This is a genomic window from Occallatibacter savannae, assembly GCF_003131205.1.
Taxonomy (GTDB): domain Bacteria; phylum Acidobacteriota; class Terriglobia; order Terriglobales; family Acidobacteriaceae; genus Telmatobacter; species Telmatobacter savannae.
Window position 1 is genome coordinate 170,269 of the sequence record NZ_QFFY01000009.1, and the last position, 57,671, is coordinate 227,939.

Here is a 57,671-nt window from a genome sequence, read left to right on the forward strand (position 1 = left end):
ATGTCTGCTTCCGTACTGTGAACCGCCGCGATGCAGTGTTTTCGCGGTTAAAATTTCGCCTCGTGCCCGTACTTTTCTTGACAATGCCCGTCGCGATTGCGCATTGTGAAATGACTGACCCCTGAAAGGCTCCTCCTGTGCTGCTGCCTATTTGTGGTCCGACGTGGAAGTAAAGCCGAGGTCGACGCGGCTTCCCGATGACACCATGACTTCTCTTTCGGCGGACTTCAGCAACCCTGTGCCGAATCATTGACGTCGGGCCTTCCTCCACCAATCTCTGCGCTTCGGATCCGTAGTGCGGCGCTGAGCTTCTCTGTACTTTTTTGCAGTACTTACCCCAGGAGAGACGTTTCCTATGCCCTGTCTGCCCGCTCGCACGCGGTCCACTTCCGGCTCCGTTTCCGTCCAAGCACAAAATCAGCAGAACTCAGCCAAAGCGGTGAGTAGCCGCAACGCACTTTCCCTGTTTCCTGTCGTGCTGCTGCTTGCGGCCGCGTGGGGCGGCGTTGTGGCCGGAGCGCAGACGCTTCAGCAGGGATGGGAGCAATTGAGCCCAGCGACTAGTCCATCGCCCCGCAGCACCGCGGCGCTGGCTTACGATGAGGCACACAAGCAGGTGGTGATGTTCGGTGGTTTTTACGGGACCTATCTGAACGACACCTGGGTGTGGAACGGAACGACTTGGAAGAATGTCACTCCGGCGGATCCTGCCAGCAGTCCCTCGCCGCGGTCAAACTCCGAGATGGTTTACGATCCGGCCACCGGCAACGTTGTTTGTTTGGCGGGCTGGCTCCTGACGCCCAAGGCTCCCCCAGCGTGCGCTATGCCGACACCTGGACGTGGGACGGAACCAAATGGACGCAACTGGCGCCTGCGCACCATCCCACCAATGGCCGGGCCAGCGCTTCGATGGTCTACGATCCCGTGCACCAAAACGTGGTTTTGTTTGGCGGTCTTGACACCAATGGCCAGACACAGGGCGACACGTGGATATGGAATGGAGTCGATTGGATCTATGCGACACCGGTGATTGCGCCGAGTCCCTCCGCTCGCAACAGCTACGCGATGGCCTTCGACGTGTCGAGCCAAAAGGTGATTCTTTTCGGAGGAGAAGACGCTTCCCTCAACAGCCTCAACGACACCTGGACCTGGAACGGCACGAACTGGACGCAGGTGACCGCGTTGTCAACGGTTCCGCCTGTCCGCGAGGGTGCGGGCATGGCATACGACTCGGCTTTGGGCGAGGTTGTGTTGTTCGGAGGACAGCAAAGCCCTCTCAGCCCCAACTATCTGAATGACACGTGGGCCTGGAGCGGAACAGGTTGGACGAATCTGACCCCCAACCCGATAACGTCGACGAACAGTCCTCTTCGGCGCTGGGCCGGCAACTCGCTCGTTTACGACGCCGCTCAAGGGCAGATGATCCTGTTTGGCGGCAGCGACTTCTCGCAGAATACCTTTAACGACACATGGCAGTTCGGGCCTACCCAGAATCTGGGCAGCGCCAATGTCTGCCCTCCGGCCAATGCGGGCGCGGCGGGGTGCAGCACAAGTCTAACTTTGACCTACAAATTCCTGAGTTCTGCGAATCTGGGAACTGTTCAGGTGCTGACCCAAGGAGCACCCAACCTCGATTTCTCTCTTGCGAACTCCAGCACTTGTCAGGGCGCCATTTCACAAGGCGGTTCCTGCGCGGTGAGCGTCGTCTTCAAGCCTGCGGCCCCCGGGCTGCGCGTGGGCGCTGTCAACCTGCTCGACACCTCTGGCAATCTCCTCGCCTCCACGCCCATCTACGGTACCGGTCAGGCACCGGCGATTGCATTCGGCCCCGGCGTGCAGACGACGGTGGGAACTGGACTGATCTCCCCGTATAGCGTAGCCGAGGACGCATTCGGCAATCTGTATGTCTCCACGTGGAAGGACGGGCGGGTAATCAAGATTGCGCCGAATGGCGGCGGGCAGACGGCCCTTTATAGCGGAACAGGCATTCTTGAGGGCGTCGCCGTTGATGGTGCCGGAAATGTCTACACCGCCGACCAATCGAACAACGTCGTGGTGGAGATTCCTGCGGGCGGCGGAGCGCCGATCACGCTGGGCAGCGGATTGAACAGACCCTCGGGCGTGGCCGTGGACGGGTTGGGCAACATCTTCGTCGCGGATTATCAGAACAACCAGGTCGTGGAAATTCCGGCCGGGGGCGGACAGCAAACCCTGGTCGGCAGCGGACTGAGCATTCCTCAGGGCATAGCTGTAGATGGACTCGGGAACGTATTCATCGCGGACTCCGGACATAACCAGATTGTGAAGGTCACGCTGGATGGAGTACAGACCACATTGCCATTCACCGGACTGAATGATCCCATCGGCGTCGCTGTGGATGCGGCCGGCGATGTCTTCGTTGCGGATTATGGCGACGGGCAAACGTATGAGCTGACACCGGCAGGAGTTCAGACGTCCCTGCAGGCTATCGGACTGGGAAGCCCTCTTGTTGGAGTGGGAGTGGATGCAGCGGGAAACATCTTCATCCCTGACATCACCAACAACCAGGTGGTAGAGCTGACCCGGTCGGTCTCGGCTTTGAACCTGGGCGTAGTCAAGAGCGGCTATCAATCGACGCCAGACACCCAGCTCACGATTCAGAACATCGGCAACCAAACTCTGACTGGATCACTGGGTGCTGTGTCCGGAGCGGGCATCTTTGAAGATGCCTCTGCCTCCACCTGCTCTGCGTTCTCGCTGGTTCCGGGCGCCACGTGCATAGAGAGCTTCTACGCGTTCACACAGAGTGTTGGCTCAATCAGTGCTTCCGCTCCGGTCAGCGACAACTCACTGAACGGCAACCCTGCAACCCAAACTCTAGCTCTCAGCGCGTTGAGTACCGGTTCGACTGTCAGCATCAGCGTCACGGGTCCAGGGAACGGCTCTGGAAGCGTCATCTCGTATCCGACGTCCATCAATTGCAATCTGAGTGCCGGCAGTGCGTCTTCAGGGTGTACGTCGCAGTACTCTACCGGACTGCAACTCTCGTTCACCGCGTTCCCGTCGGCGGGCTCAAATTTCACGGGCTGGGGCGGCGCTTGCCTGGGACAGACCGGCACAGTCTGCACAGTGTCCATCAGCGGACCAACGAACGTGACAGCTACGTTCACTCTTGCAGCTCCGCCGCCGTCGAACACGCTCAATGTGACCCTGCAGGGTTCAGGCAGCGGCGTGGTGACCTCCGCAGACAACCTGATCAACTGCGGCGAGACGAATGGCGCTGCAAATCCAAACAACGTGTGCACGACAAGCTATACGGGCTCCGAGTCGCTGACAGCCACGGCAGCGCCGGGATCAGTGTTCGTCGGGTGGACAAGCGGATGCGGCGGCTCGGCTCCCTACTGCGGAGTCACCGGCAACGTGACTGCGACGGCGGTTTTTGCCAGGCAGAGCTTCGGCAACGTATACGTGTGCCCGAAGAACTCAACCACCAGCCTCTCGCCGTGCAGCGCAACGCTGACGATTCCCTTCATCGTGCTAAACAGCACAACCCTGGGCGCGGTTCAGATCGTAACTCAGGGCGCTTCCGGCCTGGACTTCGCGCCGGGGAGTAACAACACCTGCACAGGATCGGTCGCCGCGGGAGCCTCTTGCTCCGTCGACGTGACGTTCACACCCATAGCACCCGGCTCGCGCACAGGTGCTGTGACGCTGTTCGACACCAACGGCAACCCGGTGGCGACGCAGGCGATCTATGGCGTCGGCCAGGCTCCCCTGGCGGCGTTCGGGCCGGCGGCGGTGGCTGTGGTGAACACAACACCGAATTACGCGTTGAATGTTCCAAACGGAGTGGCAGTGGATGCCGCTGGGGACCTCTACATCGCAGATTCAGGGAATCACCGGGTTGTGAAAGTCGGCGCGGACGGCTCAGTGTCGACAGTGGGTTCGGGACTGGCCTACCCCCAGGGAATGGCAGTGGACGGGGCTGGAAATCTCTTCATCGCTGACAACAATCTGAATGCGGTTGTGGAGGTGACCCCAGCGGGCGTTCAGAACCAAATGAATTTCGGGCTGACATCGCAGCTTGGTGTTGCCGTGGATACCGCTGGGAACTTGTTCGTCAGCTCCTTCAATGGCGGGGTAGTCGTGAAGGCTCCGGCCGGATGTACCAGTGCTGCATGCACCACGGTGGTCTACACCGCAGCATCGGGACTTAGTCCGGTAGGTCTCGCGACGGATGCAGCGGGAGATCTTTTCGTCACGTCTGTTTCGTATCCGCCGGGCCTGATTCCAGGGCAGGTGGTGAAGGTGCCGCCAGGTTGCACGAACACCAGTTGTCAGGTGCAAGTGGGTTCAGGATGGTCTGCCCCTGAAGCAGTCGCGGTTGATGCAGCGGGCGATGTTTTTGTGGCCGATGAGGCGGTTCCAAAGATCGTGGAGGTGCCGGCCGGGTGTAACGATGCTTCGTGCCAAATCCCGTTGAGCAGTGCGCTGGCTTATGGAATTGCAGTGGATACAAAGGGCGACGTCATCATTCCGGACCGCGGTCCATCCGATGCATACAACAATCAGGTTTTCGTTTTGGCCTCTTCGCAGCCCCCGGCAGCACTGAGTTTTGCGATCACGAATGCCGGAAGTACGAGTGCAGATAGTCCCAAGGCTGTTACGCTGCAGAACGTCGGCAACCAGCCGCTTCAAGGATCGCTGGCTTTGTCTGGCCTTGGCGCGAACTTCTCCGCAAGCGGGACATGCAACTCGTTCACGCTCGCTCCGGGAGCGGTCTGTTCCGAGGGCTTCAGCTTCAGGCCGCAAACCACCGGATATTTCACCGGCACCGCATCCTTCAGCGACAACACCCTCAATCTCTCGTCGGCCGTTGTGCTGCAGCAGGTGAGCATGACTGGCATCGGCGGTGTCAACGGCGTTGCGACCACCACGGCAGTTCCCAACGTGATTGGCCTGACCCAGGCCGCCGCGGGCACCGCACTTACGAACTCGGGCTTAACAGCGGGTTCGATCAGCACGGCCTCCAGCAGCGTGGTTCCCGCCGGAAGCGTCATCGCTTCGAATCCAGCCGCCGGTACGCAAGTCCTATTGAATTCCGCGGTGAAGCTCCAGGTCTCGAGCGGCCCGGGCCAGCCGCCCACACCGAATCCTCTGTCGCTGCTGAATAACTACTTCGTGACGGGTGACTACGCGGCAGCGGGAGTGAACCTGCGTGGGGTAGCTGCGGCCAATGGCAGGGTGAGCGGAACTATCAACATCCCGGCGAGCACCGGCCCCGGAAGCGCCGGAGTCCCCACCGGTGCCGACCTGATTGACGGTTTCCTCTACTGGACCACGTTGGAGAGCTCCGCATCGCCTTCAGGCGCGAATGCCAGCTTTCTTGGATATCCCATCTCGGGGCAGCAGATCGGCAAAGACCTGCAGAACTACAATGACGGAACAGCAACCGGAACGTTGCGCGTGTATCGTGCCGACGTCAACACCTACTTCCAGAACGGCGCGAACGGGATCCGCATCGGCAATGGCGGCTTCACGATTTCGCTGCCAGGCGTAGGCACCAACGGCGTGATTGCGAGCGAGGGCGCGAGCCTCGTCGTGATCTATCGCGTGCTCTCGCCGAACTTCCCATTGAAGGCCGTTGTTATCTACGACGGTGCGGCGATTCCCGCGTCCTCGACAACGCAAACTGTGCAGGGATTCTACGATGTCGCCACATTCGGAAATGCGAACGCCGCGGTGACAACGCTCTATGTTGACTCAAGTGGCTGGAACAACGCGCCAAGCAGCTCTCTGTTCACACAGCGTGACCAGTTCAGCACGCCCCTCAACGCAGGCGTTGCGTATGGCGCCGTTATCGGGTCCGCAGCGCTCAACAATCCCGACAATGACGGCATCCTCGCGGCATGGAAGAACGGTCCGGCAGCGAGCGACTTCCACGCGGGCGAGCCCGGCTACTACGACGTGAAGACCGGATTGTGGGTCGCGCTGCCCGGAGCGCAGGCGGGCCACAAAGACCTGTTCGTTCAGTTCGACTACATGTGCGGCAGCATTCTGTCGAATGGCTCGTGCGATCCTACTCAGGAGAACCTCTTCCCCTCGCCCGACGCCAACGGCAACGATCCGCTCATGATGGTGCAGCAAGCGTTCTTCAACGCGGGAATCTACTTGCATCTGCAGGTAGGGAATGCGATCGCCGAGGACAACTGCAAGACTGACCTACCCGGCCAACCCTGCCAGTTCCTTAACCAGCCCGGTGTTGTGGGCTGGAAGAACTCGCTCGAGTTCTCCAAAGTGTGGCCGCGCAATCTTGCTTCGTGCGCGTCGGGCGGCGACTGCTCGCCGCGCTTCGCCTACGGGCAGAAGGATAGCTACCACTACGTTCTCTTCGGGCACTCGCTCGCGATTCCCGCATGGAACTCGCGCTATGGATCGTTGGTCTCCATCAACTCCGTCGCGGGCGTGAGCGGACAGACCACGATCAAGACTACGGATCGAGGCACCGGAATCAACAAGTGTCCGAGCCGCATCACCATTGCCGGTATCCAGGGCCAGCCAAACCTCAACGGCGTATACACCGCGACCTCCTGTCCGGATACTTCGACCATCATCGTCGCCACTCCTTCGAGCGTGACGACGAATTGGAGCTATCCGAACAACACGTTGCCTGAGCCCGTCATCGGCATCACCTCGGGAACTGTGACGAGCATCTCCGGATACTCGGATCTGGGCGGCGCGGACTCCGCGGTCACTCTCGGCCTCTGGGAAACCTCCGGCCAGGACATGAGCAAGCGCGCCAACGTCATCGCGGGCACGCTCTTCCACGAACTCGGGCACACCATCGGCCTCGGTCACGGCGGCCTCTACTACAACCAGGGCAGCTACGTTCCGACGTTTGAAGCCAATTGCAAGCCGAACTACCAGAGCATCATGAATTACCTATTCCAGCTCGATGGAGTGGGACCGAACTCGGCGATTGCATTCTCAAACCAGGAGCTGAGCATGCTCACGCAGTCGACTCTGGGCTCGACCACGAAGCTTCTGGGTCCCGCCAACGCTCCTGCGACGTTCCCCACGTCCACGTGGTACGTACCCACAGCGCCGAGCACTGGAGCCAGCGCGGCGACGCTGCACTGCGACGGCACTCCGCTCGCCGGAGACGTAGGCTATCGCGTTACCGGACCCATCTCGCCGATCACGCCGGCCTGGGCCAACGGGCAGAACATCACCTTCGATGGGCAGCCGTATACGACGCTGCATGGATTCAACGACCTGATCAATATCGATCTGCGCCAGGTGGGCGCGACAGGCGGCCAGTTCGCTTCGCTTGCCAACGTGCTCTCGTTCGGCTCTTCGTACACGCCGCTCAACATCGCTCCGGGCGGAAGTGTGGCTGTCGGTCCGGGCGGAACGGTGACGCTGGGCGCGGGCGGCAACATCACGCTGGGTGCGGGCGGCAACGTGACGATCCCGAGCGGCGGCTCGATCGCGGGCGGCGGGACCATCACGTTGGGCACTGGCGGAAGCGCCACGGTAAACGGTGGCATTTCGGCTACGGGCACGTTCACGGCCGGCACGAACGGAGTGGTGGGATTGCCCATCGGCGGGACCGTCACGCTCGGTGGTGGCGGCACGATTACACTCGGCGCGGGCGGCACGGTGACGCTGGGCGGCGGTGGGACCGTAACACTGGGCGCGGGCGGCACCATCACGCTCGGCGGTGGCGGAGCTTCCATCACGATTCCGGCGGGCGGCTCCTATACATTGCCGGCCGGTGGCGGAAGCATCCTCCTTGGCAATGGCGGCACGGTCACTCTTGGCGGTGGCGGCAATGTCACGCTTGGCGGCGGTGGCACCATCACGCTCGGTGCCGGCGGCACGGTTACGCTCGGAGCCGGCGGGAATGTCACGCTTGGCGCAGGGGGCACCGTGACGCTCGGCGGCGGAGGAACCGTCACGCTGGGTGCGGGCGGCAATGTCACCCTGGGCGCTGGCGGAACCATCACGCTTGGGGGCGGCGGCAATGTCACTCTGGGCGGCGGTGGCAACGTCACACTCGGCGGCGGTGGCACTGTGACACTGGGCGCCGGAGGTGACATCGCAATCGGAAGCGGCGGCAACGTCACCCTGGGCGCGGGTGGTACGGTCACGCTCGGAGCTGGCGGAAACATCACGCTGGGTGCCGGCGGCAATGTAACACTCGGCGGGGGCGGCAATGTCACCTTGGGCGGTGGCGGAACCATCACGCTCGGCGGTGGCGGAACGATCGTGATGAACGCTGCCGGCAACGTGACACTCGGCGCGGGCGGCACCATCACCCTGGGCGGCGGCGGAACGGTCACACTGGGCGCAGGCGGTTCTTACCTCGTGCCGGCCGGCGGAACGATCACCCTCGGCGCAGGCGGCAACGTCACCCTTGGTGCAGGAGGAAACGTAACGCTCGGCGGTGGTGGCACCGTGACGCTTGGCGCGGGTGGCAACATCACCCTCGGCGGTGGCGGCACAGTGACCCTTGGCGCTGGGGGAAACGTAACGCTGGGCGCAGGCGGCAATGTCACTCTTGGAGCCGGGGGCAACGTAACACTCGGTGCAGGCGGCAACATCACTCTCGGTGGCGGCGGCAACGTCACCCTGGGCGGTGGAGGTGTCTCCAACGCTGAGCTCGATTACGACTCCGCAAACTCCATCGTGCGTCCTCCGCCGTCGGCTACATACACCGTCCAGAATGCAGCCGTTCAGGTGAACTGGACCGCGCCGGCCTTCGGCGTTGTGCAGACGTACACCATTTCGCGCAGCGTCAATGGCGGTCCGGCCGTAGTCATTGGCAGCGTCAGCGGCGTCAACGGAAGCGCACCAGCGACGACATTTACGGACACGAATCCACCCACGTCGGGAACTGTGGTGTACACCATCGCCACCACGCTCGTTCCGGACCCAACCACGGGAACGCAACGGCAGAGCCCGCCGTCGCCACCAGCGGTGCTCACAATCGATCAGACGATCCAGCTGGGTCCGCTGCCGAGTTCCGCAGTCCTGTCGACGACGCCCGTGAAGGTCTCAGCGACTGCACTCTCAAACGGCAGTCCGAATAACCAGTTGGTCAGCTTTACGGCGACAGGCCCGTGTACGGCCGGTTCGTCAAGTATCACCTCGGGTGTGTCCTCAGCCGCGATCACTCTTACCGGCACCGGGACATGCACCATCACCGCTTCGCAGGCGGGCAACAGCACGGCCGTTCCAGTGGTACAGCCTGCGTACAACGCTGCCGATCCAGTCTCGGGTACGTTCACGATTCTGCCGGCGGGCTCGAATCTCACTTCGCAGACCATCACCTTCCCGCAGGTGGCAAATACTCAGTACGGAAGCGCGCCGGTTCCGGTGAGCGCGACAACAACCTCAGGCCTGCCGATCACGTTCAGCACCTCCTCGCCGCAGCAATGCAGCGTCAGCGGGAACAGCATCACGATTGTCGGTGCTGGAACGTGCGTTGTCACCGCCTCCCAGGCAGGGAATAGCACGTATAGCCCGGCCTCCCTCACGCAGAAGTTCAACATCGCTCCTGCACCTCTCACAGTGGCAGCGGGCAACATCACGGTTCCGAACGGGCAGCCGATTCCATCGCTCGCGAACGACTACACGATTACGGGATTCGTGAACGGGGAGACCTCGGCGGTCTTGAACAACACCAGGCCGGCGATCTCCACCACTGCAACTTCGTCCAGCGCTCCCGGTACGTATCCCATCACGGTCTCCACCGGCACGCTGGCCGCGACGAATTACTCCTTCGTCTACGTCAACGCTACGCTCACCCTTGCAGCCCTGGTGCCCACTTCCGGAACCACCTGCAACGGAACGTACAGCGGCACGTTCAAGGGCAACCTCACCGTCAGCAAGGGACAGACGTGCACGTTCTATGGCGGAGGCACGACCGGCAGCATCACCGGTACAGGCGGCAACATCAACCTGATCGGCGCCACTGTTGGAAGTAGTCTTGTAATTCAAAGCGGCGGCGCATTCGCCTTCACGCAATCGACCATCAAGGGGAATCTCACGGTTCAGAGTATCCCGAAGAGCTCCACGGTGAACCAGGTCTGCGGCAGCACCATCACCGGCAGCGTGGTGTACCAGAGCAACAGCGCTCCACTCATCATCGGCTCGGGCACCACGTCGTGCGCGATGAACAGCATCGGCGGCAGCCTGAGTGTCTCCAGTAACCCAGCGCCGGTCACGATGAATGGAGATAAGGTCTCCGGCAGCATTCAGGTGCAGAGCAACGGCGGTGCGACAACCATCAATGGAAACAGCGTGGGAGTCAGCATCCAGGACCAGAGCAATACGGGAGCGACGCAGATCTTCAACAACACGATCGTGAACGCCCTGCAATGCCAGTCCAACAGCGTGATCACCGGCGGCAACAACAAGGCGGCGGTCAAGCAAGGGCAGTGTGCGAAGTTCTAAGAAGTGGGGGTCCGGGCAGCCGAGTATGCTGCCCGGGCACCGTCGCACGAGATGCGCGCAGTGCAGCCGGAAGAATCCGCCAAGGCGGTCAGGCGATCAACAACGCTCAGCCTGACGAGGTGCCAGCCCTTACGTCCACTCCGTAGTTGATATGTGGGAGATGATCTAGTTGCCGAGCCGGTGACGGATATCGATGACGAGCGGGTCATCGGAGGATTGCCCGCGAATCGCGAGATAGTTGCGATAGAAGTCCGCGAACCCCGCGCTCTTCATTCCTTCACGCGCGCGGCCCTCGTAGTAGTAGAGCGGCGGGAAATAGGCGTAGGTCGGAACGTTATCGTCGAACAGTTCGATGGCCTCGCCGCGCCGCTTCATGCACTGATCGAATTGCGCGTCGGCTTCGGTAAAGGCGCTGGCTTCGAGGTACGCCCGTCCGAGTTCAAATCTGCCGATCCAGGTGTCAAGCAGGCTGTTCGCCGCGGTGATCTGCCGGATGGCTTCGTTGGCGTCTTTCTTCTTCAGCGCGATCAGCCCTGCAACGATCTTCCCGTACGCCTGCGCCTCGTTCGGCAATGCCGAACTGAGAGAAGCAGCAAGCTTCTGCGCCTTCGGGATCGCTCCTGCATCCGCATACGTGCTCGCGGCCAGGAACTGAATCTGCGCGAGCTGGCTTTGCGCCAGGGCCTTGTCGGCGTCGGCGATGGCAGCCGCGTGCTTGCCCTGCAACTCCTCGATATGCGCGAGCGCCACGTACTTACGCGCAGCACCGTCGTTGTTCTTCGCTGCGAGATCGGTTGCGGCGCCTTCTTTCAGGATCTTCTCCGCATCGGCGTGCCTGTCCTGATACGCAGCCAGATCGGCCAGGCCGTCCTGCGCCATCGATGTCATGACCGGGCCGAAGCTCGCGAGCTTTTGATATGAATCGCGCGCATTGTCGACCTGTCCCTGTCCGATCTGAGCCTCGCCGAGCGTCAGGTATCCCTGCCATGCTTTTGGATTGATGGAGAGCGCCATGCGCGCTTCCTTTTCCCCGCCGGCAAAGTCTCCTGCAAACGCGCTGATGAACGCCAGGTTCAGCCGCGGGCCCACGCCCTTCGGCACGATCTCAACCGCGCGCTTGGCGGCTTCAAGAGCCTTCGGCGCATTGCGCAGTTGCGTGTAGCAGATGGAGAGGTTGTTCTGCCCCACGCGATCGGCCGGATACTTTGTGACCAGCCGCGTGTACTCCTGCACGCAGTTCTGCCAGTCTCCGGCGACGCGATAGTAGAGGCCCCGATCGCGATACTGCTCGCGCTCCGTCATGTCCTCGACATACTGCATGGCCTGCTGCATGTACTTGAGCGCCTCTTCGTGGCGGCCGAGGTTCTCGGCCATGGCCGCCATGCCGGTGTAGGCCCACGTGAGCTTCGGATCCAGATCCGCAGCCTTCTTGAATGAGTTGAACGCGTCCTGGAACTTGCCCGCAAACTGCTCTTCCGATGCGATGGACGCCTGATGCACAGCTTCGAGCGAGGCGGCTTTGAACCCGCCGCTGACCTCGGCGAACTGCACGGACTTCGGCGTAGAGTCACCCAGCGCTTTGCGGATAGGCGCTGCGAGTTGCGGAAGGCTCGTCAGGATCGCCTGCTTGTTTGCGACCTTGACCTCGGATCGCGCGATCTCTTTGCCGCTCACTGCGTCGAGAGCGACAGCAGAAATGTCGTACTCGTCGCCGCGCAGATTCACTTCACCGGTGATGATGGTGTTGACGTTCTGATTGACCGCCACGAGGCGAGCCGACTGTTCGTCGAGCTTTTCGGTGGGATGTGGAAGCTTCTCCGCCAACTTGCGCGCATCTCCGCGGCTGTAGAGGTTCACAAAACTCGCGCCTTCCAGGGCCACGCCGAGCATCGGCTCCAGCGAGTTGTCGAGAACCGGGTCTCCGGTGTGATTGGTGAAGTCGCCGATCAGCACTGAAACCGGCCCGTGATCGACCGGCGCTGTCGCCTTGTGGCGGCTGAAAAAGAACCAGGAAGCTCCGGCGGCTGACGCTGCAATCACCGCGCCTGCAACAGCCGATCGCTGCCATGGCATTTCCTTCAGCCGGTTCATCTTGAGACGAACCGCGGACGCCTTTACCTTGCCGGTGGCCTTCCACGAGCGGAGATCGGCCTCAAGCTCTTCCAGTCGCTGATAACGATGCGCCGGATCTTTTTCAAGGCACTTGGCGATGATGTTGCTCAGCGTGCCGGGGATGTTCTTGTCGACCTCAGACAGCGGGACGGCGCGCTGCTGCGTCCGCTTGAGCAGGCTGGCCACCATGCTCTCGGCGCGAAACGGCATCGATCCGGTAAGCATCTCGTACCCGATCAGTCCAAGCGCAAAGATATCCGACCGCTGATCGAGATCCTTACCCAGCGCCTGCTCGGGCGACATGTAGTCGAGGGTTCCCACAAGCGCGCCGGTCTGCGTCATGCCGTCGCTGCTGTCGATCATGCGCGCGAGGCCGAAGTCCATGACAACAACACGGCCCGTAGCGTCCTCGCGCATGACGTTCTGGGGCTTTAGATCGCGATGCAGGATGCCGACTCCGTGTGCGGCCTCAAGCGCGAGACAGATCTGATGGAAGATATCGACTGCTTCACTAGCCGGGAGCTTTCCGCGCTCCTCAAGAATGCTGCGCAGATCGTGTCCCTCCACCAGTTCCATGGTCACGAAGCGCATTCCGGCGTCTTCTGACAAGTCGTAAAGGCGCACCACATTCCTGTGCGTCACCTTGTGCGACAGGCGCAATTCCTGTTTGAACCGGTCCACGATCGCCGCGTTGCGAGCGAGTTCGGGCTTGATGACCTTGAGCGCGACAAGCCGATCGAGTTCCAGATCCTTCGCCTTGTACACGGAGCCCATACCGCCGCTTCCGAGAACGCCGAGAATCTCATACCGGTTCGCCAGCACGTTCCCAGGCTGCAGTTCAGGCTCGTTGTCGACCCATGCCCGCGTTGCCTGCGTTCGCGCCGCCCTTGTTCCGCCTGAGGCTCCCGGCGAGTCCGAGCGGGACGGAGGCACCATGGTCTCGTCGAACCGTGCCGGCGGGATCATGGTCTGATCGGAAGGGGTGTCCGGAACCAGTGTGTCTCTGAAGCCAGAGCCGTCCGCAGAGTTGCTGAAGGCTACCGGCGAGCCTTGCGGCGCGGGCTTGTCACTTCCGGGACGTTTCGGGGTCTCTGCCATACCGGTACGGGGATCGTAGGCGAACGGACAAACTTCGAGCGGGAGGTCGCCCCGGGCTAGTTCTTTCAGCATATTACGTTTTCGAGCACCGGGTGACGCAAATCGGGCTACGTTCATTGGAATGAGGTACATTCTCTTGCAAGTACGCCGCAGCATCGCGCCTCCCGGTTGGCGCCGCGGGCGCTGATGTCCACGCCGAATCACGCCCAGTTGGGACAATCCTCCTCCCGATTTCCGGCTCGCGCAGACACCGTCAAAACCCGGCAATTTGGCGCTAAAATGCGTTGCACCGGCGAGATGTGCCTTTCAGTTCATCGAAAGCTGCGTCGCACTTGTTCAGGAAACCAAACAGCCAGTGGAAGCAACCAAGGCTTCCCACATAGAACCAAAGAGTGGTGAAAACTCGTAGAAAAAAGACGATAGTGATTGGAGCCGGCCCCGGTGGCCTCGCCACCGCGATGCTGCTGGCTCATCGCGGAGTTGACGTAGAGGTTTTCGAAAAGCAGCCGGTTGTCGGGGGACGCAACGCAGAAGTCCGCCTCGGCGATTACCGCTTCGACCTCGGCCCGACCTTCCTGATGATGAAGTTTCTCCTCGACGAGCTGTTTGAGGAGGCGGGCCGCAAGCTCAGCGACTACATCCAGTGCCAGGCGCTCGACCCCATGTACAAGCTGCAGTTCGCCGAACGGACGATGCATGTGTACTCGGACCCCGCGAAGATGCGCAACGAGATCGAACGCGTCTTCCCCGGCGAAGGCTCGTCGCTGGAACGGTTTCTGTCCCGTGAGAGCGTGAGGTTTCGCAAGCTCTACCCCTGTCTGCAGAAGCCGTACGGAAGCCCGCTAAGCCTCTTCAGCCCAACGCTCCTGGCCGCCCTGCCGCATATCGCCCCGGGCCGCTCGCTGCACAAGGTGCTTTCGTCGTACTTCCGCGCCGAAGAGCTTCGGCTCGCCTTCACGTTCCAGTCCAAGTACCTCGGCATGTCTCCCTGGGATTGCCCCGGCCTCTTCACCATGATTCCCTACACGGAGCACGCGCACGGGGTTTATCACGTGCAGGGCGGCCTCTGTCAGATCAGTCACGCGATGGCCGAAGCGGCACGCGAGAGCGGCGCCGTCATCCACACTTCCCAACCCGTACGCCGCGTGCTGACAAATGGCCGCAAGGCTATTGGGATAGAACTCGAGAGCGGCGACAAGATCGAGTGCGATGACGTGGTGATCAACGCCGATTTCGGCCACGCGGTGTCCACGCTCTTTGCGCCGGATCAGCTCAGGCGCTACACGCCTGACGTTGTCAAGCGCAAGAGCTGGTCGTGCTCCACGTTCATGATGTATCTGGGAGTCGATCGCGAGTACCCCGCCTCCGAACACCACACCATCGTGTTCGCGAAGGACTACAAGGGGAACCTCGAGGATATTTCGCACCGCAGGAAGACGTCAGAAGACATCTCGATCTACGTGCGCAACTCGGCAGTGAACGATCCCACCACCGCGCCGAAGGGCCACTCTGCGCTTTACATCCTGGTGCCCGCGCCCAACAACTTCGGCAATGTCAACTGGGCTGAAGAGGCGCCGCGCTATCGCGAGCGGGTTCTGCGCACGCTGGCTGAGCGCTCGTGCTACACCGACATTGAAGCGCACATCAAGGAAGAGATGATCGTGACGCCTGATGACTGGGAAAAGAAATTCTCCGTCTACCGTGGAGCCACGTTTAACATGGGCCACAACTGGAGCCAGATGCTCTTCATGCGGCCGCACAATAAGTTCGAAGAGTTCGACCACTGCTATCTTGTTGGCGGCGGAACGCATCCGGGAAGCGGGCTGCCGACGATCTTTGAATCGGCGCGCATTTCGTCAAACTTGATCTGCTCGCAGTACATGATCCCCTATCGCGAGCCCAAGCCGTTCGACGAGCTGAGCCTGGAACCGGCATGAGCGCTCAGTCCGCTGATGAGCGAATCACACGCGCGCGTTCAGCGCAGATCGCATGGGCCAGAACCGGGATGAGAGATCGAGTGCGCGAGCTGGCGCGGCTGCGCAAGCAGATTGCGCTCGATCGCGAGTCGATCGTGGAGGCCATCGTCGCCGATACCGGCAAGCCTCCTCTCGACGCGCTCGGCGGAGACGTGCTGGTGACGCTCGAGATGATGCGCTTCTACGAGCGCCGTGCCGAGCGGCTGCTTAGACCGCGCCGCGTTGGACGAAGCCGACTGTTCTTTCCGCGCTGCCGGTTCACCGAGCACTTTGAGCCGCATGGCGTCGCATTGGTCTTCGGCCCGGCGAACTATCCGCTGCAGCTTTCTATCGTGCCTGCGATCACGGCGCTTTATGCCGGCAACGCTGTCGTGCTGAAGGTCTCCGAAAAGACTCCGGCGGTGGCGCGAATCATCGAGGACATCGCGAACCGAGCGGCCCTACCGCCGGATCTGCTGCAGGTGACAACTGCCGGGCCTGAAGAAGCAGTTGAACTCATCGACGCCAGACCGGACTTTATCTTCTTTACGGGCAGCAGTTCGAACGGAAAAGCCGTTGCTGCTCGCGCCGCTACTCTCGGAACTCCGGCACTGCTCGAGCTTGGCGGCAGTGATCCGGCGATCGTCTTTGCTGATTGCGACACCGACCGCGCGGTGGAAGGCATTGTGTATGGCGCATTCAGCAATGGGGGTCAGGTATGCGTTGGGGTCAAGCGCCTCTTTGTTGAGCGGCCGCTCTACCAGGGGTTCCTCAATGCTCTCGTTCGCCGGGCGGCGCAGTTGCGCGTTGGCGCGGGAGACGATTGCGATCTCGGCAAACTGCCTTCCGAATCCGGTCGAGCCGTTCTGACCGCGCAGGTGCAGGATGCGCTGACGAAGGGCGCGCGGCTCGAGACCTCGGGAGATGCCATTGATGGGCCAATTATCCTCAGCGAGGTCTCGCCCGATGCGCGGCTGGCACGCGAAGAGTGCTTCGGACCCGTACTTTGCGTTCAGGCGTTCACCTCGGAGAGGGAAGCGATTGATCTGGCGAATGCCAGCCCCTATGCCCTTGGCGCGAGCGTGTGGACGCGCGATCTGACCAAGGGCCGGCGAGTGTCCCAAGCTTTGGCCTCGGGAAGCTGCGCCATCAATGACGTGATTCGCAACATCGCGAATCCGCATGCCGCCTTTGGCGGGAACGGGGCCAGCGGCTATGGGCGCTACCACGGGGCGGAAGGCCTTTATGCGTTCAGCCGCGTCAAAACCGTGATGGAGAACCGCTCATCGAAGCAGAGCGAAATCAACTGGTTTCCGCTCGGTCGCAAAAAGTACGAAGGCTTGAATACATTGATTGAATGGCTGCATCGTCCGCGCGGAGCGGTGGCTGCGCTGCGCCGTATCCTGCGCCTCGCAGCTTTTGCCGCCGCACTCGGCTCGTCTGCAGTGCAGGCGCAGGCCGCGCATCTTCTCCTTCAGGTAAAGCTGCCCGCGGGAGCGCATGGCCGGGTCGCGTACCTGCTGTTCAGCTCTGCCAACGGCTTCCCGCAGGACAAGTCGAAGGCGGTGAAGCACGGTTTTTCCGATCCGGTGGGTCAGGGCTCCGTACAAACAATCGATCTGGGCGACATGCCTCCGGGCCGTTACGCGGCGAGCGTGTATCTCGATGAGAACGAAAACGGCAAGCTCGATTCTGGATTTCTCGGCATTCCCAAGGAGCCGGTTGGCGCTTCGAACAACCCTCATCACCGAATGGGGCCTCCGCACTTTGAAGATTGCGTCTTCACCATGAACTCTTCCAATCTCTCGCTTTCAATCCAACTGGTGCGGCCCTGATGAAAGACTCTCGTTCCGCGGTAATCATCGGTGCAGGCCTGGGCGGCATGTCCGCCGCCATCATGCTTGCGAAAGCCGGATTCAAAGTCAGCGTGCTTGAAAAGAACGAGCGCCTTGGCGGCAAGCTGAACCTGCTTGAAACGCAAGGCTTCCGATTCGATCTGGGGCCATCGATCTTCACACTGCCGCAGGCCTTTCGACCGCTGTTTGAAGGCGAAGGCCGGACACTCGAGGACTACGTGCAACTGCGTAGAGTCGATCCGCAATGGCGGAACTTCTTCGAGGACGGAACGGTCATCGATCTCTGGGAGCGCACAGAAGATATGCGCTCTGAACTCGCCAAGCTGAAGGATGGCGTCACCGCGTTTGCGGACTACTCACGCTTTCTCGACTACTCACGCGAGCAATACCACGTGGTTGAGCGCGGGTATCTGCGCGAAGGTCTCGATGGATTCTGGCAGCTTGTGCGCTTTTACGGAATGAACGGCGGCAAGGAGATGGATTGGGCCAACTCGATGACGGGCGCGATCCGCAAACGCGTGCGCGACCCTTACCTGCGCGACATCTTCGGCTACTTCATTAAGTACGTTGGATCCTCCGCGAACGATTCGCCTGCCTTTATGAACCTGATGCCGAATATCCAGCTTGAATTCGGGCTCTGGTACATCAATGGCGGCATGTATGAGCTCGCGCGAGCCTTTGAACGCCGTCTCGCTGAACTTGGCGTTCACGTATGCCTGAATACCGAGGTGACGCGCATCGACCGCAATGGAAGCCACGCGACCGGAGTCACGTTTCGCGATCGGGCCGGACAGGAGCGAACGCTCAGCGCAGACTACGTCGTCTCCAACATGGAGGTGATCCCGGCGGCAGAAAAGCTGCTCCAACAGACACCGCGCGAGTTGAAGAAGCTCCAGCGCTTTGAGCCGGCGTGCTCCGGCATCGTCGTTCATCTCGGGCTCGACCGCATATATCCGCAGCTCGCGCACCACAACTTCTTCTATTCGGGTCATCAGGACCATCACTTCGATCGTGTCTTCCACGAGAAGAAACTCCCTGACGACCCGACCATCTACCTCGTCGCGCCCACGCGCACCGATCCCTCACAGGCGCCCTCTGGTTGCGACAACATCAAGATCCTTCCGCACATTCCGTATCTCAACGACAAGAACCCGTACACCTACGAAGACTGCGTTGCGCTCAAAGAGCTCTGCCTCACGAAGCTCGAACGCATGGGGCTCACCGACCTTCGTAAGCACGTTATCGTCGAAGATTTTTGGACGCCTTTCGACATTGAGAAACGCTACCGCTCAAACCGCGGATCGATCTATGGCGTCGTGTGCGATCGCCGCAAGAACTTCGCCTTCAAAGCTCCCAAGCGGAGCAAAGCCTGCGCGAATGTTTTCTTTGTTGGTGGCAGCGTCAATCCCGGCGGCGGCATGCCGATGGTGTCGCTGAGCGGACAGCACGTGGCGCGCATGATCCTGAACGAAGAAGGCAGGCCGTGTTCTTAGCAGTGATCGTGCTCTGCGTGATCGGCCTGGCTGCCGGAACGCTGCTGCTGCGCTCCGTTCCCGTTTCGCCGACGAGCACTCCATCCGGAACTCATCGCCTCTCGATTATCATTCCAGCCCGCAACGAGGAAAGGAACCTGCCCCGTCTGCTCGCCTCCATTCAGGCGGCACAGTCTCTCGTCTGCGAGATCATCGTGGTCGACGATGGTTCAACGGACGCTACCGCCAAGGTGGCGGCGGACGCCGGCGCCACGGTTCTGCAAGGTGCGGCTCTCCCTGCAGGATGGACGGGCAAGACCTGGGCCTGCGCGCAAGGAGCCAATGCTGCGCAGGGCGATCTGCTCCTGTTTCTTGATGCGGACACGTGGTTCACTCAGGAAGGACTGTCGCGCATGCTTGCTGCGTGGGAGCGGGAGTCGGATCATCGGACAGCTCTCTCAGTTCTGCCGTACCACGTAACGGTGGCGGCCTATGAGCAACTCTCTCTGTTTTTCAACCTGCTGATGGCCTTCGGTGCCGGCGGGTTCGGCTTGCTCGGACGGCCGAAGCTCTTTGGCCCATGCCTGCTCATCTCGCGCGAACTTTACCAGGCGTCCGGAGGACATGGCGCGGTTCGCGGACGCATCCTCGAGAATCTCGCCATGGCAGAGCACATCGAGGCAGCCGATGGCCGATGCGTGTGCCTGGGAGGGCGCGAGACACTCGATGTGCGTATGTTTCCGGAGGGCCTCAGGCAACTTAGCGAGAGTTGGAGGAAGGCTTTCGCCGATGGAGCAGAGGCGAGCGGCGGGCCAGTGCTCGGTGTTTCTGTCGTCTGGCTCTCCGCTCTGTGCACGGTGTTTCTGCTGTTGTGCTTCGTGTCGTGGCCGCTGCGCGCGCTGGCGCTGGTTCTCTACATCGCGGGCGTGTTCCAGGTCTTCTCTTTCTCGCGCCAGATTGGCGCATTCAGTCTCGGTGCAGCGGTGCTCTATCCCATCCCGCTGCTTTTCTTCTTCGCGCTCTTCACAGCTTCCTTGCTGAATCGCGTGCTTCGGCGGCAAGTCACCTGGCGTGGACGCCGCGTATGAAGCTGCTCGTCATCGCGCTGAACCTCGTGGGATGGCCCATCATCCAGCTGTCTCTCTCCAGCTTGTTTCTACGCCTGCCAGACGCGCTCTTCGCGGCTGATAACTGGCTCACGCGTGAGAGGAGTCTGGAGCAAGGCGGAGAAATCTATCGCCGCTACCTGCTTGTGCAGCGGTGGAAGGGGCTCTTGCCCGACGGCGCATCGTGGCTCGGCGGCCGAGCGAAGAAGAACGTGGCGAGCCGAAGCTTTGCCGAACTGACTGTCTTTGCCATCGAGACGCGCCGGGCTGAGCTGGCCCACTGGTGCATGCTTCTGTGCGCGCCCATCTTTTACCTCTGGAATCCGCTCTGGGCCTGCTGCGTGATGACGTTGTACGGCATCGCCGCCAATCTGCCATGCATCCTGGTGCAGCGGGCCAACCGCATCAAGGTCGATCGCCTTCTCCGGCGCTTCGAAATGCAAACACACGAACACGAAGCTGCGATTCATTCCGTAGCAGGCAGTTAATTGGACCCGTTTCTTAGTCGCATAACTAACCATGGTCCCTAGACATTAATCGTCTATATCGTGGGCGATACTGGTGATGCTATTGCGGGTGATATCACACCCCGCAAATCAACATTGCCCCCATCCTGCATGCTTGATTAACACTGCTGAACAGACGATTCGCCGCGGATGAGAAGCACCGAACGTAGCCCTAACTTATCAGGTGTTGCACACGATATCACTTATCAGAGCTACAGATAAGTCGCAAACTTAGGTACTTACATCGATAAGTCGTAATAAGTGAATCACTATCGCTCGATGTCAATCATCCGCTAGTACCTTCGTTGTATGGACCCGATGTAACCATCGAAGCAAACTCCCCAATGACTATGTGCCGTACTCAGGTCGGATGGCACGTTGACGTTCTCGAGGTCGGGAACGATTGTCGCGAGTACTTGGATGGAGGTCAGATTCCCCATGACGGTTGCAGGGACTTCCTTTGGCAGCGTTGTCGAAACGATTGCAGCTTTCCTGTCGAATAAACAAGTCAGTCAGAAACTGCGCAGTGCCGGATCGCGATTCGCGATCGGAACGGTTGCGATGCTTTCTATGCTGATTGCACTGAACGGCTGCGGCGGCGGCGGATATGCGGGCGGCGGTATTGCCAGCCTATCGGCGACCTCCTTCGTCATCGACGCCGGTCAGTCGGTGAACATCACGGCTAACTTGACGGGGAGCTACCAGGTTGGCTGGGCCTTCAACGGCACTGCCTGCAACGGAGCCGTGTGCGGCGCTCTCTCCTCTGCCACGGGAACCACGACAACCTACACGGCGCCGTCGGGCATTACTTCGCCGATGCAGGTGACGCTGGTTGCATCGATCCCGAAGACCAAGAACCAGGAGACGGTGAACATCACCGTCAATCCCGATCCAACGATCACGGGCGTTCCCCCGGCGGGCATTGTCGGATCTGCCTACTCGACCATGATTGTCTCGGCAGGCGGCACGTCGCCATTGAAGACGCTGGTCGCGAGCGGCAGCATGCCTCCGGGCCTGTCGTTCAATGCTGCAACGGGCGAGATCTCCGGCACGCCGACAGCGACCGGCACGTTTCCATTCACGCTCCAATTGACTGACACCAGCGCCGTGCCGTTCACGGTGACCGCGAACAAATCGATCACGATTTCCAATCCCGTGCCGCCGCTTACTCTAGCGGGCGGCCCTCAGCCGATCGGCGAAGTAGGTATTCCGTACTCGACTTCCCTGGTCGCAGCAGGCGGTGTGACTCCCTACGCATGGAGCATCACTGCCGGATCGCTGCCCGCCGGCCTTTCGATCTCGCCAACTACGGGCGTCATCTCCGGTACGCCGACTGCGCAGGGCACATCGGCATTCACAGTACAGGTCCAGGACAGCACAACCGCCACGGCATCGGCGCAGGTTTCCATCACAGTCGTATCGCCGCTCACGCTCGCTGGCGGGCCGCAGCCCGACGGCATCGTAGGTGTGGCGTACACAACATCGCTTGCTGCCGCTGGCGGTTCCACACCGTACTCGTGGAGCATCGCTGCAGGAGCATTGCCCCCAGGACTCGGCATCTCCGCGACCACTGGCGTGATTTCCGGAACGCCGACAACCAAGGGGACGTTCGCCTTCACCGTGCAGGTGAAGGACAGCCTCGGCGCAACCGCCACAGCGGCGGTTTCGATCAACATCAACTCACCGCTGAGCATGACAGGCGTTCTGCCCAACGGCACCGTCGGAGTCGCCTATAGCGCGACGATCAACGCAGCGGGTGGCACCACCCCCTACTCGTGCTCCATCACCGGCGCGCTTCCAGCGGGCCTTTCGTTGTCGGCTTGCGTCGTGAGCGGCACTCCCGCCACCGCGGGCAGCGCGACAGTCACGGTGAAGGTGGCCGATGCAAGCTCGCCCACGCAGACCGTCAGCCAGGTTGAGACCATCGTGATCGCTCCGCCTGCACTGACGATGGGCGCCCCGCTGCCGAACGGCACGGTGGGCATCGCTTACAGCGCGAACATCACTGCAAACGGCGGCACCTCTCCTTACACCTGCGCGATCACCGGTGCGTTGCCGGCTGGACTCAGCTTGTCAGCCTGCACGGTGAGCGGCACGCCAACGGTGGCCGGAAGCGTCACGGTGCTCGTCGCCGTCACTGACTCCGGTAGTCCGGCGCAGAACACCAGCGCGAGCGAGACCATCACCATCGCGCCGGCAGCTCTTTCCATTACCAACACGCTGCCCAACGGCACGGTGGGCGTGCCATACAGCGCACCGATTACGGCTACTGGTGGCGTCACGCCTTACAGCTGCTCCATCACCGGAACGCTTCCTGCCGGCCTGTCGTTGACTGGTTGCACGGTGAGCGGTACGCCAACAACTGCCGGCTCCTCTCCGATCACGGTGAAGGTGACCGACTCCGGCAGCCCCACTCAAAACGCAACACAGAACGAGACCATCACCATCGCACCCGCGGCGCTGACGATCACCAGCACGTTGCCGAATGGGACGGTTGGTGTTGCATACAGCTCGACGATCACCGCATCGGACGGAACTCCGCCGTACACCTGCTCCATCACTGGTACTTTGCCTGCAGGACTCTCTCTGAGCGGATGCACCGTCAGCGGCACGCCGACTGCGTCCGGATCTTCGCCCGTAACCGTGAAGGTGACGGACTCCGGCAGCCCTGCGCAGAACGCAACGCAGAACGACACCATCGTGATCGCGCCTGCCACACTCGCCATCACCGGCACGCTGCCCAACGGCACCGTCGGTGTTGCGTACTCGGGCACCATCACCGCAACCGGTGGAACCACGCCGTACGCGTGCTCCATCACAGGCACGCTGCCTGCCGGGCTTTCGCTGTCAGGCTGCGTGGTGAGCGGAACCCCGACGACAGCAGGCACCTCATCCATCACTGTCAAGGTGACAGATGCCGGCAGCCCTGCACAAAATGCGAGCCAGGTTGAATCCATCGTCATCAATCCGGCTCCGCTCACCATCACAGGCACTCTGCCTGGCGGCACAGTCGGCTCCGGTTACACCGGCACCATCACTCCCTCGGGCGGAACCGGGCCGTATACGTGCTCGATCACAGGCACACTGCCAGCCGGCTTAATCCTGACTGGTTGCACGATCAGCGGTACGCCAACGACTGCGGGCAGTTCGCCCATCACCGTGACGGTGACTGACTCCGGCAGCCCGACGCAAACCGCCAGCCAGAACGAAACCATCGTGATCAGCCCCGCAGCCTTGACCCTGACCACGTCGACACTCCCCGACGGCACCGTGGGCGTACCGTATGACGCGACCATCGGAGTCGGCGGCGGAACATCGCCCTATAGCTGCACCATCACGTCGGGCACTCTGCCCGCGGGCTTGAGCCTGAGCGGATGCGCTGTCAGCGGCACACCCACTACGGCGGGTTCCTCCACCGTCACGGTGAAGGTTGTCGATTCCGGATCGCCCTCTCAGACGACCTCAGGTCCTGAAACCATCGTCATCAACCCCGCGGCGCTGGCACTGACCAATACGCTTCCCAACGGCACGGTCGGTGTTGCCTACAGCGCATCGATCGGCGCAACGGGCGGCACCACGCCCTACACATGCTCCATCAGCTCGGGCACGCTTCCTGCCGGACTCACGCTGACCGGTTGCACCGTGAGCGGCACGCCGACAACGGCGGGCGCCTCCACGGTCACTGTCATGGTGACGGATTCCAGCAGCCCCACAAAGACGGTCTCGCAATCGGAGACCATCACCATCAATCCGTCCGGCACACTCAGCCTCACCGCCTCGCTGCCGATCGCGACTGTAGGCGTGCCGTACACCTACACGCTGCAGGCCACTGGCGGAACTTCGCCGTACACCTACGCACTCACCGCCGGCTCATTGCCTGCGGGCCTTACCCTGCAATCGAACGGCGTGATCTCAGGAACGCCGACTCAGCCTGGCGCATCGAGCTTCACTGCCACGGTAACGGACAACGTCTCGGCCACTGCATCCGCCGCGCTCGTGCTGCTGGTTCAGTATCCGGCCACGCCCTACGACGCGGAACTCAACGGGCCGTATGCGTACCTCTTCCAGGGCTACGACGATGTAGTCGCAGGCGTACTCGCCTATAAGACCGCATCGGTGGGCAGCTTCACAGCAGACGGCACCGGCGGTATCAACATGGGCGAACTGGACGCGAACCACCAGTCTTCGCATCCGACCGGAACCACCGTGGCCTCGCAGAACTTCATCGGCACCTACATCGTGAACGCCGATAGCCGCGGTTTCATCACCATCACCACGCTCAACACCGATGGAACAACGGATCAGACGTTTACCTACGCGATCTCGTTGAAGGCCCCTGTGTCGCCCGCGACCGTATCAACGCATGGCGACCTCATCGAGTACGACAACGATCATCTAGTCGGGACCAAGGGATCCGGCCAGCTGCTTGCGCAGACTTCGTCGGCCTTCTCGGCTGGACTGAATGGCAGCTACGCATTCGGTCTCTCCGGCGACACGCCATGCCTCATCTCCTGCACGGTTGGCATTGCCTCCGGGCCGGTTGCCACTGTCGGTGCGTTCACGACGGATGGCGCTGGAAAACTGACAACAGGCACCGCCGATGCAAACATCGCCAGCTTCAACTTTGCGAACGCTCCGCTGACCGGCTCTTATCAGAGCACCGACCAGAACGGGCGCCTGCAGTTGGAGATGACGAACACGAGCATCTCTGACGGGCTCTACCCGACGAACTACGCGGTCTACATCGTGAATACCAATGAAGCATTCATCATGTCGATCGACAAGCACTCGGAGTTCACGCTGCTCGCAGGCACAGCCCAGCTGCAGACTTCGCCGAGCTTCAGCAATGCCTCGATGAACAGCGCGTTTGTTGGATACGAGAATGCCCAGTCAAACCCTGGACTGCTCGGAACCACGTTGCAGAATGTGCTGAATTACTCCACGGCAACCATCTTCCGCGCCAGCGGCAACGGAGCTGGCACCTGCAACACAACCAACATCGACATGGGCGGACTGACAGCCACGGTCGACAATCTGACCGGATTGACAAGCAGCGACAAGAATAACCTCGTCAATGCTCTGCTCGGATCCTATGCGGCAACCGGCACGTCTTCCTGCACGGTGGGCAGCAACGGCCGTGGCAGCTTCAACTACCCGGCTCACTCAGGACTGATCTCGGCGCTGCTCGGATTGCTTGGGTTGCCGACGGGACCGCCGGATGCGCGTGTGTTCTATCTCGTCGCGCCGAATCAAGGCTACTTCCTTGAGACGGGCTACGCAGGCCTCGGACAGTTCGAGCCGCAGACCGGAGCCCCGTTCAGCGTCGCCACTCTGAATGGAACATTCACCATCGGAACCGTTCCGGCCAGCTCGTTGGCGAGCATCAACAGCTCAGGCTTTGCCACGGCAGATGGAGCAGGCAATGCGACCTACACCCTCGACGAAAACGTCGGCGTGGGCACGCTCAACCTTCTGCAACTCGGCGTCACCGGCAGCACCACCTACACCCTGTCGGACAACAACAGCAACGTAACTGCTGCGACGGCGGGACGCTACCTGCTTGGAGACGGAACCACGGTTGTATATGCCATCTCTCCTGGCAAATTCGTGATGGTCGATACGAATGCGCTAACAACTTCCCCGGGTGTTTCGCTGGCTTACTAAGCGATGGCCCATAGCAACAGTGAAGGTACAGGAGTTCGAAGATGAAACCACTTATCGCACTTAGTATTGCAGCGGTGCTTGCCGGCGCATGTGCGGCAGAAGGGCAGCAGACGGTCTTCGCCGGCAACCCATCCTTCGATGCCCCTCGGATCGATGTGACTGCCGGCTATCACCTGATCAACGCGAACGCGCCACCCGCGGAATGTGGATGCTTTACGGCAAACGGCGGCTTCGTCGGCCTTCAGTACAACCTCAGCTCGAGGTTGGGCCTTGATGGTGAGGTGGGCACAGTACGGGCGTCGAAGATCAGTTCGCTCGGGCAGAACCTGGCGCTCACCACGTTCCTCGCCGGCCCTCGTATTGCTGTGCCGGGCAGGCGGATCTCCCCCTTCGGTGAGTTTCTTGCGGGTGGAGCTCATGCCGGGAACTCGTTCTTCCCGACGAAAAACTCTGCGGCGGCATCGAGCGCATCGTCCTTTGCGTATTCCGCAGGCGGCGGCGTCGACTTCGATCTGAACTCGCGGTATTCGGTCCGCCTGTTCGACGTGTCATTCCTTCACACTGCTTTTCCGAACGGTGCGAATGGCACGCAGCGCCAACTTCAGATCAATGCGGGCGTGGTGATGCATTTCGGCGCCCCACGGAGCGACGCTCCTCTTTATGTGGCCTCGACCCCCGCTCCGCGCGTCAAGGCGGTGAAGGATATCGCTCTGGCCTGCTACACCAATAACCACATCGTAAGTGCGGGGAAGCCGGTTCACATCAGTGCTGAGACCTCAGTCGATCCCGATCGCTACTATTTCACCTACGATTGGAAGTCGAATGGCGGGTCAATCATTGGCCACGGAAACGTCATCACCATCAACACAGACAGGCTGGCGCCCGGCACCTATGCCGTGGAAGGCCATGCAACCCTCGACTCGAATCCCTCCCAGGCACTCAGCTGCAAGGTCGAGTTCGAGGTCGCCAACGACCAGGACCAGAAACAGCAGCTGATGACCAAGGTGGCCGCGCCACCGGGAGACAACAGCTTCGAACTCGCGGCCCAGAAGAGCCTCCGCGATCTGTTCTTCAACTACGATCAGGCCGATCTCAGGTCGGATGCGGCGCAGGCAGCTACCGAAGACGCAGCATTCCTCGTAGCTCATCCGAGCCTTCGCATTACGATCGCCGGGTACGCAGACGAGAGAGGATCAGCAGAATACAACGTGGCGCTGGGAATGGAGCGCGCAGAGGCCACCCGTAGCGCGCTGATGTCCGCCGGCGTCGATCCGTCTCGCATCGAGGTGGTCAGCTACGGCAAGGAACGCCCGTTCTGCACTGACGACAGCGAAGAGTGCTTCCAGCAGAATCGCAGAGCGCAATTTGTCGTTCAATAGGCAAGAGCTGAAGGAGCAGGATGAGCGCCTTGGCATAATCCTGCTCTTCCCAGTCGAGCTGTTGAGAAGTCCGATAATCCGCTCGTAACCAGGTCGATAGGGGAAATCCTTAGGCTCACATCTGAAGCGCTTAGGGATTTCCTTATTTTGGTTTTAGGCTGATCCCCATCTACTTAAGAGTACCAAGCAAGTAAGCTCGCAATCGAAGCGGACCTGTCTGCAAGCAGATATCTAGATCGATCAATGAGATAGCCGCTGTGCTGAAGCATGGACTGCAAAGGGCGTCGTCGATGCTCAACTCGAAAGTATAGGCAAGACCTGCCGATCAGCCCGCATGGGCATCACGATAGTCACTTTGAAATCGAGATGACATTGCCCGTACTATCGGCCCTGTACCGCGACATAAAGTTCCAGAGGTCAAGACATGAGTAGAGAAATTAGTCACCCGATTAGCTTCCCCTTACGTCTCCCGTTTTCCACGCGCCGCCAGGCGATCGAAATTGCACAGAGAGAAGGCCTGTCACTCAATCAGTTCATCAGCCTCGCAGTCGCAGAGAAGATTACAAGGCTCGAGCACACCGCCTGGCCGGAGCTGGCCGGTGGCGGTGGCGTTCGGCTCAATGCTCCGCGCAGCGAGTAAGTAATCCACGGTTGATATCGACCGCGATATCTCGCAGCTAATCGCGAATAGTTCTGATTACAAATGACATATAACTTAGTAGCTAAGTGAGATAGCCATCGCATCGGGCAGAGTACTCTCCCACCTCTGTCGTATTTGCCCCGGCAGTTAGATATGTGATTCTCATCTCCGGAATGAGAACATATCTTCTTCCCCATAGTTGATGGCTATCTGGAATTGCTTGCAGGGTGGCGCAAGACCCCCCGTACCAAAGCGCTAATCAAGACGAGCAAAGGGAGACGCAAGCGCGGCTGGCTGTGCTCGAGCATCAGAGAACTCTGCCGTACATCAGATGCCGGGTCGTCCGCTGCTAGTCGTGCCGGACTATGGATATCAGAGCAAAAATCAATGAGGAGCGAGGGTCCATTCTTGTGACCACCGCTCTCTGCATGCTGATGTTCATTGCGATTCTGGGTCTCGCAATCGACTTCGGGCACTTCCTGTTTGTCAAACGCAACCTGCAGGGCGCCGCCGATGCGGCCGCTCTTGCAGCAGCGCTTGAAGCGAGAACCTGCAATGGCACCCAGGTCTGCACCGCAATGCAATCTGCTGCCCAGGGAGCATTGCAGGAGAATGGGCTCTCCGCCGACACCGTGATTACGAACTGCTCCAATGGAACCGCAAGCGGCGTGACGCTAACGCTCAACAATCCCCCTTGCGCGATTGCAGGCGATCCCAACACTGGCAAGACCACGTATGCCGAAGCAATCGTATCTCAACCGGTACAAACCTACTTCGCATCCCTGGTCGGCCTGAAATCTGTGACCGTGAAAGCACGGGCAGAGGCGGCTCACGGCCTTGGCGGCCCGTGCATCTACGCGCTCAATCCAACCGGGGAGGCTTTGACGATCTTAGCGGGCGTCATCGTCAAGTCACGGTGCCCCATCGTCGACGAATCCACCTCAACCGATGCTTTGACGTGCGTTGTCGGAGCGTTCCTCTATGCGCCGCGTATCAGTGTCTCTGGCGGCTCCGACGGGCTGCTTTGTCTCGCTGCTTCGAAGCCTCAGACCTACCAGGCCACACCTACTCCAGCAGATCCGCTGGCATATCTGCCCGCCCCGTCCAATGCGGGCGCCGCATGCGGCACGAGCACAGGTTCCCCCTATTACGGATCTTCTTCGGCTGTGAACATCGTTCTTGGTGGAGACGTGACGTTCAATCCCGGCGTGTATTGCGGAGGCATCTCCATCACGGCCGCGATTGCCTCGAACATCAAATTCAATCCGGGAACCTACATCCTTAAAGACGGTCCCGGCCTCCTGGGGGTAACGTCCGGCGGACTGAACCTCACTCTCAACCTGCTGACATCGATTACCGGAAACGGCGTTACGTTCTACAACGAGAGCAATCACGGCAGCATCATGGTCGTGGAGCCGATAACTGGATCCTCATACCTCAGCCTGAGCAATGTATCGCTGTCGGCGCCAACCAGTGGCACTTACTCCGGCATACTGTTCTTTCAGGCCCATGGCGTTTCATCGACCGGGGTCTTCGTCGCCAACCTCATCAACAGCAGCAAACTGGAGGGCGCAATCTACCTTCCCGATGGCGACGTTAGCTACGGCGTAAGTGCGATTTCGTCCGCATACAACATCCTCGTCGCGAAGGATATTCACCTCAACGTCGCGGTCGGCAGCGTCTTCGGCGACGACTACTCGGGGCTAGCGGAGGGTTCTCCGCTCAACGGCAATAATGTGGCTCTTGTCCAATGAGGCGAGTGATGAACATAAGGACCCGGTCAGCTCGCACCATCGCGCTCATGGACGCCGAAGGCGCCAGCTTCGTCGAGTTAGCCCTCGTACTTCCCCTGTTCTTCCTGATGCTCATTCCCGTTGTGGATATTGGCAGAGGCTTCTATGCATCCATTGAAGTGTCCTCGGCAGCTCACTCCGGAGCAATGTACGGGCTCGAAAATCCCAGCGACACAGCCGGAATGATCCAGGCCGCCAAGGCAGGGGCCTCCAACCTCAGCGACGTCAGCGCTACCGCGAAATATGGATGCGAGTGCTCAGACGGTACCTCCGCGGTAGATTCCTGCACAACGACTCCTACCTGCACGTACAACTACGTGACCTACGTCGACGTCAGCGTCACCAGTGCCTACAAGACAGTCTTCGGCTATCCCGGACTGCCTTCCTCCATGAACATCACCCGGGAATTCCGTTTGCGTCCGGGCGGAGACTAGCACCGGATGCAACGCTTCTCACAGGCCGAGCAGGGTCACAAACGCAACGGCGGCGTCACGAGTCTTTTGTCCCGGCTTGCAGACGATCGCGGCAGCGAAATGGTCGAGTTTGCCCTCGCTTCGTGCATCTGGATCGCGGCAGCATTCATGATCATGTATGTTTCGTTCGCACTCTACACAGCGCATTTCGTTGCCAACGCCGCGAATGAGGCAGCCAGGTACGCCAGTGTCCGCGGATCGAGTTGGAGCGGATCGTGCACCTCGAAGACCCTGGATTGCACTGCCTCGAGCACGGACATTTCGCAGTACGTCGCAAGCATGGTGCCGCCGGGCATTTCGCGCTCCAGCATCAGCGTGTCTACCTCCTGGCCCGGTACGACTTCGACGGGAACTGCGTGCGACACCGCCGACGGCTCGAACGGCCCAAACTGTACCGTCAACGTTACGGTGAGCTATAACTTCAGCTTTCCGATTCCGTTCGTCTCGAACAGTCAGCGCCTGTTTTCCAGCACATCTCAGATGACCATCGTTCGCTGACTTCTCCAGTTAGGTCATCGAATCCGCTCCCCCTGCAATCGCCTGCCGCCCGCACCTGCCTGCAACCTCGGGTGAATTCCTGAATCCGATTGCAAACAAGCCACATCCTTATAGAACATCGTTCGGCGGCTTCCCAAAAAGCCATTCATTCAATCGCGTGATAGTGAGCTCCGATGCAAATCGGGGACGAGGTGGTCGTGTTCTCAAAAGCAAACCTCAGCATCATCGTGGCAAAGAGCCACACAGCAATACTTCCTCTCGCTGCACTTCTCGTTTTTGCGGGCGCCCTGATGGCTGGATGCAACAGCAAGGCAGTTTCAGCGAATGCCGGTGCGCCCCCTGCATTGCCAGTGACAGTTGTCAAAGCCGAGCAGCGCGATGTGCCCCTGACTGGAGAGTGGGTTGGAACGCTCGACGGGTACGTCAACGCGCAGATTCAGCCGCAGGCCAATGGATACCTCGTTCGCCAGAACTACCGCGAAGGCGCGCAAGTTCAAAAGGGCCAGATCCTCTTCGAGATTGACCCGCGGCCGTTTGAAGCCGCGCTGCATCAGGCAGAGGGGCAGCTCGGGCAGGCACAGGCTCAGCTGGCTCTGGCAACCATCAACGTGAACCGGGACACTCCTCTTGCCGAAGCCCGTGCCATAGCGAAGAGCCAGCTGGACAACGAAATCCAGCAGAAGGCCCAGGCTCAGGCGGCAGTCAAAACCGCGCAGGCAGCGGTGGACACCGCGAAATTGAACCTGAGCTTCACCCAGGTGCGCTCGCTCATCACGGGCGTCGCGGGCCAGGCGACCACACAGGTCGGCAATCTGGTCAGCACGCAATCGATCTTGACTTCGGTGTCGCAGCTCAATCCCATCAAGGTCTACTTCTCCATCAGCGACAGCGAATACCTCGCCCTCGTGCAGCGCGCTCGCAGCGGCGGCCGTGATCTCTTGCAAGGGAGCTCCAGAATCCCGCTGACTCTCACCCTCGCCAACGGAGACAAATATCCGCACGAGGGACACATCGAGTTCGTCGATCGCCAGCTCAATGCGCAGACCGGCGCCATACGCATCGCAGCGGCATTTCCGAACCCCGGCAATGTCCTCAGGCCCGGACAGTTCGCGCGTGTGCGCGCCGAAACAGAAATCCGGCACGATGCGGTCCTGGTGCCCGAGATTGCGGTCTCTGAATTTCAGGGTCAGGAGCAGATCTACACCGTCGCTGCCAACCACACGGTTCACGTGAACAACGTGAAGCTCGGCCCGCAATACGGCAACAACTGGGTGATCGAGGGCGGCCTCCCCAGCGGCTCTCTCGTGATCACTGACAACCTGCAGAAGCTGCGCGAAGGAGCCCCCGTCGATCCACAATTCGCTCAGCCTTCGGCAAATTCTCAGGCCGCACAGCCTGCCGGGCGGTAACGATGTCCAAATTTTTCATACGCCGGCCCATTGTGGCCATTGTCATCGCCATTCTCACGGTGATCATTGGCGCTGTATCGATGGTGCAGCTGCCTATCTCGCAGTTTCCGAACATCGTTCCGCCGGAGATTCTCGTCACCGCGACGTACCCGGGCGCCGACGCCAAAACAGTGGCGCAGGCAGTGTCCACTCCCATCGAGCAGCAGATGAACGGCGTTGACAACATGATCTACATGAACTCCGTGAGCGCCAACAACGGAGTGGCTCAGATCTTCGTCGACTTTGACGTCAAGACCGATCCGAATATCGATCAGGTGCTTGCGCAGTTGCGAGTGGATCAGGCGCAGTCGCAGCTGCCGCCGCAGGTAACGACCGCCGGGCTCACCGTTCAGAAAGCGCTCACCTCTCCGCTCATGCTGGTCGCCGTCAATTCTCCGAGCGGAACGTTGAGCCAGGACTTCCTGACGAACTACGCAATCATCAACCTCCAGGATCAACTCGCTCGCGTCAAGGGAGTCTCGCGCGTTCAGGTCTTCGGCGGCCAATATGCGCTCCGCGTATGGGTGCAGCCCGACAAGCTCGCCAAGCTCGGCGTCACTGCGCCGGAGGTGATTGCGGCGATCCAGACCCAGAACAATGTGAACCCCGCAGGGCAGATCGGCGGCGAGCCGATCCCGCATGGCCAGCAGTTCACCTACACCGTTCGCACCCAAGGCCGCCTTGTCACGCCTGATGAATTCGGCAACATCATCCTCCGTGCCAATCCCGACGGCTCCATACTCCACCTCCGCGATGTCGCGCGAGTTGAGTTGGGCGATCAGGCCTACGCCATCTCCGCACGCTACAACCAGGCCCCATCCGGAGTGATGGCGATCTACCAGCTTCCCGGTTCAAATGCTGTCGAGACCGCGCAGGCAGTCACACAGCGCATGAAGGAGCTGTCCGCGACCTTCCCCTCCAACATTTCCTACAGCATCCCTCTCGACACTACCAAGGCAGTTACATCCGGCATTCGCGAAATCATCTATACCCTCGTTGAAGCCCTCGCCCTCGTGGTGGTCGTTGTCTTTATCTTCCTTCAGGGCTGGCGCGCGACGCTCATTCCGCTGCTTGCAGTTCCCGTCTCGCTCGTTGGCACGTTCATCATCTTTCCCGCTCTCGGTTTCTCCATCAACACGCTCTCGCTCTTTGGCCTGGTACTCGCGATCGGCCTGGTGGTTGATGACGCAATCATTGTGGTAGAAGCCGTCGAACACCACATCGAAGAAGGACTTGATCCGAAAGCCGCAACAGAGAAGGCGATGGAAGAGGTCGGTGGTCCTGTCGTCGCTATCGCGCTGATCCTTGCGGCCGTCTTTATCCCGACTGCGGCGATACCCGGAATTACCGGCCGCCTCTATCAGCAGTTTGCCGTCACCATCGCCATCTCGGTACTCATCTCGGCCTTCAACGCGCTCACACTTTCCCCGGCTCTCGCCTCGCTGTTGCTCAGGCCAAAAGAAGCGAATCGCAAACGTGGGCCTCTCACGTGGGGCTTCAATCTGTTCAACCGCTTCTTCAAGCGCGCCACGGACAACTTCATCGGTACATCGCGCGTCCTCATTCATAAGTCAGCATTCGCGATGGTCGCGCTCGTTCTGGTCACGGCTCTTGCTGTCTACCTGGGCAGCACTCTTCCCGGCGGATTCATCCCAACCGAAGACCAGGGCTACATGTTTCTCGCTCTCCAGCTGCCCGATGGTGCGTCGGCTCAGCGCACCGACGCGGCGGAGCAGAAAATTTCAGACGCACTTCTCAAAACACCTGGCGTCGAGGGCGTCATCGCCGTAACAGATTTCTCGCTCTTGACCCAGGTACAGAGTACGAATGCCGGCTTCTTCTTCGTAAATTTGAAGCCGTGGGAAGCGCGAAAGACTAAGGAGCAACAACTCGAGTACATCCAGGCCAGCATTCAAAAGCAGCTCGGTGCCAATCCGGACGGAATCGCGTTCGCATTTCCTCCGCCTTCCATCCCCGGCATCGGAACCTCCGGCGGCGTCACCATGATTCTCGAAGACCGCTCCGGCGGTGACGATCCGGCCGTACTCACGAAAAACGTCTTCGGATTTCTCGGAGCTCTCTCGAAGCGTCCAGAGATCGCCGCTGCCATCCCGTCGTACCAGCCGGCCGTGCCTCAGCTCTATGTCGATGTCGACAAGGAGAAGGCCCTCGAACAGCAGGTTGATCTCTCGAACATCTACACAACGATGCAGACATTCATGGGAGGCTACCTCGTCAACTACTTCAACCGCTTCGGCCGCCAATGGCAGACCTACGTTGAAGCTGAAGGCACATCGCGAACCAACATCTCGAACATCGATCAGTTCTACGTGCGCAGCGCCAACGGCAGCCAGGTGCCGCTGAACTCTCTTGTGAAGGTGAAACGGATCACCGGTCCCGAGTTCATTTACCGATTCAACGAATTCAATGCCGCGCAGATCAACATCACCGGCGCACCGGGTTATAGCTCAGGACAGGTTAGAAAAGCGCTCGAAGAAGTCTTCCACCAGACCATGCCGTCGGGCGCAGGCTTCGACTATTCGGGTATGTCGTTTCAGGAGCAGCTGGCAGAGAAGGGAATTCCATCGTGGGCAGTGTTTGGTCTCTCCATCACCTTCGTGTTCCTGATTCTCGCCGCTCTCTATGAAAGCTGGACCCTGCCGTTCAGCGTGCTTCTCAGTACGCCCGTGGCGATTCTTGGAGCGTACATCGCCCTGCACGCGCGTGCGTTCGAGAACGACATCTTCGCCACCATCGGGCTTGTTATGCTCGTCGGCCTCTCCGCAAAGAACGCCATCCTCATCGTCGAATTCGCCAAAGCGAATTACGAGAGAGGAGAAAGCATATGCGAGGCCGCCCTCAATGCAGCGCGCCTGCGGCTTCGCCCCATCGTGATGACCGCCCTCGCGTTCATTGTTGGCTGCTTGCCGCTCTGGGTGGCGACGGGTTCGGGTGCCGCATCGCGGCGGATTCTAGGAACCGTCGTGGTCGGCGGCATGACGCTCTCTACCGCACTGGGCCTGATCTTCATCCCGGTCACATTTGCGGTCGTCGAGTATCTGTCCCATCGCTTCATGCCTGGCGGGAAGGGGACGACCATGGATTCCAGTCACGGTCTATGCGGCCCCACCTCGGAGCCGAACAAGACTGTCGTGCTCGCGCAGGCAGATGGAGGTGAAGCGTGAGGCCATTGAACCTTGCAAAACTTGTTGCTCTGCTCGGTGCCGCTTACGGAACCGTCTTTCTCGCCGGATGCAACGTAGGGCCGAAGTACGTTCGGCCCACGAATACGGCGCCACCGGCATTTCGCGGCCCCGATAATACGACGGTCTCATCGGATTCCAAAGCATCTCTGGGTGATGAGGACTGGTCGCATGTTTACAAAGAGCCCGAATTGCAGGACCTGATTCGCAAGGCTCTCGAGCACAACTACGACCTGCGCATCGCAGCTCAGAGGATTCTGGAGCAGCAAGCTCAAGTAAGGATCGTGCGCTCGCAGCAGTTTCCCGCCATCACCGTGGGCGGCACAGGCCTCGGTGCTTCACTGCCCGACACTTTGGGAACGCAGTTTCCAAATCCGTTGGTCGCAGGCTCCTTCAGCGTATCCGGTTCGTGGACGCCGGATTTCTGGGGGCTGTACCGCAAACAAACCGAGGCGGCCCGCAAGCAATTGCTCGCGCAGCAGTGGGCGCAGCGCGCGGTTCGCTTGACGCTCGTCGAACAGGTTGCAACCAACTACCTGCAGCTTCGCGCCCTTGATCGAGAACTTGAGATAACGCGGGAAACTCTGAAGGTCCGTCAGGACTCGGTCGACCTGACCAGAAAGCTGGAAAGCGGCGGATCGGTGCCGCTCTCCGATGTGCGTCAATCAGAGCAACTCCTCTACACCGCTGCCTCGCAGATTCCGCAGCTCGAAGAGCAAATTCAGCAGCAGGAAAACGCGCTGTCGTTCCTCATTGGAGAAAACCCTGGCCCCATCGTCCATCAGGCTGCGAACGCGCTCGCTCCTCCTCCGCAGGATCTTCCCATCGGAATCCCTTCGCAACTCCTCGAGCGGCGACCGGATATACAGCAATCTGAAGCGCAGCTGATGGCGGCGAACGCGCAGATCGGTGTTGCGCGCGCGCAGTTCTTCCCCAGCATGACAATCAGCGGTTCAGCCGGTATTGGGGGCGACGGCCTCTCGTCCATCTTCAGTACGGCAGGAAAGACAATCTACGGGCTCGGCTCGCTGACGCAGCCGATATTTGAAGGCGGCAAGCTGAAGGGCCAGCTCCAGTTGTCTCAAGCCACCAAGGAAGAGATGGTGCTGAATTATCAGAAGACGATCGCGGGAGCCTTTCGCGATACTTCGAATGCTCTCATCGCCCTGAACAAGCAGCGCGCCAATCGCGAGCAGCAGGAGAAGCTCGTCTCAGCGGCGCAGGATGCAACGCGGCTCGCGCGCATTCGCTACCAGGGCGGATCGACCGGATACCTCGAAGTGCTCACTACCGATTCCAACCTCTACACGGCCGAACTGAATCTGGTGAACGCACAACAAAACGAAGCGCTCAGCCTGGTCCAACTCTACGGCGCACTCGGCGGCGGCTGGCAACCCTGATCCCGCCGCCTCCATTCTCGGCTTGAGCTCGATCGTTCGAATCAGGATCCGCAACCCGCTTCGGATCCCAGAAGACAACCGCCGCCCCAAGTAAGTCCATGCACCTCAACTGGTGCACGCGCGGAAGCTTGCCAGACGCATCATATGAATTGTAAGTATTTGATTTAGATGGTCGGGGAGAGAGGATTTGAACCTCCGACCCCCTGGTCCCGAATTTGCAAAGCTAGTGTAAGTTATTTCTTTTCAAACGTTAACAGCGATGCTCAGCCGTGAGTCTGTTGATAACCCGTTTGATTCCTATATAACTGTTTCATTCGAGCCGTTATTGCCGCCCCGATTGGCGCCCCGCGAGCCAAAGTGCCTGATAGGACGGTCGACCGCGTCTCGCTGAGCCGCATCTACTACGCCGGAGAAACTCCTCTGATACCCAATCAGAACTAGAGGCGACGACTCGTCAAAGGTCCGAGTTGCCGGTAATCCGTCCCTCAAGGACGCACGGGCGGATGCACACGTTTCACTCGTCTTCAAGCTCGGCGTTCCCGTCCGGTCTAAGCCCTTGAAGCAGCGCGAATTGGCGGGTACTTCGGAATATGGCTGCTGTTGGGGGAATGAGAGAAGCTGTCGGTCGGGCAACAGCAGAATGCCATAGGTGAATCACACAATCGCGGGCATGTACGCCTGTGCGGATTCACGCGGTTAAGGATATGGCCCGTCGAGGCCTGATCCTTACACACGGAGGGACGCGATCTCTGCCTCGAGCACCGCGGAAGAAAATCAATCTTCTCGGGGATCTCTATCATGTTTCCTAAAACGGGTTCTTTCCTGACGTGCGCGGTCTTGTCCGGGGCTTTTCTCTGCTCACAATCGGCCGGTTCGCAAACTGCTCCGTCCGCATTCGTCTATGTGACGAGTAATTACAGCGGATCAAATAACCGGGTTGTTGGGTTCGTCTCCAACGCCAGCGGTCAGCTTTCGCAGATTTCAGGTTCGCCGTGGGGCGCCAATCTAGGCTACATGGCAGTGAACGGAAAGTTCCTCTTTGGATCCGACAACATTGCCACAGACAATGGCCGCAACATCTTCTCATACCTGATCGAGTCAAATGGTGCGCTCAAGTATGTTGGAGCAACGAACATCCAGAACAAAGGAACGGGGAATTCCTGCAACGACGGCTCATTCCTCACCCTTGATCACACCGGGCAGTTCTTGTACCAGTTGGTACTGAACTCAAACGGCTGCAACGATGTGCCTGCCTATCAGTCCTGGTCTGTAAATCAGACGACTGGGTTGTTGAATTATCTGGCGACCAGCGGCCCCGACCGCTACATGTTCCCGCCTCTCAACCTAAGCGCGAATAACTTGTTTGCATATGCGGCAGGTTGCAACCTGACAATCACCAGTTTCGGGGCCTTCAAGAAGCAGTCGAATGGAGCGTTGCAGCTGAATAATATTCAATACAACTTCCCAACTCCGCCGCCAACGACCAGCTATTGGACAGAGTGTATAGGCTACAGCACGCCGGACCCGACCAATCACATGGCCGTTGATATCACCTATCCAAGCGGCGAGAACGACAGGATCGCAACATACGCCATCAACACGACAAACGGCAATTTGACGACGAGCAGTACGTACTCAAACATGCATGCCACCCAGGTGGCCCATGTGCGCTGGACGAGTATGGCTCCATCGGGCAAGCTGCTTGCAATCGCAGGTGACAAAGGTCTGCAACTTTTCAACTTCAACCCCTCTGGCCAAGCTACGCCGCACACCGGGCTGCTGACCTCAGCGCCGATCGACATGGTGCAGTGGGACAACAAGAATCATCTCTACGCTATTAGCAACGCGGACAGCCGGATTTACGTGTTCGCCTACCACCCGACAACCGGCGGTGTGAGCAGCGTTTCCGGATCACCCTTCGTCGTCGCTCATCCGGTCGCATTGACAGTTCAGCCCAAGTAAGAAAGGACGAAGCAGAAGGCAGCCGGGAGACTTCCCGGCTGTAACACTTTGCTGCAGTCATCAATGCTAACCCTATTCGGCTCGAATCATATCCGGGCACTTCAGTGCTCTTAGGATCAGTTCTGAGCGGATGGTCGGCTACTCGGAAATGACGATACGTCCAAGCTGCTGAAACATCCCAAGGTCGTCGCGAACAGCGAAGTGTTCTACGATCTTCCCCTCCTGCAAACGGAAGCGGTGAATGTGTTTCACTTGAAATCGCCGACCGTTTGGGGTGAGCGTAGGTCCTTGGAGGGGCGGAATCATGACAAAGTCGCCGAGGTGCGTACCGCTGAGAGTCACTTCACAAAAGACTGTATTTTCCGATGAGAGCATCTGGTCGATCTGAAATTGGAGATCGGGAAAGGCATTTCTCCACACAGAGACGATCTTCTGGATTATTCCGCGTGCATCTTTGTAAGAAATACCGAAATTGACAAAGTTTGGGGAGAAGAACTCGTCGATTCTTTCGGTGTTGCCGCCGTTCCAGAGCACCTGGAAATGCTGCCGAACGCAAGCGCGGTCTGAATCTTCAACCATGGTGTTGGCCTCCCTTGAATACGCGTCGAGTTTACATGGCTCTGGGGTCGATTTCGGGTGGGAAACAGGCTTCGTTTGAAGTTTGAGAGCGTGACCGAAACATCGTCTGGCGAGTGGTCGCCCACTCGGACCCTACAACGCCTTTAGAGTCCGAGCTACCTGTCCCCGACCGACAATCAAGAAGCAGCTGTCTGCTAGGCTGATTGCGTGAAAGTGACCCTTCCCTCCCACGTCAATAATGCCCGAATTGACTTCGACTTCGAGGGACTCGGCAGGATTGGTTTCCTTCGAATGCCCGGTCCGCTGACTGGAGAACGCCTTGGTCAGCTTACATATGCTTATGATCAAGTGATGGCGGTTGCATCCGGGCCACACTTCAAAGTCGCTAGCGCTACGACTCGAATGTCTGACCTGCTCAGCTTCAGCGCGATATTTGATGAGGTATTCCTGCATGAGCCTCTGCTTACTGCATGCAGCTTGTTTTTCGAAGGAGACTTCAAACTGAGTTCCTTCTTGGGTAGAACCTTACGGGCCAGAACACCGGCACAGGCTCTTCACGCCGACCTCCCCCGGGCTTCACAGGATGCACCTCTGTTGGGGTTCATCCTCATGCTCGATAGTTTTCGACGAGAGAACGGCGCCACCCGTTTCATCCCTGGCTCTCACAAATGGCCTAGCGTTCCGGACGAAGCCACGGGCCAGACTGGAACACAACATCCAGACGAGGTCATGTGCTTTGGTGAGAAGGGAACTATGATCGTCTTTGACGGGTCTGTCTGGCACGGTCATGGGGCCAATTTGACGTCGGGCAACCGCCGGTCCATTCAGGGCTACTTCGTTCGAAGAACTGTCCGGCAAGGATTCGACTTCAGAACCCGCTTGTCCGAGCAGGTACAGACACGTATGCAACCCCTAGCTAGGCACCTTCTGGAACTCGATCAATCATGATTGCATTACAACCCGGCATAAGAAGTTCGGTCTTAAGGCCGGGATCGCGGGCTACAGTCGCCTACTCGGAACCCAACCAGGGAATCGCCAGCTTCCGAGTTGCCGGTTATTCGTCCAGAACCGTCGTGGTACCCTGCATGCACTATGAAACGCCGGCAGCGTGCAGCGGAATCTTCGATGAAGCTCAACGAAGGTGTCCTGACAAAAGCGACTGAGCCAGAGAAAGTCGATGCATTCATGCGAACGCTCACGCATCCACTAGCCAACGTTGTCGAAGCATTGCGAAGGATCATCTTGAGCGCAGACCGTGAGATTGGCGAAGAAATCAAGTGGAACGCACCGGCGTTTTTCTTCTCTGGAGAGATGAAACCGTTCAATCCCAAGGAGCACAAGCGGCACGTAGTGGTCTTCAACCTGCACCAAAAGGATTGTGTTCGTCTGGTATTCCTCAGCGGAGAGCGCGTTGACGACAAGTCTGGCTTGCTGGAAGGTGACTACACAGACGGGAGAAGGCTGGCACTGTTCCACAACACAGAAGAGGTGAAATCAAAGAGGACGGCTCTGCAATCAGTCATCCGAAAATGGATTGATACTCTCGACAAGAACTGATGATTCAGGAGCCCCAAAATTCCGGCTTTCGCGGTTTCAGTCATGAGTGGTCAGTGCCAACTTGCAAGCTAAAGCAAGGAAATGTAGGTTCCGAGTAGCCGGTGACACGGCCCGAATGCTGTATAGTGAGCCTCCAATGGCTCTAAGGCTCTCCATCACGATTCTCGGATTGTTTTTTTGCCAGCAAGCGATATTCACCGTTGCTCAGGACACAAGACCGCTTGATATTCCAGAGAAGGCCATGGCCGCTCTCCTGTTGTCCCACGAAACGCCGCCTCTGTCGGCATCACCTCTCAAGCGGTGCTCGAATGCCCTTGTTGTGGTCAGAGTTCTCGTTGACGCAGAGGGCAAGGTGAACAAGGCCGACTTCGAAAGCGGTTATTCAGAACTGAAAGATTCTGCCCTTGCTGCCGTGCGGCGTTGGACATATCGGCCGTACATGGTCAGCGGCAAACCCACTCCGGTGCGAACTCAAGCATCGATCCTTTACCTTGGCGACGGCCAAGCATTACCGATGCACGCACCTGACGGAAAGGGCGGCACAAAGGGCGGGAACACACTACCGCTACCGGCCGGTTGCGGTCCTGCGATTCAAATCAAGAAAGCACTAAACTAGAACTGATCTCGGGCACTAAAGTCTGTTCGCGGTCGTGTTGTTAGTGGTCGTGTTGTCGGCAATTCGGAACCAGCCCAAAAATAGTTAGGGTCCGAGTTGCCGGTTATCCGCCCGGAACTCAGTTGATTGAAGAAAACAATGCGATCTGACCTCTGCAATCGACACGCTTGAACCCGGTCTAGCCCTTTTCCTTCATGTGCACAGCGAGACACTCTTTGCCGTAAAAGTCTGGACTGAATAGATCTATCTCCAGCTCAGCGCAGTAGGGGATTGGTTCCAGCATCTCCGAGACGGCCCGACATTCTGAACGATACCGAAACACAAAGAAGCCGTCGATTCTATGCTCAAAACGCAACGTCCGCTGGATCTTCACTCAGCCATGGCGGTGCTAGCTCAGTGGGGCGAAAGCTGTGTTTGGGTAAATTGTGGAATCGATTCTGATGATCTTCGAGGACGATCTCTGCTGTGAGTGAACACGATTCATTCGCATTGATGGGAGGAGATATACGCAGGATGACCTGTTCGTCTTCAATCACATCCGGTCGGATACTAATCGGTTCCACAAGATCCATGCGTTGGCCTTCAATGTACCCAGCTAGCAGGTGTAGCACCTCATGGGTGTTGCTGGATGCCAAATTTATCCGACCTCCGATTTGCATCATCGGCTGTGCGCCGTTGCGGCTTATATGCCAAAAGGTGTGCGAGCTGTTCCACACCCCATGCAATCGCGGTCCAGCGCTGGTGAGTTCGACAATCCGCTGCTGGAGACGATCTCTCTCCCGTTGAACTTCGGCGTATTCAGCAATTCGGTGTTCCAGGCGTTGGTTCTCAGCTCTAAGATCCTGATTGCTCGCCTGAAGCTCGGCCTTGACGGCTAGGAGCGATCTCGTCAGAGCTTCCGAACGCTGGCGCTCAGACTCAATAAACTCATTCTTTGATCGCAAGTCATAAATGGTTTTCCAATACCGATATAGCTGACCTGCCATCAACACCCCAACGAGTAGCACTAATAGAAAACACCAATATGGCATTGGACCCAAAGAGTGTAGCCACGCAGTTAAAGATAAGCACATCATCATGGCTGTTGAGCCTCCCGTCTGCGGACACTCCTAATGCGCCGACACCATGCGGGATATTTCCTCTATTTGATGCCGCATCACGGAAGTTTCGAATTGCTGGTACTCGACCGCACAGCGATTCATGAGACCGGATGCAGCCCGGAAAGTGTTAAGGCGCAGTGGTGCGAGGAGAAACGACAGGTTACTTCAGCGGTGCTCGGGCAACGTAAGAAGGCCGCTACCGCATCGAACCGATAACCACGTTTCTCAACCTTTGCGATCCCCGACCTTCTCCGGTAAAAGAACGTCGGGGCTCTTTTTATCTTTTGTTAAAGCGAAACGCTGGAAGCGTCATATGCGATGCTGCAGAGGCGAGAAGTTTGCCGAGCAGCCCTGTCTTCGCGCCTCATCTATTTCGGTGTTGATCAGATTGAGGAATGCGCCGAATTCGCTGGCGGCGACCCAAACGTCCGTCAACTGAAAACCCAACTCGCGCTTTGGATAGCGCACCATGAGACGGCGAAACGGAAGCGCAAGATCGTTCCTTTTCGTGCTGGGGCGCGACCAGGACGACAATTCTAGCAACTCATGCTTCCGGTGTCGATGGTAACCCAGATGGGGACGAGTTCGCAGAGAGCGCATCGCTTCGGCGAATAGACTCTCGCGAGAGATCGAGCCGAATGGCTCACAGGAAGAGAACCGCCGGCAGCGGCACCGCACTCCAGCATCAGTCTTAGGTCATTGCTCCGGAGTAGGTTTTTCAGGTGAGGCCAGCTGGAAGTGACATCGCAGAGAGAGAGAGAGAGAGAAGAGCAGTTCTGGGTGAGTGGTCGCCAATTCGAACCTAAAAAGCGAACGAACGTCAAAGGTCCGAGTAGCCGGTGACTCGATCGGAAACCCTGCTGACTGCACGCTAGGTTGCCAGAGCCTGAGAGCTTCCATTGCGAGGAGAACGTCTGCTCTGAGGCCCCAGCATTATCGCTCCTTGAGGTTCCCGCTCACGGAGCGAACAGCCCTCGCAACCGAGAGTGTGAGTAGTTGGATGCATACTGGATACAAAGAAAACTCCCAGCTGCTCTCCCCCGTCTTCCACCGATGCACCGCGTAGTACCGCTTCCATTGGACCCGGACGAGATCTGGCGTACCCAGTCGAACGCACCAGAGAAGAAACAATAGCTCGCCGACATCGACCTTTCAAAGCAGCGCGCTCCGTGCTACTCTCATCCCCATCGGTTTATGCCCACTGTCTTTCACAAAGGGGCATGATTTTCGGGATCCGTAACTTGTTGTGCGACCGCTGGCAGCAACAATTCTCCTCATCATAAAACTCAACGAACGAGTGATGGTGGAATTTCAGGAAAGCGGTCTTGACCGCCACTTCTGCGAGCAATGCATCTCCTAGGCCCAGGCCCCTCGGATCAGTCCTCTGACGGGAAGCAGGTCTTGATGAGCGCCGAGCTTACGCTTCGTTACGATAACAATCTGCACCCCGTATCAGCACAGTGCTCAGCGTGCGGGCAACTGATGCCCGATCCGCCCCCTGAAGTCATCGATGCGCCTGACGTGATCCTCTGGTTCTCTGGCCACTTCATTGAACACAAGAGACGGCACCATCCCACCCCGCCATATGGATCAGCGTCGAAGGACTAGCCTCGAAATCTCACCCCTGCTAGGATGCTTCTTAATCCACGGGCCCAGCGACACTTCGCTCTCGGATTTTCGGTGACTGCTGATTCACACTCCTCCCAAATTGAAGCCATCCGCAAGGTTCTCGAGGAAGCCAAAGCCTACTCTGGTTTAGGCCCCAACGATCCGTCTGTCATCGCGCTCGAACAAATCATGAGCAACAAAATCACCGAACTCGCCTCAAGGACGGACACCGCTGGCGCAGCACCGCCGCCTGCACCTTCACCAGACCCAAGCACGTAACACTAATCCGCATCACGGGCCACAAATACGGTCCTGATAACCATCTCGCGGTATAGTTATTATTCCCAGAATGACACCCGAATCAGCCACTGCTTCCCCTGACGCCCTCTGGATCATCGACTCTCGTGGCGTAACCGTTTACGCGAATCAGGACATGGCGGAGATGTTGGGCACCAGCGTTTCTGATCTCCTCGGCAAAGACTCGTTTCTGTACGTGTTTCCAGAAGACCTAGACGAGGCGAGACGGCTTTTCGCTATGAAGGAGGGCGGGAACCGAGCACCATTCCGCTTCAAACTGCGCCGTGTCGACGGTCGCCCGGTTTGGGCTGACGTGCTAGCGACACCAATGCGAAATGCCGCAGACCAATTCATAGGGATCGTGGGTTCATTCACACTCTCAAAGTTTCAAGGAGAGTCGTAGACCAAGCCAAGTACATCAGGTTGTCTGGACGGATGCTCCGAGCGAGTCGTCGGCTACTCGGACCCTAACGGCGAAAATCCGGCAAATGTCCGAGTAGCCGGTAATTCGGCTCGTGTCGCCGCAATCAATTAGCATCGGGCGATGAACACGCATCTTCAAAGGTCGGCAAGACGCTTCTCAAGGTCGAGAGCTGCACGGCAGTAGGAGAGGGCGAGCTTCACGATGTGGCGCTTTCGTTCGATGCGGTCACGTTCGGCGGTAGGGCGGCCTACCGCTGGAAGTTGCTGTTTCAGGTGCTCAAGCAAGCCTTCGAGATGAAGAATGTGATCTTCCAACGTTTGCATTGCGGTCATCACCGGTCGACGTGAACAAATGACCCTCCGGCAAGTGCCAGGATCTTATGTTCTCGCCCCTTCATTCTGTGCAACATGATTGCCCGACTCTCCCATCCCCTATTCAGCCCCGAGAAGCGATAGACCAACCGAAGTAGGCGAGGATGGCGTCCGCCGCTACCAACAGCAACCAGCGAGTCCACATCGGCCACAGCAGTTGGGTTCTAAACGACACCGACAGACACAGCGCGCCGATGAACAGGCACGACACACGCAGTGTTGTCGGTGATTCAGCCAATCCGATTCCAGCTACTGCGAGGCCAAGCCCCGCGAGGCCTAAAGTGTCAGGCAAAGTTGAGGATCTCATCAGTCAAGCCATGTGAGCGATTTCATCGAAGTGGACGAATGGTGAAGAAATCTGGTAAGGACAGCTGCACTTTGCGAGATTGCCGTCGCGAACTCGGACCATTGAAGACTAAGGTTCAGCAAAGTTTTGGGTTTGCCGTTCACTCAAGCTTTGGCGCTTTTCAGTCGCTCCAATCGTAAGTTTCGAGTGGACGTGGCACTCGTCCCGAAGGCTCTGGAACACAAATTCTGCGATGTCTTGCTTGAACTTGCGCTTCTTTTTCGTCCTGCCCTTATGCCCATTTCTGATCAGCAGCATTGGCTTTTCAGGTGGAGGAATAGAGCACACGAAGAAGTTGTTAGCGTTCTTGCTTGCGCCGAGTTCGAGCCAAAACTCGTCATACGCCTGTTTGAAAGATGAGGCGTGGATTTCCTGATAGTAGGCTTGATCCGTGGCACACACTCCAGCCAGTTTTACGATCTGGAGAGCCTTTGCCACTCCTTGAAGAGCGGCGATGAGAAGCGCGGAGGGGGCCACCTCGTTAAACGCTTTGGTCGCCTCGTAGATTTCCTGTTGGCATCCCCGCATTCCCTGTACTCGCGAGACCATGAGAACGTCACGGTCCACCACACCGACGACTTGGCCGGGAACAATTGTGAAGGATAGGACAAAAACGACAGTGCCATTAATTTCGAGATTGAGTGTAAGTTCTCCTTCTGCGAAGGGCCTAGATAAGCACACCGCAATTCGATAATGGCTTCCGAGTTCCCATTTTTCGAGGATCGTGAAATCGCCATGCATCGTTTGTCGCAAGAGGTGGGGGGAAAATAGGCTTGCCAGCCGTGAGTAGTGATAGAGGAATGAACAAGCACGTTCTGTTGTCGTTAAACCCCGAGATAGATAGTTTTCGGTGAGGTATCTAAAGGGGAATCGCAGATCGTCAGAAATGATTGGCGCAAAAGCTTCTTTATTGAGAAGGCACAGGATTTGAAGTTGTCTTCGGAAGTTTCTGAAAATGCCCCAAGCCACTCGTGCCAATTGAGAAGGCCTCCAATATCGCTTCACTCGCGCAATCTTCAACAGGGCATTGAGAGATAACTTCATTGGACCTCAGTGGTGTGGCACCATCGCGCGGAACCCTTCTTGGCCCAGTCAGTACTTGGGAAGCCGCAGCTGGGGGAGAACGTGCAAGCGGGCCGTATAGCCTTGATTCCACGTTTTTCCGGATATTATGCTTCCTGTGTAAACTTTCGCCATAAAAATCCGCCAAATGCGAACACAACTTGCCTAGCATCCTTGAGCCGATTATCGGCACGGAGCCGCGTGTTTAGGGGCAGGTGTTTCTTCAGAATGTGTAGCGTCAAGCCTTGCCGTCGCGCTACTGGCTACATATCTCTTCCGGCAAGAGCGAGAGACGCTTGCATCGGAACGCGCCACGTTGATCAACGTGAGCCGATGGTCGGCTACTCGGACCCTAATTCAATAAATTGCCACCTCTAATTGCTCAAAGGATTCAAGGCTTCGAGCCGAAGTATTTATCGAAGAGTCGTTTGGAGTGCTTCTCACCCTCCTCAGTCAGCAAAACCGATTTGTGCTTGCCCCGCGGATCGGAGATGAATTCTTTTGAATGCAGACGATCCATCGTTTCCCAGTCATGCCCCTTCCAGGCTCGGGTGCTGCCGGCCTCTTTGAAACGAGTCAGCCAAAGAAGTGCCAGAGTCACTTCATCTACTTTGTCCCGATCGTATTCCATTCCTCACCTCACTCGTCCGGTTCAATCCCGATATGGTCGTTGACGGCTGAGCGCAGACGCTGCTTGCTCCCAAGATATCGTTCTGTAGTCTGAATGGACACGTGCCCAAGCAGAAATTGAATTTGCTCAAGTTCGCCGCCTGCCGACTGGCACAATCGCGCACAGGTTCTACGCAGGTCGTGAGGAGCAACATTCGACAGGCCTGCCCTCCTTGCTGATTTCCTGACGATATGCCAGATCGCTTTCTCTGAAATATGGTCTCCCCTCACCTGTCCGGATCTGTCCACCCTCCGGAAGATGCACCCCTCATTGATCTGGGCTGCGCTAATCCAAGATTCAAGTTGCACCCGTACCCAATCCGGGATTGGAACTGTTCGGATGTGTCCGCCCTTGCCGACCAGATCGACGATAGCCCAACGTCCCTCTCTCTTTTCCAGATCACGCAGCCTCAGCGATACGGCTTCGTGCCTCCGCAGGCCGCAGGCCAGCAGAAGTGCGAGCAGGGCTCTATCGCGCTTGTCCTTCATCCTGCCGGAATCTGGGACTTCCCAGAGCGCCCTACTCTCTTCTGCCGATAGCCAATTGCCGAGACGAACACCAATCTTCCTCAGTCCATGGACTCGGCGGATGCCTGCTGCGAGATCGGCACTAAGGAGGCCACAGTCCGCCGCTTCGTATGCAAGCCTGCGAACCGCACCAAGCCGTAGAATGATCGTTCCTGGTGCCAGGCGTCGCGATTCCAGATGGCTTCGATAGCGAAGGACGACTAAGCGGTTGAAGGCCAGACGCGGTTCCGAACAGTACCAGTCCACGAATTCATCAATCGCGTGGCTGTACCCTCGTTGTGCATCGGCATTGCTTAAACTGCTGAGAACGGCAGATCTGGCGTGCTCCAGATCCGGAAGGCGCAATACGCTCTTCGCCTTCTTGCCGTGTCTTCTGGATTTCAGCTTTCTTCTCATGGCTCGGGACCTCCGATTCAGCCATGATGCCGCTCTCGGGCGAAGAACTGGAAAAGGTCCGAGTAGCCGACAAACCGCCCACAACGCTACTTCTCGGTCAGTTTCTCAGCTTCTTTCGTGGTCATTACGAGCGGCTTGCCGCCTTTGGGGGGATGAAGTACCACCGCGAAATCTTCGCTACACTTTGCCCCAGCCCAGCCGTAGTAGTGTTTGAGGTTGTAGCTCTTCGAGAGAGGTACAGATAGTGCCGCACGGGACGCCAAAGCAGTTCCGAACGTGTACACGTTGAGCGGGTCATACGTCAGCAATCCGTTGCCGAACTCCTGTGAAAGACACGGATACCCAACTATCTCCGAAAGGCCATCGCCATCCAAGTCGCGGACTTCCTTCAGCCCGAGTTCCTCGCGATGAAGAACGACCGTGGGCTGACCGGTGTCCGAGATTTCGAGAACATCAAGGCTGCCGGGCGAACTGGCGTACGAGTAGCCGAGCAGAAACAGTGCCGTCCGGTTCTGAGCGATTTTCAACGCCAGCACATAGGGTGAACCGAGAAGGTTTGTGACTCCGCGTATTCCGGGTGACGCGCTGGCCTCCTCTGAGCCGTATTTCACCCAGCCTTCTTTACTGCTGAGGGTGAAGTCTTGCTGACCCGGGACTAGCACACGAATGCGAGTGAAGTCGCCGGGATCGGTCCGCGATGGCGGAATTTCGAGCACGACCCGCACGCCCTTGTGACCGTCCCAATCGAAAGCGAAGGAGGACACCCGGTTCCATGAGATTTGCCCGAAGTCCGATCCAGCGATGAAGCACGTGATGACCGCAATCACTGCGCGATGGAGTGTGTTTGGGATCATTGGTGTTCTCGCACCACAATACATGATGCGGGAAGCGCAGGGAGCACCCCGGACGTATTACCGGCTACTCGGACCCTGGCAATTTTTGTTTTAGGTCCGAGTTGCCGACCAACCGCCTTCAATCGCTCGCAGACTGCATCGATTTCTGTCTCAGCAGCCAAGAACGGGCGCACAATGGGGATCAGAGTTCCTATGTCTTGGCCAGCCGACCCGATCCAGCACACCCGCGAACTGCTACAGCAGACGCACGAGCGTATTCGCGTTACTCGTGCAGCTAGGCGGGATTTGCTTGACTCGATTGATGCGACTCAGAACGCCATCATCGTGTCTCAGGCGGTGATCATCAGGACGGATAAGGCCATTCTCACCTTCGGCTCACTCCGCCACCCGCAAGACTGCTAGGGTCCCGCAGCGTCACGCCGGTCCCTTCCGGCCCCTTCTTCATCGCTCGTCGCCGTTCTTCTTCGTAATACTCGAGACGCGCAGGGTCGCACATGTGGTTCGTTTCTTCCCGAATCAGATCGGATTCGCTGAGGCACTCCGCGATCGTTGCGTAGCAGCGTGGACAGATAGCATCGATGGACCCGTCTCGATTGAGGCGGTGAGGGTACTGCATTGGGGGTCCTTGTCTGGCTTGGAGTGTGCGTAGCCTATCATCTGGTTTTGGCGCTCACAACTAGGCAAAACCCTCGCTCTGATCGGTGGAAGCTGTGTCCGGTCGCGAGCAGCGCGAATGACCGGCAACCCAGAACCTAGCGGATTTCGGGTTGGTTCCGAATTGCCGACAACACACCCGGAACACGGCTGCTGGTAGAGTCATGCTGGAATGATCGCGTTATATCAGGCGGTTGGGAGAGGGTTGAAAAGACGTGAAGATTGGCTAAAGGTGCTTCAAGCAGAGCTGAGACGCTGGTCTTCTATCTCGTGCGACGAGGTGAATGCCGAGCCTACGCACGCGGGATGTCTATGAGCTACCTTCTGACTTGCCTTAACTTTGAAATCGCTGGACTGTTCATCTTCACTCATAACGCAAAGCCACGATGGGATCCACCCGTGTAGCCGCCCGTGATGGGAAAAATGCAGCCAGCAACGCGATCGCCAAAAACAGCATTGACATCCCGGCAAACGACAGCACATCCAGCGCACTCATTCCGTACAGCAGCATTCGCAGGAGGAATGAAGCACCTCCTGCCAGCACCAAACCCGCGCCTATTCCCATCACCACAGGCCGCATGCTCTCGCGCAACATCAGGGCCAGCACGTTCCTCCGGCTCGCTCCGAGCGCCATGCGGATTCCCACTTCGTGCGTCCGCAACACCACCATGTAGCTCACCGTGCCATAAATTCCCATGCACGCCAGCAGCAATCCGAATGCGCCCACGATGGTCGTGAATCCTGCTGCGCATCGAGACACAACAAACGGCGGCGATTCATGCAACAGTTCTTCCAGTGTCGACGTATAGCCGATAACAGCAGGATCGGTCGCAGCCAGCACGCCGCCAATGCTTTCTGTCACTCGCTCCGGATTGCCCGCCGTGCGCACGAGCAGGGGATACTGGTACATCCTGGTCTCCGATAGCGGGACATAAATCTGGGCTGCGTCGCTCCCATCCAGTTGTGTCCCCCCGGCGTCCGCAACCACCCCGATCACCTCGTACTGCGGGCCGTCCGGCAGAGACTCGTCCTTGCCATGAAACTGCCCCGCGGTGCTAAGCCAAATGCTCCTTCCAATTGCATTCTCGCCGTGCCACAGTATCTTCGCAGCAGATTGGCTCACAATCGCAACCGGTTCGGGTTCCATGTCACCCTTATCGAAGCTCCGGCCGGCCTGCAGGGGAATTCCGACAACTTGGAAATAGTTTGGAGCCACGTAGGTGTAGAACAGTGCTGGATGTCCCGCCTCACGTGCCGAACTGTGCGGATCTGTCGAGACCGTTGCGGTCCTCACTCCTCCGCCATCAGGTGCCCGTCCCAAGGAGGTATCTACGACACCCGGCAGCGCTGAGATTTTGGCCCGAATTTCACGTGCCAAGCTCAGCTCACGTTCTTCCGTGTACCGTCTGCTATCTGGAAACTGCAATTCCAGATTGAGAACCCGCTTCACTTCATATTTCACTGAGAGCGCGTGCATCGAACTGCGAATGAGCAGAGACCCAGTGATCATCAGCACCAGGCAAACCGCCACTTGCGTCGCAACCAATGCGTTGCGCGACTTCCCCCCGCGCGCCGGCGAAGTATTTTGATTCGCCTTCAATGAACTGCCCCACGCGGACCGAGAAGACTCCAGAGCCGGAGCCAGGCCAAACATCACGCCGGCGAGGATGGAAACGCTAAGCACGTAGGCGAATACCTTCAAATCTGGATTGATATTCAGCACCGGTGTTCCCCACTCCGGCGGCACAATCGTGACATACTCGACTACGATGAATCGCAAAAGCGCCCACGCAAATAGAAGCGCCATCCCTCCAGCACAGATTGCCAGCAGCACACTTTCCGTAAACAACTGCCTTATGACCCGCGCACGCGAGGCGCCCAGAGAGCGTCGCATAGTCAGTTCGTTCTGCCGTGCCGCTGCCCGAGCCAGTTGCAGGCTCGACACGTTCGCGCAGGCAATAACTAACACCAGCCCGACCGCCAGCATCATCAGAAACGACGAGAAGACAATATCCGAACCTATTTTTCTTGGGAAAGGCGATCCTGGCCACACCAGAGCTGAACTTGGCTTTGCCTCATCGGAGTGGGAGTCGTGCAAACCCCGAAGCCGGTCCGCAACGCCTTGCATCTCGCTTTGCGCCTGCGCCATGGTTACGCCATCCGCAAGTCGCGCAAAGATGCGGCAACAGATCTCGTTGCGGTCGTGTAGCGTCACCGCTCCCGCATGTAGCAGCGGCAATGAGACCATCGGCATCCAGAAGTCCGGTGTCGCAATGCCGGTTCCGGTGAAATCGCGTGGCGTAATACCAATTACCGTGAACGACGCACCGTTGAGCTTCATGCTGCGTCCGACAACGGTAAGATCCGATTTGAATCGCAGCTCCCAATAGTTTTCGCTGATCAGTACAGATGGACTAGCCATCAATTCAGCGCGATCGTGCGACGAAAACACGCGCCCTCGAAATGCCTGCTCTCCAAGTACTTCGAAGTAGTTCTCTGAAACAACATTGATTTTCGCAAACTCCGTCTCACCCGTTGAAAGATGAGGAATCGGTAGCCCCAACGCTTGTACGAGCTTGCCTCCTCCCGAACCGGTCTGCCCGATGGCTCCCCCAGCGCCGGCGAGCCTGACGAGTTCCGGCGCCTCCGCAATCACTCCGGCAAAACTCTTCATCTCGTCGCGATACACTTCGTAGTCCGGATAGCTGAAGGATGAATACCATTCACCCTTTCTGCCAATCAGGCTCACATTCACCATCCGGCTCGCATCTTTGGCATCCAGTCCACGTGCAAAGGCAGCCTTGCCTAGCGTGAACACCACCGTGTTCAGCCCGATCCCGATTGCAAGAGCCGCAATCGCGGCGAGCGTGAATCCGGGATGCTTCACCAGCATCCGAGTTCCGAACCGCAGATCATGCAACAGGCTTTCCGGAAGTGTCCAGGCATCGATGTGGCGCAACTGCTCACGCCATTTCGCCACGCTCCCAAATCGCAACCGAGCGTCGCGGCGGGCCGTGGGACGCTCCATGCCCTTCTCCACATTCCACTCCTCCCGCATGGACACGTGAAAGTCCATCTCCTCCTCGTGGTCGTGCGAAAGAGATGTGCCTCGAAATATCGCTGCAATTCTGCTCAACACACCCATCTGGACCTCTCCTCAGCCCTTGGCCGGTGCGTAGCTCATCACCAGATCGACAGCGCTGGTCGTCTCTCGCCAGCTCTTCTCTTCCGCGGCTAACTGCCTCTTGCCGAGTGCTGTTAATCGGTAGTAGCGGGCTCGCCTGTTGTTCTCACTCAGGCCCCACTCCGAGGTGATCCACCCTTGCTGCTCCATCCGATGCAAGGCCGGATACAGCGATCCTTCTTCAACTCGTAGTACTTGGCTCGAGATCCCTTCAATATGCAGCGTGATCCCCCATCCATGCATGGGGCCGAACTCGAGACTCTTGAGCGCGAGCATTGCCAGCGTCCCCTGCAACTGATCGTTCTTGGCTTTGACCATCAAAAGTTTCTCCAGTCGCCTTCGTCCTATAGATTTCTATAGGAGAATGGCTGAAGTCTCACTCCTTGTCAAGTTAGATCCTTCTATGCTCAGACTCAAACTCGTCTTCACTTGCTCGAACGGGAAATTTGCTGCCGCTCGGCTTCGGAACCTACTGCGCACAACGCAAGACCTGTTGCGAGCGATTCCGATCCCTAATCGTCTCAACTCCCGGATAACCGGCTATTCGGAACCAAACCGATTTTGCGATTGGTTCCGAATTGCCGACAAACCGGAAATAACTTTAACCGGGCCTGTAAAATCTCGTTTATCTCCTTCACGGATGGAGCTTTATGAACGAGCCGCTACCTCCAGAACTAACGAATGGTGCCATTCTCCGCGACAACGAATACGCTTGGGAACTATCAATGTTTCCGGCAGCGTTGCAACATGCGCCAAGCCTTGGTTACGCCTGCCTTGGAGGGCAATTCTGGTTTCTTGTTTCGGAAGTCTCGCTCTACGAACCGTTCTGGCTGGAGGCCAATGCGTCAGACAGGATGGCCGACGAGGATTGGTCCGCCTACGCACGACGCTCCTGCGAAGAGGTTCTAACTGGATTCAAAAGGTGTTTGATAGAGACGGACTTCAGAGAAGCAGCAGGCAAGTTTGGCACCTCCGAGATTGATCGGGCCGATGCGCTTCATTGGTTGTTTAACGCATACTTCGTCACAGAAAAAGAGTTTCTTTCACTCAATTTTGGGTGGCTAAAATTCCCCTCAATTCAGCGCGATTCGCAATAGTTCCCGGATTACCGGCTACTCGGACCTTTGCTGATCCTTCGCCTTCTAGGGTCCGAGTTGCCGACGATACTCTCACGATGCGCATTTTTTCGGCGTGGATCGTGCATTGCGCTTGTATTCCGTATAGTCGAGGAAATGCACACCAAAGACGTTTTCGAATTTGAGGGTGGTGAGATTCGGGTCTGGATCGAGCAGGAAGCCATTCATCTCCGCGCATGCAACAAGCACCAGGACCCTATTGAGCTTTCGTCCGATACTGCTAGACAGCTTGGAGATAAATTGAAGGAGCTAGCAGATTCCATCGACGGTTGAGGGGTTTCCGGGCGAGTCACCGGCTACTCGGAAGTTGGCAATTTCTTGGCTCGTTTCCAAGTAGCCGACCATCCGCACTCGTCGTCTGAGAAGGCGCACGCGTACACAGCGGGCAAGCCGGAGCGTTTCACCCCCTCCTCCCCATCCATGGGTGGCTCAAACGGCACCTTCTTGCTCTAATCATTTCGCAGACCCGCGACGTATCCCGATACCCATGGGTGGAGAGATCGCTTTTGGACACCCTGTGAAGCCCGCGCAGCATATGAATGATCGCTAAATCACTGTGAAAATGTGAGCTTTTGACTGTAACTTACACCATGAAACTTCCTCTATGCCCATCCTTTCACTAGCTTTTTGGGCAAGCAGATGCTCTGCACTGCCCAAACTTCTCCCCGGAGGAATCGCTACGATGAATCAATGGCTCAGAAGACTTTTGCCCAGCCTCGTTCTGCTCGCTCTAGTCACATTTTCTGCCTCTTACGCTCACGCCGGCTGCGGCTTGTATGAAGGCCCAGTGGCACGGCGGATGAGTTGGCAAGGCCAGCTCGGTCCCACGCATCTTTTACGCGCTGCTTTCATAGAAGACGGCGATGAAAATCGGTCGGGACCCACCATGGTAGGTACGTGGAAAGAACACTGGATTTCAGAAGGAAGCGAAGGCATCCCCGATGGCACCGAAGTTGATGCCGGTTATTCTCAGTGGCACAGTGACGGGACCGAGATCAATGTGTCAGGCCTTCGTGCTCCCTTAACTGGCGACGTATGTCTTGGCGAATGGATCAGGACCGGACCGCGGACATATCGAATGAACCACTTCGGAGTTTCCTACGACTCCACCGGAGTTAATCTCGTGGGCCCCGCTCGCATCCAGCAATGGATTGTGCTCGATGCCAAGGGAGATTCAACCTCGGGCAAATTCTCTATCGATCAGTATGACGAATCTGGAAATCTTCTGGCCCACGTGCAAGGAAAAGTCATCGGGACCAGGGTCACGATGAACACTGGATTCGAAAAGGTCGAGTAAGTCGAACGCGTCCCGCGGGCTCACTGACGTAAGTGCGCCCGCGGTTTTCTCAATAATGCGCTGTATATGAGTAGACTTTGCGGAGGTGGCCGGCATTCTCTGCGATAACTGTCTGCCCGACATCTCCGTCATGATTGTTGGATTACCGCTATGAAGATAGTCCTGCACGATTTTGAGGCCGGGTCAGAAAACCCGTACGACGGCCTTCAGGTCGACGATTCGCCGACACTGCTCAAGATCCTTGACGACTTACAATATCGCGATCCGTTCATCCTCGAGCTGGAAGGCGACAACGGCTACAGAATGACCATCGGCATCGGCGGCCCAATCTGCTGCGTGCAATACGGAGCGAATAATGGAGATCCCCCTTACCTCACAGCCGTGTTGAAAGATGAAGTACAAACTTACGGCCGAGGGGTGCAGGTTTATTTGTGCGGCGGGCAGAAAACGCAGTTTGATATTTCCAAATGCTTACCGTTTACCACTCTGAAGACGATTTCGTGTCACTTCCTGGAGACAGGTAATCGGAGCAGTGCAGTCGACTGGATTGAACTAGAGCCGGCTTGAAACCGTGCGAGAATAGTGCGGTTTACATAGAGATCGCGTCTCACGTTACAAGTGCATTTGAGGGGTCCGCGAATTGACATGGATGAGCGCCGGAAGCCGCCAGCGGAAGAAATCCTTGCGCAGCTGGAACGCATCCTCGCTTCTGCGCCATTCGCCAATTCTCGCCGAAGTCAGCGATTCTTGCGCTACGTTGTTGAAAGCTCACTTCAGAGTGAAGAAGAGCTCCTTAAGGAGTACACGATTGCGATCGAAGTTTTCGACCGAAGCGCATCTTACGATCCTTCCACCGATGCGGCCGTACGCGTCGAAGCCGGGCGTCTACGCTCGAGGCTGCGCGACTACTACAGAAGCGGTGAAACGAATGACCGTGTTCTGATCGAAATACCGAAGGGCGCTTATCGCGCCACGTTCACACCATTACCTGTTAAGGTCCAAGAGCCTGCCGAGCCTCGTGAAGCACAACCACCAACAGCCGGTGAGCCCTCCGTCTGGAACCGGCTACAACTTCGCAGATTCGCAGCCGTTATTGCGATAGGACTAGTCGCGTGCAGTGCCCTCACTTGGCGAATGCTAAAGGACCGTGCAGAGGCGGCTCGTTCACCCAAAGCGCGCGTCCGGGTAGTCCAGTTGACCAACTTGAATGGGGTGATCTCATGGCCTGCGTTTTCGCCGGACGGGAAACAGATAGCTTTTATCTGGGATGCAGGCGTCCATCCGAGCAGAGGTGATCTGTATGTACAATTCGTCACCGGACAAACCACTCCCCTAAGACTCACGCATACGCGAAGTGAATACGTAACGGCTCCAACGTGGCTGCCCAACGGGCGTGAAATCGCCTTTGGACGATGCGACGACAGCGGCGGCGCAATCTTCGTTGTTTCGGCACTCGGCGGCCCAGAGCGTCGTATCACCGATGCACCTTGTCCGTATGGATATATTCCGCCGGTCAGCTGGACCAGGGATGGGCAGTCTCTTATTGTTGCTGGCAAATGTGTCCCAGATGGTTCGATCGGCATTGTGGTCTTCTCTATGGAAATGGGAAGGAAACGTTGTCTAGTGCAGTTACCCAAGGAATGGGGGCTTTCCGATGCAGGCCCCGTAATTTCGCCAGACGGGAATACAGTGGCGTTCGTCAGATCGCAATTGTCCGGGGCAGCCGATTTGTACACGGTCCCGCTCGCGGGTGGAGAACCGACGGCGCTCACTACTGACGGCAAGACGACAGATGAGATCTTCACACCCATGTGGACTGCTGATGGGAAATTCATCTGCTTCAACTCCACACGCAGCGGTCCTGAACGAACATGGCGCATCCGTTCGCATGGGGGACCAATCGAACCCGAGACGGTCTATCCGGGAACAGGGGCGCCATCACCTGACGGAAGTCGTCTGGTCTACCAAGGGCCATCTGCCTTCTCCGG

39 protein-coding genes (1 of these 39 running past the window's edge) are annotated in these 57,671 nt (G+C 58.4%); 28 read left to right on the top strand and 11 right to left on the bottom strand.

Annotation, left to right across the window (positions count from 1 at the left end):
• Positions 1-816 precede the first annotated feature (816 nt).
• The gene (locus DHV10_RS28085) at positions 817-10,440 is read left to right on the top strand and encodes a Kelch repeat-containing protein (RefSeq protein WP_162601890.1); all 9,624 of its coding nucleotides are present in this window, start codon (positions 817-819) and stop codon (positions 10,438-10,440) included.
• A 165-nt stretch (positions 10,441-10,605) separates the two neighbouring features.
• On the opposite strand, the gene DHV10_RS25570 is transcribed toward DHV10_RS28085, so the two are convergent.
• Complete coding sequence (locus DHV10_RS25570) at positions 10,606-13,650, bottom strand: serine/threonine-protein kinase (RefSeq protein WP_162601891.1); 3,045 nt, start codon at positions 13,648-13,650, stop codon at positions 10,606-10,608.
• A gap of 395 nt (positions 13,651-14,045) precedes the next feature.
• On the opposite strand from DHV10_RS25570, the gene DHV10_RS25575 reads away from it, so the two are divergent.
• From DHV10_RS25575 to DHV10_RS25645, 15 genes are all read left to right on the top strand, one after another.
• Positions 14,046-15,587: a phytoene desaturase family protein gene (locus tag DHV10_RS25575; RefSeq protein WP_204101530.1), complete on the top strand. Its 1,542-nt coding sequence runs from the start codon at positions 14,046-14,048 to the stop codon at positions 15,585-15,587.
• Positions 15,584-17,440 carry an aldehyde dehydrogenase family protein gene (locus DHV10_RS25580; protein ID WP_109489256.1) on the top strand — a complete coding sequence of 619 codons (1,857 nt, stop codon included), beginning with the start codon at positions 15,584-15,586 and terminating at the stop codon, positions 17,438-17,440. Before DHV10_RS25575 ends, DHV10_RS25580 begins: the two co-directional genes overlap by 4 nt.
• Complete coding sequence (locus tag DHV10_RS25585; RefSeq protein WP_109489257.1) at positions 17,440-18,954, top strand: phytoene desaturase family protein; 1,515 nt, start codon at positions 17,440-17,442, stop codon at positions 18,952-18,954. Before DHV10_RS25580 ends, DHV10_RS25585 begins: the two co-directional genes overlap by 1 nt.
• Positions 18,945-20,021, top strand: coding sequence for a glycosyltransferase family 2 protein (locus DHV10_RS25590; protein WP_162601892.1), 1,077 nt, complete (start codon positions 18,945-18,947; stop codon positions 20,019-20,021). The genes DHV10_RS25585 and DHV10_RS25590 overlap by 10 nt, the downstream gene beginning before the upstream one ends.
• Positions 20,018-20,527 carry a glycosyl-4,4'-diaponeurosporenoate acyltransferase CrtO family protein gene (locus tag DHV10_RS25595; protein WP_109489258.1) on the top strand — a complete coding sequence of 170 codons (510 nt, stop codon included), beginning with the start codon at positions 20,018-20,020 and terminating at the stop codon, positions 20,525-20,527. The genes DHV10_RS25590 and DHV10_RS25595 overlap by 4 nt, the downstream gene beginning before the upstream one ends.
• 456 nt (positions 20,528-20,983) lie before the next feature.
• Complete coding sequence (locus tag DHV10_RS25600; RefSeq protein WP_109489259.1) at positions 20,984-26,209, top strand: beta strand repeat-containing protein; 5,226 nt, start codon at positions 20,984-20,986, stop codon at positions 26,207-26,209.
• A 41-nt stretch (positions 26,210-26,250) separates the two neighbouring features.
• Positions 26,251-27,588 carry an OmpA family protein gene (locus DHV10_RS25605; RefSeq protein WP_109489260.1) on the top strand — a complete coding sequence of 446 codons (1,338 nt, stop codon included), beginning with the start codon at positions 26,251-26,253 and terminating at the stop codon, positions 27,586-27,588.
• Between the two features lie 424 nt (positions 27,589-28,012).
• Positions 28,013-28,228 (top strand): hypothetical protein, encoded by a 216-nt coding sequence (locus tag DHV10_RS25610; protein ID WP_109489261.1) that lies wholly within the window; start codon positions 28,013-28,015, stop codon positions 28,226-28,228.
• Positions 28,229-28,638: 410 nt separating this feature from the next.
• Positions 28,639-29,982, top strand: coding sequence for a pilus assembly protein TadG-related protein (locus tag DHV10_RS25615; RefSeq protein WP_239462047.1), 1,344 nt, complete (start codon positions 28,639-28,641; stop codon positions 29,980-29,982).
• Positions 29,983-29,990: 8 nt separating this feature from the next.
• Positions 29,991-30,455, top strand: coding sequence for a TadE/TadG family type IV pilus assembly protein (locus tag DHV10_RS25620; protein ID WP_239462048.1), 465 nt, complete (start codon positions 29,991-29,993; stop codon positions 30,453-30,455).
• Positions 30,456-30,461: 6 nt separating this feature from the next.
• A complete protein-coding gene (locus tag DHV10_RS25625; protein WP_109489263.1) occupies positions 30,462-30,992 on the top strand; it encodes a TadE/TadG family type IV pilus assembly protein in 531 nt (176 codons plus the stop codon).
• Positions 30,993-31,189: 197 nt separating this feature from the next.
• Complete coding sequence (locus DHV10_RS25630; protein WP_239462049.1) at positions 31,190-32,401, top strand: efflux RND transporter periplasmic adaptor subunit; 1,212 nt, start codon at positions 31,190-31,192, stop codon at positions 32,399-32,401.
• A gap of 2 nt (positions 32,402-32,403) precedes the next feature.
• On the top strand, positions 32,404-35,625 hold the full coding sequence (locus tag DHV10_RS25635; RefSeq protein WP_109489265.1) for an efflux RND transporter permease subunit: 3,222 nt from the start codon (positions 32,404-32,406) through the stop codon (positions 35,623-35,625).
• 5 nt (positions 35,626-35,630) lie between these two features.
• The gene (locus tag DHV10_RS25640) at positions 35,631-37,043 is read left to right on the top strand and encodes an efflux transporter outer membrane subunit (RefSeq protein ID WP_239462053.1); all 1,413 of its coding nucleotides are present in this window, start codon (positions 35,631-35,633) and stop codon (positions 37,041-37,043) included.
• A gap of 798 nt (positions 37,044-37,841) precedes the next feature.
• Positions 37,842-39,005, top strand: coding sequence for a lactonase family protein (locus tag DHV10_RS25645; protein WP_109489267.1), 1,164 nt, complete (start codon positions 37,842-37,844; stop codon positions 39,003-39,005).
• 138 nt (positions 39,006-39,143) lie between these two features.
• Here the strand turns inward: DHV10_RS25645 and DHV10_RS25650 are convergent, their stop codons facing one another.
• Positions 39,144-39,584: an ester cyclase gene (locus tag DHV10_RS25650; protein WP_109489268.1), complete on the bottom strand. Its 441-nt coding sequence runs from the start codon at positions 39,582-39,584 to the stop codon at positions 39,144-39,146.
• Between the two features lie 402 nt (positions 39,585-39,986).
• Here DHV10_RS25650 and DHV10_RS28445 point away from each other — a divergent pair, with 402 nt between their 5' ends.
• From DHV10_RS28445 to DHV10_RS28450, 7 genes are all read left to right on the top strand, one after another.
• Entirely contained in the window at positions 39,987-40,532 is a 546-nt protein-coding gene (locus DHV10_RS28445) for a phytanoyl-CoA dioxygenase family protein (RefSeq protein ID WP_420818762.1), read from the top strand.
• A gap of 177 nt (positions 40,533-40,709) precedes the next feature.
• Complete coding sequence (locus DHV10_RS25660; protein ID WP_204101532.1) at positions 40,710-41,141, top strand: DUF1801 domain-containing protein; 432 nt, start codon at positions 40,710-40,712, stop codon at positions 41,139-41,141.
• Positions 41,142-41,277: 136 nt separating this feature from the next.
• Positions 41,278-41,757 (top strand): energy transducer TonB, encoded by a 480-nt coding sequence (locus DHV10_RS25665; protein WP_162601895.1) that lies wholly within the window; start codon positions 41,278-41,280, stop codon positions 41,755-41,757.
• Positions 41,758-42,371: 614 nt separating this feature from the next.
• Positions 42,372-42,635, top strand: coding sequence for a hypothetical protein (locus DHV10_RS27410; RefSeq protein WP_162601896.1), 264 nt, complete (start codon positions 42,372-42,374; stop codon positions 42,633-42,635).
• A gap of 1,626 nt (positions 42,636-44,261) precedes the next feature.
• On the top strand, positions 44,262-44,465 hold the full coding sequence (locus DHV10_RS25680; RefSeq protein WP_162601897.1) for a hypothetical protein: 204 nt from the start codon (positions 44,262-44,264) through the stop codon (positions 44,463-44,465).
• Between the two features lie 72 nt (positions 44,466-44,537).
• Entirely contained in the window at positions 44,538-44,744 is a 207-nt protein-coding gene (locus tag DHV10_RS25685; protein ID WP_162601898.1) for a hypothetical protein, read from the top strand.
• Positions 44,745-44,814: 70 nt separating this feature from the next.
• Positions 44,815-45,165 (top strand): PAS domain-containing protein, encoded by a 351-nt coding sequence (locus tag DHV10_RS28450; protein ID WP_109489276.1) that lies wholly within the window; start codon positions 44,815-44,817, stop codon positions 45,163-45,165.
• A gap of 155 nt (positions 45,166-45,320) precedes the next feature.
• Here DHV10_RS28450 and DHV10_RS25695 read toward each other — a convergent pair whose 3' ends face one another.
• From DHV10_RS25695 to DHV10_RS25715, 6 genes are all read right to left on the bottom strand, one after another.
• Complete coding sequence (locus DHV10_RS25695) at positions 45,321-45,509, bottom strand: hypothetical protein (protein WP_162601899.1); 189 nt, start codon at positions 45,507-45,509, stop codon at positions 45,321-45,323.
• A gap of 112 nt (positions 45,510-45,621) precedes the next feature.
• The gene (locus DHV10_RS27415; RefSeq protein ID WP_162601900.1) at positions 45,622-45,849 is read right to left on the bottom strand and encodes a hypothetical protein; all 228 of its coding nucleotides are present in this window, start codon (positions 45,847-45,849) and stop codon (positions 45,622-45,624) included.
• Positions 45,850-45,972: 123 nt separating this feature from the next.
• Positions 45,973-46,947: a DUF535 family protein gene (locus DHV10_RS25700; RefSeq protein WP_109489278.1), complete on the bottom strand. Its 975-nt coding sequence runs from the start codon at positions 46,945-46,947 to the stop codon at positions 45,973-45,975.
• A 409-nt stretch (positions 46,948-47,356) separates the two neighbouring features.
• Complete coding sequence (locus DHV10_RS25705; protein WP_109489279.1) at positions 47,357-47,596, bottom strand: DUF6429 family protein; 240 nt, start codon at positions 47,594-47,596, stop codon at positions 47,357-47,359.
• Between the two features lie 8 nt (positions 47,597-47,604).
• The gene (locus DHV10_RS25710; RefSeq protein WP_109489280.1) at positions 47,605-48,558 is read right to left on the bottom strand and encodes a tyrosine-type recombinase/integrase; all 954 of its coding nucleotides are present in this window, start codon (positions 48,556-48,558) and stop codon (positions 47,605-47,607) included.
• An 86-nt stretch (positions 48,559-48,644) separates the two neighbouring features.
• Positions 48,645-49,412, bottom strand: coding sequence for a hypothetical protein (locus DHV10_RS25715; RefSeq protein ID WP_109489281.1), 768 nt, complete (start codon positions 49,410-49,412; stop codon positions 48,645-48,647).
• Positions 49,413-49,604: 192 nt separating this feature from the next.
• On the opposite strand from DHV10_RS25715, the gene DHV10_RS25720 reads away from it, so the two are divergent.
• Complete coding sequence (locus tag DHV10_RS25720; protein WP_109489282.1) at positions 49,605-49,814, top strand: hypothetical protein; 210 nt, start codon at positions 49,605-49,607, stop codon at positions 49,812-49,814.
• A 616-nt stretch (positions 49,815-50,430) separates the two neighbouring features.
• Here DHV10_RS25720 and DHV10_RS25725 read toward each other — a convergent pair.
• Together DHV10_RS25725 and DHV10_RS25730 are read right to left on the bottom strand one after the other, a co-directional pair.
• A complete protein-coding gene (locus tag DHV10_RS25725; protein ID WP_109489283.1) occupies positions 50,431-53,211 on the bottom strand; it encodes an ADOP family duplicated permease in 2,781 nt (926 codons plus the stop codon).
• A 12-nt stretch (positions 53,212-53,223) separates the two neighbouring features.
• A complete protein-coding gene (locus tag DHV10_RS25730) occupies positions 53,224-53,568 on the bottom strand; it encodes a PadR family transcriptional regulator (RefSeq protein ID WP_109489284.1) in 345 nt (114 codons plus the stop codon).
• A 332-nt stretch (positions 53,569-53,900) separates the two neighbouring features.
• Between DHV10_RS25730 and DHV10_RS25735 the strand changes: the two genes are divergently transcribed.
• On the top strand, positions 53,901-54,347 hold the full coding sequence (locus DHV10_RS25735; RefSeq protein WP_109489285.1) for a hypothetical protein: 447 nt from the start codon (positions 53,901-53,903) through the stop codon (positions 54,345-54,347).
• Between the two features lie 72 nt (positions 54,348-54,419).
• On the opposite strand, the gene DHV10_RS28090 is transcribed toward DHV10_RS25735, so the two are convergent.
• Positions 54,420-54,554, bottom strand: coding sequence for a hypothetical protein (locus DHV10_RS28090; RefSeq protein ID WP_275425940.1), 135 nt, complete (start codon positions 54,552-54,554; stop codon positions 54,420-54,422).
• A gap of 910 nt (positions 54,555-55,464) precedes the next feature.
• Here DHV10_RS28090 and DHV10_RS27420 point away from each other — a divergent pair.
• From DHV10_RS27420 to DHV10_RS25750, 3 genes are all read left to right on the top strand, one after another.
• Complete coding sequence (locus DHV10_RS27420; RefSeq protein WP_162601901.1) at positions 55,465-55,683, top strand: hypothetical protein; 219 nt, start codon at positions 55,465-55,467, stop codon at positions 55,681-55,683.
• A 150-nt stretch (positions 55,684-55,833) separates the two neighbouring features.
• Complete coding sequence (locus DHV10_RS25745) at positions 55,834-56,250, top strand: hypothetical protein (protein WP_109489287.1); 417 nt, start codon at positions 55,834-55,836, stop codon at positions 56,248-56,250.
• A gap of 1,056 nt (positions 56,251-57,306) precedes the next feature.
• Positions 57,307-57,671: the start of a DPP IV N-terminal domain-containing protein gene (locus tag DHV10_RS25750; protein ID WP_239462050.1), read on the top strand. Its footprint extends 856 nt past the window's final position; 365 of the gene's 1,221 nt are visible here — the first part of the coding sequence; it begins with the start codon at positions 57,307-57,309; its stop codon lies off the right edge, out of view.

Excerpts from the sequence above, each read along its gene's own strand:
- DHV10_RS25570 (WP_162601891.1), bottom strand. The coding sequence starts at position 13,650 with ATGGCAGAGACCCCGAAACGTCCCGGAAGTGACAAGCCCGCGCCGCAA.
- DHV10_RS25580 (WP_109489256.1), top strand. The coding sequence starts at position 15,584 with ATGAGCGCTCAGTCCGCTGATGAGCGAATCACACGCGCGCGTTCAGCG.
- DHV10_RS25585 (WP_109489257.1), top strand. The coding sequence starts at position 17,440 with ATGAAAGACTCTCGTTCCGCGGTAATCATCGGTGCAGGCCTGGGCGGC.
- DHV10_RS25595 (WP_109489258.1), top strand. The coding sequence starts at position 20,018 with ATGAAGCTGCTCGTCATCGCGCTGAACCTCGTGGGATGGCCCATCATC.
- DHV10_RS25600 (WP_109489259.1), top strand. The coding sequence starts at position 20,984 with ATGACGGTTGCAGGGACTTCCTTTGGCAGCGTTGTCGAAACGATTGCA.
- DHV10_RS25605 (WP_109489260.1), top strand. The coding sequence starts at position 26,251 with ATGAAACCACTTATCGCACTTAGTATTGCAGCGGTGCTTGCCGGCGCA.
- DHV10_RS25610 (WP_109489261.1), top strand. The coding sequence starts at position 28,013 with ATGAGTAGAGAAATTAGTCACCCGATTAGCTTCCCCTTACGTCTCCCG.
- DHV10_RS25620 (WP_239462048.1), top strand. The coding sequence starts at position 29,991 with ATGAACATAAGGACCCGGTCAGCTCGCACCATCGCGCTCATGGACGCC.
- DHV10_RS25625 (WP_109489263.1), top strand. The coding sequence starts at position 30,462 with ATGCAACGCTTCTCACAGGCCGAGCAGGGTCACAAACGCAACGGCGGC.
- DHV10_RS25635 (WP_109489265.1), top strand. The coding sequence starts at position 32,404 with ATGTCCAAATTTTTCATACGCCGGCCCATTGTGGCCATTGTCATCGCC.
- DHV10_RS25645 (WP_109489267.1), top strand. The coding sequence starts at position 37,842 with ATGTTTCCTAAAACGGGTTCTTTCCTGACGTGCGCGGTCTTGTCCGGG.
- DHV10_RS25650 (WP_109489268.1), bottom strand. The coding sequence starts at position 39,584 with ATGGTTGAAGATTCAGACCGCGCTTGCGTTCGGCAGCATTTCCAGGTG.
- DHV10_RS28445 (WP_420818762.1), top strand. The coding sequence starts at position 39,987 with ATGTCTGACCTGCTCAGCTTCAGCGCGATATTTGATGAGGTATTCCTG.
- DHV10_RS25660 (WP_204101532.1), top strand. The coding sequence starts at position 40,710 with ATGAAGCTCAACGAAGGTGTCCTGACAAAAGCGACTGAGCCAGAGAAA.
- DHV10_RS25665 (WP_162601895.1), top strand. The coding sequence starts at position 41,278 with ATGGCTCTAAGGCTCTCCATCACGATTCTCGGATTGTTTTTTTGCCAG.
- DHV10_RS27410 (WP_162601896.1), top strand. The coding sequence starts at position 42,372 with ATGGGTGTTGCTGGATGCCAAATTTATCCGACCTCCGATTTGCATCAT.
- DHV10_RS25680 (WP_162601897.1), top strand. The coding sequence starts at position 44,262 with ATGAGCGCCGAGCTTACGCTTCGTTACGATAACAATCTGCACCCCGTA.
- DHV10_RS28450 (WP_109489276.1), top strand. The coding sequence starts at position 44,815 with ATGACACCCGAATCAGCCACTGCTTCCCCTGACGCCCTCTGGATCATC.
- DHV10_RS25695 (WP_162601899.1), bottom strand. The coding sequence starts at position 45,509 with ATGCAAACGTTGGAAGATCACATTCTTCATCTCGAAGGCTTGCTTGAG.
- DHV10_RS25700 (WP_109489278.1), bottom strand. The coding sequence starts at position 46,947 with ATGAAGTTATCTCTCAATGCCCTGTTGAAGATTGCGCGAGTGAAGCGA.
- DHV10_RS25705 (WP_109489279.1), bottom strand. The coding sequence starts at position 47,596 with ATGGAATACGATCGGGACAAAGTAGATGAAGTGACTCTGGCACTTCTT.
- DHV10_RS25710 (WP_109489280.1), bottom strand. The coding sequence starts at position 48,558 with ATGAGAAGAAAGCTGAAATCCAGAAGACACGGCAAGAAGGCGAAGAGC.
- DHV10_RS25715 (WP_109489281.1), bottom strand. The coding sequence starts at position 49,412 with ATGATCCCAAACACACTCCATCGCGCAGTGATTGCGGTCATCACGTGC.
- DHV10_RS25720 (WP_109489282.1), top strand. The coding sequence starts at position 49,605 with ATGTCTTGGCCAGCCGACCCGATCCAGCACACCCGCGAACTGCTACAG.
- DHV10_RS25725 (WP_109489283.1), bottom strand. The coding sequence starts at position 53,211 with ATGGGTGTGTTGAGCAGAATTGCAGCGATATTTCGAGGCACATCTCTT.
- DHV10_RS25730 (WP_109489284.1), bottom strand. The coding sequence starts at position 53,568 with ATGGTCAAAGCCAAGAACGATCAGTTGCAGGGGACGCTGGCAATGCTC.
- DHV10_RS25735 (WP_109489285.1), top strand. The coding sequence starts at position 53,901 with ATGAACGAGCCGCTACCTCCAGAACTAACGAATGGTGCCATTCTCCGC.
- DHV10_RS28090 (WP_275425940.1), bottom strand. The coding sequence starts at position 54,554 with ATGAATGGCTTCCTGCTCGATCCAGACCCGAATCTCACCACCCTCAAA.
- DHV10_RS27420 (WP_162601901.1), top strand. The coding sequence starts at position 55,465 with ATGAACCACTTCGGAGTTTCCTACGACTCCACCGGAGTTAATCTCGTG.
- DHV10_RS25745 (WP_109489287.1), top strand. The coding sequence starts at position 55,834 with ATGAAGATAGTCCTGCACGATTTTGAGGCCGGGTCAGAAAACCCGTAC.